The 57,671-nt window shown below is 31.9% G+C and carries 42 protein-coding genes and 3 rRNA genes (2 of these 45 running past the window's edge); 6 read left to right on the plus strand and 39 right to left on the minus strand.

All coding sequences use genetic code 4. The features are described 5' to 3' along the window. The 27 genes from AACK87_RS02925 to AACK87_RS03055 all read right to left on the minus strand — a co-directional run. A protein-coding gene (locus AACK87_RS02925) for an alpha/beta hydrolase (RefSeq protein ID WP_338971346.1) crosses the window boundary here: on the minus strand, positions 1 to 613 show its 5' portion. The gene continues 344 nt to the left of window position 1, outside the view; the window shows 613 of its 957 coding nt (coding positions 1-613); it begins with the start codon at positions 611 to 613; its stop codon lies beyond the left edge, outside the window. A 44-nt stretch (positions 614 to 657) separates the two neighbouring features. Beyond that, the gene (gene sepF / locus AACK87_RS02930; protein ID WP_338971349.1) at positions 658 to 999 is read right to left on the minus strand and encodes a cell division protein SepF; all 342 of its coding nucleotides are present in this window, start codon (positions 997 to 999) and stop codon (positions 658 to 660) included. A gap of 6 nt (positions 1,000 to 1,005) precedes the next feature. Continuing rightward, entirely contained in the window at positions 1,006 to 2,370 is a 1,365-nt protein-coding gene (gene ftsZ / locus AACK87_RS02935; protein ID WP_338971352.1) for a cell division protein FtsZ, read from the minus strand. Between the two features lie 100 nt (positions 2,371 to 2,470). Further along, entirely contained in the window at positions 2,471 to 3,895 is a 1,425-nt protein-coding gene (locus tag AACK87_RS02940) for a hypothetical protein (RefSeq protein WP_338971355.1), read from the minus strand. Positions 3,896 to 3,910: 15 nt separating this feature from the next. Continuing rightward, positions 3,911 to 4,849 (minus strand): 16S rRNA (cytosine(1402)-N(4))-methyltransferase RsmH, encoded by a 939-nt coding sequence (gene rsmH, locus AACK87_RS02945; RefSeq protein WP_338971358.1) that lies wholly within the window; start codon positions 4,847 to 4,849, stop codon positions 3,911 to 3,913. Then, positions 4,849 to 5,277 carry a division/cell wall cluster transcriptional repressor MraZ gene (gene mraZ / locus AACK87_RS02950; protein WP_338971361.1) on the minus strand — a complete coding sequence of 143 codons (429 nt, stop codon included), beginning with the start codon at positions 5,275 to 5,277 and terminating at the stop codon, positions 4,849 to 4,851. Before mraZ ends, rsmH begins: the two co-directional genes overlap by 1 nt. Positions 5,278 to 5,626: 349 nt before the next feature. Next, positions 5,627 to 5,806, minus strand: a complete 180-nt coding sequence (rpmF, locus tag AACK87_RS02955; RefSeq protein WP_338971364.1) for a 50S ribosomal protein L32 — start codon at positions 5,804 to 5,806, stop codon at positions 5,627 to 5,629. 16 nt (positions 5,807 to 5,822) lie between these two features. Further along, on the minus strand, positions 5,823 to 6,338 hold the full coding sequence (locus AACK87_RS02960) for a hypothetical protein (protein WP_338971367.1): 516 nt from the start codon (positions 6,336 to 6,338) through the stop codon (positions 5,823 to 5,825). Between the two features lie 4 nt (positions 6,339 to 6,342). Continuing rightward, a complete protein-coding gene (gene pheT, locus AACK87_RS02965; RefSeq protein ID WP_338971370.1) occupies positions 6,343 to 8,751 on the minus strand; it encodes a phenylalanine--tRNA ligase subunit beta in 2,409 nt (802 codons plus the stop codon). Positions 8,752 to 8,766: 15 nt separating this feature from the next. Next, positions 8,767 to 9,819 carry a phenylalanine--tRNA ligase subunit alpha gene (gene pheS / locus AACK87_RS02970; protein ID WP_338971373.1) on the minus strand — a complete coding sequence of 351 codons (1,053 nt, stop codon included), beginning with the start codon at positions 9,817 to 9,819 and terminating at the stop codon, positions 8,767 to 8,769. A 62-nt stretch (positions 9,820 to 9,881) separates the two neighbouring features. Next, on the minus strand, positions 9,882 to 10,478 hold the full coding sequence (locus AACK87_RS02975) for a hypothetical protein (RefSeq protein WP_338971375.1): 597 nt from the start codon (positions 10,476 to 10,478) through the stop codon (positions 9,882 to 9,884). An 18-nt stretch (positions 10,479 to 10,496) separates the two neighbouring features. Beyond that, positions 10,497 to 14,309 carry an ABC transporter permease gene (locus AACK87_RS02980; RefSeq protein ID WP_338971377.1) on the minus strand — a complete coding sequence of 1,271 codons (3,813 nt, stop codon included), beginning with the start codon at positions 14,307 to 14,309 and terminating at the stop codon, positions 10,497 to 10,499. Between the two features lie 17 nt (positions 14,310 to 14,326). After that, positions 14,327 to 18,154: an ABC transporter permease gene (locus AACK87_RS02985; protein WP_338971380.1), complete on the minus strand. Its 3,828-nt coding sequence runs from the start codon at positions 18,152 to 18,154 to the stop codon at positions 14,327 to 14,329. A gap of 77 nt (positions 18,155 to 18,231) precedes the next feature. Continuing rightward, the gene (locus AACK87_RS02990; protein ID WP_338971383.1) at positions 18,232 to 21,840 is read right to left on the minus strand and encodes an ABC transporter permease; all 3,609 of its coding nucleotides are present in this window, start codon (positions 21,838 to 21,840) and stop codon (positions 18,232 to 18,234) included. 137 nt (positions 21,841 to 21,977) lie between these two features. Then, complete coding sequence (nrdG, locus tag AACK87_RS02995) at positions 21,978 to 22,475, minus strand: anaerobic ribonucleoside-triphosphate reductase activating protein (protein ID WP_338971386.1); 498 nt, start codon at positions 22,473 to 22,475, stop codon at positions 21,978 to 21,980. Then, a complete protein-coding gene (locus AACK87_RS03000; protein WP_338971389.1) occupies positions 22,462 to 24,612 on the minus strand; it encodes an anaerobic ribonucleoside triphosphate reductase in 2,151 nt (716 codons plus the stop codon). The genes nrdG and AACK87_RS03000 overlap by 14 nt, the downstream gene beginning before the upstream one ends. 192 nt (positions 24,613 to 24,804) lie before the next feature. Beyond that, positions 24,805 to 24,912, minus strand: a 5S ribosomal RNA gene (rrf, locus tag AACK87_RS03005). Positions 24,913 to 25,023: 111 nt separating this feature from the next. After that, positions 25,024 to 27,937 (minus strand): 23S ribosomal RNA (locus tag AACK87_RS03010). 271 nt (positions 27,938 to 28,208) lie between these two features. Continuing rightward, positions 28,209 to 29,729 (minus strand): 16S ribosomal RNA (locus tag AACK87_RS03015). Together the 16S, 23S and 5S rRNA genes form the textbook arrangement of a ribosomal RNA operon. A gap of 262 nt (positions 29,730 to 29,991) precedes the next feature. Next, entirely contained in the window at positions 29,992 to 31,287 is a 1,296-nt protein-coding gene (locus AACK87_RS03020; RefSeq protein WP_338971392.1) for a hypothetical protein, read from the minus strand. A gap of 93 nt (positions 31,288 to 31,380) precedes the next feature. Further along, positions 31,381 to 32,433, minus strand: coding sequence for an alpha/beta hydrolase (locus tag AACK87_RS03025; RefSeq protein WP_338971394.1), 1,053 nt, complete (start codon positions 32,431 to 32,433; stop codon positions 31,381 to 31,383). Between the two features lie 5 nt (positions 32,434 to 32,438). Further along, entirely contained in the window at positions 32,439 to 33,854 is a 1,416-nt protein-coding gene (locus AACK87_RS03030; RefSeq protein WP_338971396.1) for an NADP-dependent glyceraldehyde-3-phosphate dehydrogenase, read from the minus strand. Positions 33,855 to 33,926: 72 nt separating this feature from the next. Beyond that, positions 33,927 to 34,673 carry an RNA methyltransferase gene (locus tag AACK87_RS03035; RefSeq protein WP_338971399.1) on the minus strand — a complete coding sequence of 249 codons (747 nt, stop codon included), beginning with the start codon at positions 34,671 to 34,673 and terminating at the stop codon, positions 33,927 to 33,929. Further along, positions 34,666 to 35,667 carry a hypothetical protein gene (locus tag AACK87_RS03040; protein WP_338971402.1) on the minus strand — a complete coding sequence of 334 codons (1,002 nt, stop codon included), beginning with the start codon at positions 35,665 to 35,667 and terminating at the stop codon, positions 34,666 to 34,668. Before AACK87_RS03040 ends, AACK87_RS03035 begins: the two co-directional genes overlap by 8 nt. 20 nt (positions 35,668 to 35,687) lie before the next feature. Beyond that, positions 35,688 to 36,194, minus strand: a complete 507-nt coding sequence (locus AACK87_RS03045) for a dUTP diphosphatase (RefSeq protein ID WP_338971405.1) — start codon at positions 36,192 to 36,194, stop codon at positions 35,688 to 35,690. Positions 36,195 to 36,316: 122 nt separating this feature from the next. Further along, complete coding sequence (locus AACK87_RS03050) at positions 36,317 to 37,597, minus strand: glucose-6-phosphate isomerase (RefSeq protein ID WP_338971407.1); 1,281 nt, start codon at positions 37,595 to 37,597, stop codon at positions 36,317 to 36,319. 26 nt (positions 37,598 to 37,623) lie between these two features. After that, the gene (locus AACK87_RS03055; RefSeq protein WP_338971410.1) at positions 37,624 to 37,968 is read right to left on the minus strand and encodes a S1 RNA-binding domain-containing protein; all 345 of its coding nucleotides are present in this window, start codon (positions 37,966 to 37,968) and stop codon (positions 37,624 to 37,626) included. 97 nt (positions 37,969 to 38,065) lie between these two features. On the opposite strand from AACK87_RS03055, the gene AACK87_RS03060 reads away from it, so the two are divergent. After that, a complete protein-coding gene (locus tag AACK87_RS03060) occupies positions 38,066 to 38,299 on the plus strand; it encodes a NifU family protein (RefSeq protein ID WP_338971412.1) in 234 nt (77 codons plus the stop codon). Here the strand turns inward: AACK87_RS03060 and AACK87_RS03065 are convergent. Genes AACK87_RS03065 through sufC form a run of 6 tightly spaced genes read right to left on the minus strand, consistent with a single transcriptional unit; the run spans position 38,289 to position 43,474 of the window. After that, complete coding sequence (locus tag AACK87_RS03065) at positions 38,289 to 38,855, minus strand: 5-formyltetrahydrofolate cyclo-ligase (RefSeq protein WP_338971414.1); 567 nt, start codon at positions 38,853 to 38,855, stop codon at positions 38,289 to 38,291. The genes AACK87_RS03060 and AACK87_RS03065 overlap by 11 nt on opposite strands. Further along, a complete protein-coding gene (gene sufB, locus AACK87_RS03070) occupies positions 38,855 to 40,267 on the minus strand; it encodes a Fe-S cluster assembly protein SufB (RefSeq protein WP_338971417.1) in 1,413 nt (470 codons plus the stop codon). Before sufB ends, AACK87_RS03065 begins: the two co-directional genes overlap by 1 nt. Continuing rightward, entirely contained in the window at positions 40,245 to 40,709 is a 465-nt protein-coding gene (locus AACK87_RS03075) for an iron-sulfur cluster assembly scaffold protein (protein ID WP_338971419.1), read from the minus strand. Before AACK87_RS03075 ends, sufB begins: the two co-directional genes overlap by 23 nt. 13 nt (positions 40,710 to 40,722) lie before the next feature. Then, positions 40,723 to 41,949, minus strand: a complete 1,227-nt coding sequence (locus AACK87_RS03080) for an aminotransferase class V-fold PLP-dependent enzyme (protein ID WP_338971422.1) — start codon at positions 41,947 to 41,949, stop codon at positions 40,723 to 40,725. Beyond that, on the minus strand, positions 41,949 to 42,752 hold the full coding sequence (locus AACK87_RS03085; RefSeq protein WP_338971425.1) for a SufD family Fe-S cluster assembly protein: 804 nt from the start codon (positions 42,750 to 42,752) through the stop codon (positions 41,949 to 41,951). The genes AACK87_RS03080 and AACK87_RS03085 overlap by 1 nt, the downstream gene beginning before the upstream one ends. After that, positions 42,725 to 43,474, minus strand: coding sequence for a Fe-S cluster assembly ATPase SufC (gene sufC, locus AACK87_RS03090; RefSeq protein WP_338971428.1), 750 nt, complete (start codon positions 43,472 to 43,474; stop codon positions 42,725 to 42,727). The genes AACK87_RS03085 and sufC overlap by 28 nt, the downstream gene beginning before the upstream one ends. Positions 43,475 to 43,626: 152 nt before the next feature. Here sufC and AACK87_RS03095 point away from each other — a divergent pair, with 152 nt between their 5' ends. The 5 genes from AACK87_RS03095 to AACK87_RS03115 all read left to right on the plus strand — a co-directional run bounded on the left by AACK87_RS03095 (position 43,627) and on the right by AACK87_RS03115 (position 50,594). Further along, entirely contained in the window at positions 43,627 to 45,819 is a 2,193-nt protein-coding gene (locus AACK87_RS03095; protein WP_338971431.1) for a hypothetical protein, read from the plus strand. Then, the gene (locus tag AACK87_RS03100; RefSeq protein ID WP_338971436.1) at positions 45,819 to 47,444 is read left to right on the plus strand and encodes a lipoprotein; all 1,626 of its coding nucleotides are present in this window, start codon (positions 45,819 to 45,821) and stop codon (positions 47,442 to 47,444) included. The genes AACK87_RS03095 and AACK87_RS03100 overlap by 1 nt, the downstream gene beginning before the upstream one ends. Positions 47,445 to 47,607: 163 nt before the next feature. Further along, on the plus strand, positions 47,608 to 48,291 hold the full coding sequence (locus tag AACK87_RS03105; RefSeq protein ID WP_338971439.1) for a hypothetical protein: 684 nt from the start codon (positions 47,608 to 47,610) through the stop codon (positions 48,289 to 48,291). Positions 48,292 to 48,406: 115 nt separating this feature from the next. Beyond that, positions 48,407 to 50,062: an ABC transporter ATP-binding protein/permease gene (locus AACK87_RS03110; RefSeq protein ID WP_338971441.1), complete on the plus strand. Its 1,656-nt coding sequence runs from the start codon at positions 48,407 to 48,409 to the stop codon at positions 50,060 to 50,062. 124 nt (positions 50,063 to 50,186) lie between these two features. Beyond that, complete coding sequence (locus AACK87_RS03115) at positions 50,187 to 50,594, plus strand: HIT family protein (RefSeq protein ID WP_422397183.1); 408 nt, start codon at positions 50,187 to 50,189, stop codon at positions 50,592 to 50,594. A gap of 30 nt (positions 50,595 to 50,624) precedes the next feature. Here AACK87_RS03115 and AACK87_RS03120 read toward each other — a convergent pair whose 3' ends face one another. From AACK87_RS03120 to AACK87_RS03145, 6 genes are all read right to left on the minus strand, one after another. Further along, complete coding sequence (locus AACK87_RS03120) at positions 50,625 to 51,617, minus strand: 3'-5' exoribonuclease YhaM family protein (RefSeq protein ID WP_338971444.1); 993 nt, start codon at positions 51,615 to 51,617, stop codon at positions 50,625 to 50,627. Between the two features lie 17 nt (positions 51,618 to 51,634). Next, complete coding sequence (locus AACK87_RS03125; protein ID WP_338971447.1) at positions 51,635 to 53,713, minus strand: 2-oxo acid dehydrogenase subunit E2; 2,079 nt, start codon at positions 53,711 to 53,713, stop codon at positions 51,635 to 51,637. A gap of 78 nt (positions 53,714 to 53,791) precedes the next feature. Further along, on the minus strand, positions 53,792 to 55,099 hold the full coding sequence (gene trmFO, locus AACK87_RS03130) for a methylenetetrahydrofolate--tRNA-(uracil(54)-C(5))-methyltransferase (FADH(2)-oxidizing) TrmFO (protein ID WP_422397204.1): 1,308 nt from the start codon (positions 55,097 to 55,099) through the stop codon (positions 53,792 to 53,794). After that, the gene (locus AACK87_RS03135; protein ID WP_338971453.1) at positions 55,096 to 55,767 is read right to left on the minus strand and encodes a copper homeostasis protein CutC; all 672 of its coding nucleotides are present in this window, start codon (positions 55,765 to 55,767) and stop codon (positions 55,096 to 55,098) included. The genes trmFO and AACK87_RS03135 overlap by 4 nt, the downstream gene beginning before the upstream one ends. A 10-nt stretch (positions 55,768 to 55,777) precedes the next feature. Further along, positions 55,778 to 56,923, minus strand: coding sequence for a methionine adenosyltransferase (metK, locus tag AACK87_RS03140; RefSeq protein WP_338971456.1), 1,146 nt, complete (start codon positions 56,921 to 56,923; stop codon positions 55,778 to 55,780). Between the two features lie 59 nt (positions 56,924 to 56,982). Continuing rightward, positions 56,983 to 57,671 carry the 3' end of a hypothetical protein gene (locus AACK87_RS03145; RefSeq protein WP_338971459.1) on the minus strand. Its footprint extends 697 nt past the window's final position, so the window shows 689 of its 1,386 coding nt (coding positions 698-1,386); the start codon falls outside the window, past its right edge; the stop codon is at positions 56,983 to 56,985.

Here is a 57,671-nt window from a genome sequence, read left to right on the forward strand (position 1 = left end):
TAATTAAATATTCCAAAGCTCTTGGAGCGCTTAAAAAAGTTGAATCCGAAATACCAAATTTGATTTTGTGTTTACGGATAAACTCCTCTTCGGTAACAGAAAAATAATTCAAAGTAAATGCTCCCATACTTGTTCCTGAAATTCCAATTAGCTCCACTACTTCATTAGACCACAAATATTCAACAGCGGCTTTTAAATCTCAATTTTCTTTATATCCTAAAGTTATCACGTCGTTTTCACTATTACCATGACACCGAAAATCAAAAACCATTAAATTGTAACCTAACTCGCGATAGTTTCAAATTGAAAATAGTTTAGCAATCCCTGAACTCGAATAACCGTGTAGGCCAATGATTCACTTATTTGTCTTGACTGGATTGCGATAAATCGTTCCAGAGAGATTAATATTATCTTGTGACTTAAAACTAATATTTTCTAGTTTAATGTTTTCCCCAATGTATAAGGGGTTATCTTTGAATTGATCATCAAAGGTGGTGTTGAATAGCTTAACTAAATTATAGTTCACCTTCGTTGAAGAGTTACTCAAAAAAGCCAAATTATGAGCTTTATTAAATAAATTTATTATTTTACGGGCGATAAAACGATCTTCCATAGTTCCTCCTTAAACACAAAAAAGAGTTTATACTCTTTTTGATTCTAGTGCTGCAGTATAAATTGATAAATTTTATTATCTAGCTTACGATAATCTCCATCCAGACCATACATAACCCCTGTTAAGAAATCAATAACTCTAACCTTATCTTCGCTTGTTAATTTAGCAAAATTAACAGTTGCTTTACGAAATCTAATTAAAGCGTCGGCAATTTCTTGAATATCACTATAGCTGTTTGGTTCAAAATGTGTTGTGTGACTAATGTCAAAAACTTCATTTTCAAAACTAAAACGATTGTTTAGTGGTTTTTCATGTGCTGGTTGGTATGCTTGGTTTTGTGAATCTTTATTAACTGATTCGGCTTTTTTATCTTTTCTTCAACCCATAATTGTCTACCATTTTTTTCTTAAAAATGTTGGAAAATCTCCATCATCATCACTATTATCTAAAACTTGAACTGGACGTGATTCAGGCTTAGCACCTTCTTCGCCTTCCTTGAAACGATTCATACGGTTTTGAATCGAGACCATTTCATTTTCTTCTTCTTGAACAAAACTTGGTCTTTTTGGATCTTGTCTTTCAGTTAATGGCGTGCGACGATCGTAGGCATTTTGCAACGGTTCGTCATCAAACTCGTCATTAAAACTTTCGTTAAAAGGTTGCATATTTTGATGATTAACTTGTTGGTCATAATCATTAACGCTATTTGGTTGTGGTTGTGGTTGAATTCTTTGTTCTGGTTCAATATTTTGACGGTTGTTCATTGGTTGGAATCCTTGATTATAAGATTGATCCATTTTGCGATAGTCATCTTCAAAACCAGTAGCAATTACTGTTACAATCAACTCATCATCAAGGTTTTCATTAATAGCAATTCCGAAAATAATATTTAAATCTTCTCCACTCGCTTGTTGAACAATATCAACCGCATCATAAGCGTCATTTAGTGAGACATTTTTACCACCAGTAACGTTAACAATAGCATCCTTAGCCCCTCTTACACTTGTTTCTAAAAGTGATGAAGTAATTGCTTTGTTAGCAGCTTCAATTGCTTTGTCAGGACCTTTTCCAATTCCGATTCCAAATAAGGCATTCCCTTTTCCGCGCATAACAGTTCTTACATCAGCAAAATCTAAGTTAATAACTGAAGGAACTGCAATTAAATCAGTAATGGTTTGAACTCCTTGTTTTAGAATATTATCAGCTTCTCTAAATGATTCAGCAACAGGTATTCCTCCAATGATATCCAATAAACGATCATTTGAAATGATTATAATTGAATCAACATATTTACGCAATTCTTCAATTCCTTGAACAGCGTAAGAGTTTCGCATGCGACCCTCAAATCTGAAAGGCTTAGTTACAATCCCAATAACTAGGGCTCCAGTCTCTTTAGCGATTCGAGCGATTTCAGGAGCAGCACCGGTTCCAGTACCCCCACCCATTCCAGCGGCTATGAAAATTAAATCACTACCTGAAAGTACCTCTTTTAATTTAGCTTCGGTTTCGATAGCAGCTTGTCTTCCAATATCTGGATTAGCTCCTGCTCCTAGGCCTTTAGAGATTTCTGCACCAATAACAATCTTAGTTTCAGCTTTACTTGCAGCTAAAACTTGAGCATCGGTGTTTGCAACGATGAATTCCACGCCTTGAACGTTTTCTTCAACCATTCTATTAACGGCATTGCAACCTCCTCCACCAACTCCAACTACTCTAATTTTGGCAGTTTGGTTTAAATTTAAATTAATCTCGCTCATTTTTATTCTCCTAACTAAGTTTATTTATTAAAAAATATTATTAACAGATGATTTTTTCCGTTTGTTTTATAATACCATTTTGTTAAGCAAAATTGTCATTTTATTGAAAATTAGATCTTGACATATTTGGCATTTGTTGTAAATTTTGGTAATTATTAGGTTGACCAATTTGGGGATTTAATCTTGGTTGACCCATTTGGGGATTGAACATTGGTTGACCAATTTGGGGATTTAATCTTGGTTGACCGTGACTATGTCCGTGTCCATGAGTTGATTCTTGATGTGAGTGATTGTGTTTTGCACCTTCATTTTGGTTTAAATCAATTTCCTCCGCTTTTTCAACCCCTGTTGAAGTTTTTATTAGTTTGCTATTTTTATTTGTTATATGTTCTTGAATCATAATTCCACAAAGCGCAGTTGCTCAAATATCATTTCCCCCAATTACATCTGAATAATAGATCATTTGGTGATTTATTAAATCTTTTGAAATTAAAAGGTCCTCAAAACCAGATATTTCAGTAATTTTACCTGTGTGATAAATTTGATAATCATTATTAGTATTTTCGATAATTTCACGTTTAATAATATTGTTTAATTTGCGCATTACCCCGGAAATAGCTTCTTGGAAAATACTTTTAAATTCTCCGATTGTTAGTTCAAAGTTTTTATTTTCACTTGTTAAGTGTTTACGATATATTATTGATTCGCTTAAATTGTTTGATTTGAAATCTAAAATTTTGAAAAGGTATTTTTTAACAACATCTGGTTTAGTATAAATTTTAGCCCCAATTTCTTCAGCCATTTTATCAAGACCGACATTAATTGGTGTAATTCTTACTAAAGTTTCTTGAGCAAAAATGTTTAATGAAATATATTCTGAATCTCAGTTTACCACAAGAGATATTTTGTTTCTTAAGTCCGCAATATTAACAATTTGTCTAGCTAAAGCATATGGTTTAATTAGACAGTTCAAAACTTCATATCCCCCCATTTTTACGACTTGAAGGTGAGAGTTGTAAACTTTCGAAGGTACTGTATATACGTTTGAATACATAGCAATTTTATGAGCTACAGCCCCGATTGGAGCCACACCCTTTTTGTAGGTGTCATCAATTACATAACGAGTTGGTTTAATAGAAACGACTTTGCGACTATCTGAATAGTTAACATCTTTTGCCTCGTTATTTAAATGGTTTATATCTTGATAATTGACAATTCTTGCAGCCCCTCCATTACTAATATTTAGTGTTGATATCGCCTCTTTAATTTCAGTGTCTTTTTCAGGAACAACAACCGCAATATTTAATATTTTTTTATTGAAGTTTCTTTCGTATTCTTTAACTACACGAGCCAATAAATTTGCAGTACTTTTTAAATCGATTACTTCATTTTCTTCGTTTAATCAGTTACCGATTTCTTTGAATTTATGTAAAATTTTCAAAGTTTTATTAGCCTGGTATTTACCAGCGGCGAAACGAAATTCGTTTTTAGTTATTTCCAATGCGGCATATATTTCGTTTTTCATTTTTTTTAACTCCTTCTATCTTTTTTTAATTACTCACAATTTTGCGCTATGAGCACGGTTGTTAATTTCTAATTCTTCTTTGCTGGGTTTAATTGGTCTTTTGACAACTAGTTCAAATTCTTTTTCAGAAGCTACCTCAACTGGTAATTTTGAAATTAATTTATCTTTCTCATCAGTTGTGACATCCTTGAAAATTTTTTTAACCACTTTTTCTTCTAGTGACTGAAATGTAATAATTGCTAACACACCATTTTTATTCAAAATCTTTAAAGAACTTTTTATCCCCATTTCAAGAACTTCCATTTCATTGTTCACACAAATTCTTAGAGCTTGAAACACTTTTTTAGCGGGGTGTTTCTTTTCCTTTAACACCTTTTGAGGTAGTGCTGTTTTGATAATATCAACAAGTTGCAAGGTTGTATCAATCGCTTGTTGTGATCTTGATTCAATAATTCGATTAGCGATGCGGACCGCATAATCCTCTTCGCCATACTCTCTAAAGATTTTAATTAAATCCGAAAGTCCTCATTGATTAACAACCTTTCATGCAGTTAAATCATTGGTTTCTTGATTCATACGCATGTCAAGTTTACCATCCAAACGATAACTAAATCCTCGATGTGAATTATCAAATTGTGGTGATGAAACGCCTAAATCAAATAGTATTCCATCAACTTTGAAAACACCATTTAAAGCTAATAAGGATTGAATTTCGCTAAAATTTCCTTGCAGAACTTTGAAATTAGTACTAATATTTGCTAGTTCTTTCTCACCATAATCAATTGCAGTTTTGTCTTGATCTAAAGCATACAGTTGCCCAACTGTTAAACGCTTTAGTATTTCCTTGCTGTGGCCTGCACGACCTAAAGTTGCATCAACATAAATACCATAATCTCTAATATCGAGAATCTGAATTGATTCTTTTAATAAAACAGGAACATGATGTTCACTCATTATTTAGCTCCGCCTAACTGGTTGGCAACTTCTTCTAGGTCGGTCAAATGACCATTGCTATACTCTTCATACTTTTTAACATCTCAAATTTCAATTTTGTCTCCAATACCTAATAGCAGCACGCTTTTTGAAATTTCCGCTAAATTCAATAAATTACCTGGAATTTTAATTCTTCCAGCGTTATCAAAATCAATTTCAGCGGAATTTGAAAAAATCTGTCTTGCAACTAGTCTTGCATTAGAGTTAGTAGAACTATGTTGTGAGATTTCTTTGTATCAGATCTCAAACTCTGTTTGACTTCTAATCTCTAAACAACCTTCAAATCCTTTTGAAACATAAATGGTATCACCCAATTGGTTTCTCAGCTTTGAAGGGATTGTTAATCGAGATTTTTCATCTAAATTATGTTCAAATGTACCTAATAACACAAAATCCCCCACTTTCTCCCACTTGAAAACATTATATATCTTTTTATGGTCTTAGGCAACATTTTTGCAAATTATTTTCAAAAAAACGATAAATATTATAAAAAGTAAAAATGGTCAAAAAGCCAGTGTTTATCGGGGTTTTTGCTTGTTTTATCAACTTATATCCTATTAAAAAAAACAATATTTAATATTTTTTTATTTTATTTTTTGAACTAAAGAAAAAAACAGTGGTTTTTGGCCCCACTTTTAAACCCATATTTAAAGAATTTTTGGATATTAAATAAAAAAACTCCATCATGTTTTAAACATGATGGAGTTAAATGATTAATAATATCGCTTCTATTAAGAATTAGTTATCAATTTTAACTACTTCTTTACCTTTGTAATTTCCGCATTCTCTACATACACGGTGCGGTCTAATCATTGCACCGCAGTTTTGACAAGAAATAATTGCGTTTGAAACCAAGCTCAAGTGACTACGACGTTTGTTTTTCGCAGCCTTACTGGTCTTTCTAAATGGTACAGCCATATTTACACCTCCTATTTTATTTAATGTTTTTGTCTTTTTCTTGTAAATCAAGAAGTTTAGATCAGCGTTCATCTACGCGATTTTCTTGTTGTTCGTTAAATTGATCTTCTGATAATAAACTTCAATTTTTACCAACCTTAGAAATTGTACCATAATTATTAGATAAGTTTAAAGGAATATTTAAAAGAATTTCATCAATAATTAATTCATCTAGTAATAATTGGTCGTTTAACAACAAATTTTGTTGATCACTATATTTTTGGTTAAAAGTATACGTATCATTTCAGTTTAAACTATCTTTATGCGGGAAAACCTCGCCTGTACGTGCATCCAAAGCCATTATTTCAAAATCAATAACTCCTTGAATTTCGACATTTTCAATCATGTCTGAATATCTTATTAGACCTTTAAATTGAGCATTTTTAAACTCTGAAATTAAATACTCTTGATAGTCTCTTTCTTTTGAAACCTCAACGCTAAAATCTAATTCAATTTTCTTTTTTAAATTTAGATCTCTTTTGGTAAAAATCATCATTTTAACGTACCTTTAGCCCTAAATTATCAATATTAGCTATTATTTTGTTAAACTCATCATTTATCTCGTTATCTGATAATTGTTTTTCCAATGAATTAAAAGTAAAGTTCATGGCAATAGCTTTTAGTTGATTACTTTGTAGCTTTTCGTCCACATAAACATCAATAACCTTAAAGCCAATTAAGTGGTCAACATCTTTAATGATATCTTTAAAGAAAGAACCCAAATTTTTATCGTCTTGAATTTCAAAAGAAACATCTCTACTTGTTTTTTGAAATCTAGAAATTGGTTTCAAGTCAATCACTTTTTTAGAAATCGCTTCAATTTCACTTAAATTCAATTCCAAAATTAGTGTTCCAGCAACTTTTAAAGATTGTTCTTTTTTAGGATTTAGCTTAAATAAGAAACCGATCACTTTTTGTTCGTAACAGATTTTGGCATTAATAAAAGGATGCATATCATTATTGGATTCACTATTTCAGATAAAATCAACGTTGGATAAATCAACATTCATAATTGTTAAGATGTTTTCACAAATTGCTTTCAAGTATTCAAAACTTACAGCAATTTTAGTCTTAAAGACCTTATCATCAATTAAATCACCTGTAATGGCTATTGCTAAATGTCTTTGTCTAACTCCACTTAAATTGTAAATATCAGCAACTTCATAAAGTTTTGTGCTTTTATTTCCACGGCTTGAATTTAGTTCGACTACATCAATTAAAGACTTAGCTAAACTTTGACGATAAACCTCATGATTTTTACTAATTGGTGACATTAGCTTAATGGGGTTATTTAGCTTAAATAGGTCTCACTCGGAAACATCTTCAGCCTTGGTTAGCGAATAGGTTTTAACATTTGCATAACCAGCCCCTATCAAGTAGTTTGCTAACTTACTTTGAACATTGCGAGCTAAATTTTGTGGTTTACCAACCATAGTTAATGTTGGGGGAACTGCTTTAATATTGTCATATCCATATAGGCGCGCAATTTCCTCGATTATATCTGCTTCAAAATTTAAATCTAATCGATTTGGATCGCAAATAAATTCAAAAGTATTGTTTTTCTCACCAACTGTAGTAATTTGAAAATCTAGTTGACTAAATAGTTTTTGAATTCTTTTTAGATTAAGACCAAAACCCAAATACTCACGAATTCTTTTAGATGGCAACAATATTTTCTTAACATCAAAATCAGGTTTTTTAATATAGGCAAGTTCTTGTCTAGTATCAATAAAATCATATTTTTGTAATAAAGCTGTGGTTATTTCATTTGCCTGAATTACTAAATTTGTGCTCATCGGTTTCATAAATCTTTGTAAAACGCAATTTGATTTATTTAATAACTTTTGTTGACGTCGCATAATAATTGGTGAAATATTTAAAAATAATGCTACCAAATTCAAGCTTTTCTCTGTTGGTTGGAATTCCTTTTCAACATTGTTTCCTAAAATTACAACAACCTTGTCATCCATTGTTAGACCAATTTTTGGTTCTTTATCACTACCAAGGTTAGTAATTTTTAATGGCGCAGTTATTTTATCAGGATCCAAAAAAATTGTTGGTTGACCCGATTCAAACGCAATCAAATTAGAAAGATCTTCAAAAAAACTATCTTCTTTTTTGATTCCGCTATATTTCATCATCAATTCATCATTTGAATAAATAAATAAATTTTCTGAATCAAGTGAATAGATTTTTTTAGTTTCAAATGCTGAGTAAGCAATCATTTTAACTTCATCTGATAAAATAGTATCAATTTGAACATCTATATTAATGGGTTTTTTAACCTGGGCTATGTTATTTTTAAAATCGAAATTAAAATCACGATTGAAATAATTACCAACCTCTTTGGCTAATTGCAAGGCAGAAAGAGCATCGCTACGATTTAAAGTTAAATCCACTTCTCAAGTATAATCTTCAAAACCAATTTGCTCTAAAATTGAATCACCTGAAGACTTGTATAAGTCTTCTTTAGCGTGGATTTCATAAATACCATCAAGTTCCTTTTCGGTCTGAAATTCTGGTTTCATCCCAATTTCTGTTAAAGAACAAATCATTCCCTCAGAACTTTTACCTTGAATTTCACGTTTATTAATAGTTAAACCATTGGCAATTGTCATTCCAGGTAAAGCTGTGATTACAAATTGGCCTTCCCCAACATTGCTAGCACCACAAAGAATCATATGAGGTAAATCAGTTCCTGTGTCCACAAAGGTTGAACTTAAGTGGGTTCCTGGCATTTTTTCACAAAAACTAACTCGTCCTAAAACTAATTCATCATTTAGACCTTTATAATCGTTTTCTTCTTCGACTTCAAATCCAAGCGAATTCAAAGCAACAGAAATTTCTTCGTTTTTAATACCTTTTAGGTCAATATACCTATCTAGTCAATTTCGCGTTATAATCATTTCTTCACCCCTTCTCTAGTTACCAAAAAAATGAAATTGATTCAAAAATCTCACATCATTTTCATAAAAATCTCTAATATTTGAAATACCATATTTTAGCATAGCGATTCTCTCAACACCAACTCCAAAAGCCAGAGCTGTATTTTTTTGCGGATTAATTCCGTTAAGTTTTAAAACACTTTCGTTAAAAATTCCTGACCCTAGAATTTCAATTCATCCTGAATTTTTACATAATTTGCAGCCTTTACCTTCACATTTAAAGCAACTTAAATCTACTTCTGCACTTGGTTCGGTGAAAGGAAAATAACTTGGTCTCATTCTAATATTAACTTTCTCACCAAATAGACGCTTACATAAGTACTGTAAAATTCATTTTAAATTAGAAAATGAGATTTTTGGACCAATTAAAAAAGCATCGATTTGCATAAATTGATGCGAATGAGTGGCATCATCCACGTCACGACGATAAACGTTACCAAAACTAACAGAACCGTGTTGTTTGCTATCTGGTCCGGTTTTTGCTAGTTCACTTAAAACACGAGAAGACATATTAGTACAATGAGTTCTTAAAACTTGATTTTCGTTTACATAGAAAGTGTCTTGCATATCTCTTGCTGGATGTCCTTCTGGTAAATTCAATCTTTGAAAATTATACTCATCTGATTCAAACTCTGTTCCGTCAACCATTTCAAAGCCTAACTCTGAAAAAATCTGGCTCAATTCCTCAATTACTAGATTTAAAGGGTGTTTTGATCCAAAATTAAAATCTAGTCCTGGTAATGAAACATCAATTTTTTCAGCACTCAATTTAGTTTTTAATTCTTCTTGGTTAAACTTTTCTTGCAAAGTGTTTAATGACTCGATAATTTCAGTCTTAATTTCATTAGCGAGTTTTCCAGCTTTTTGACGTACTTCTGCATCCACATTTCTCAAATCCTGTAAAATAGCGTTTAATGGTGAATTTTTACCCATGAACTCTTTTTTTAACTCTTCAACATCGTCCTTTGTTAGTGAACTAGTTATCTTATTCTTAAAAATTTCTTGTAATTCTTTTAACTTGTCTAACATGTGATTTCTCCTTAAATAATATATTATCATTTAAAATATATTATATAAAGCAATTAAATGATTTATTTAATTGCTTTAATTTTATCTTGAATTTTTAATATAGCCTTTTTTTGTACTTCTATTAGATTTCCGAATTCTGCTTCTTCTGGTTGAATTTTTTGCAGTTTTTTTATAATTTTAATTACATGTAATATGTAATTGTTTTCTAGTTTCAAGCGCCCAACTTCATAGTAAACATCTATGTCCACTTCGCGACCTGAAATTATGATATTTTCATGGTTAATGTTATGAAAAATTCACTTTAAAAAAGTCAGATTAATAAAATTTTTAATCTGACTGTATGTGTATATCAAAAAGTCTTTATAATAATTTAATTGATCATCAAACAAGGTCATTTCATTAATCATTTTGACTCCAATTTGGTAATAATTTTGATTTAAAGCTCTTAAATCCACTAGTTTTACTTCTATTTCATCGATAAATACATTTCCAAATTTACAATTTAAATCTTTTTCAAGATACGTAACTAAATTGGGCAGATTAAAAATATTAAAATAGTCTTCGTAAGGTCAACGCATTTGAAATTTATTATAATTAATTTTGATATTTTTTTGCATAAACTTATTTACAATATCATGGTGAAAATCTAAAAAATTCATTTCTAATACCTCCAATTTTTAATTTAAGACGTTGACAATCGGTTCTTTTCTAACCTTAAGATTAGCTGTTAATCATCCAAAAAAACCAACAAGACTTAAAGCTGAAAATGTAATTAATGGTGCTCAAAAACTTCAAGGAAATTCCATTAACACTTTAGAAGAACTTCACGAAATGCTGATAACAATTTTTCAAACAATTAGGGAGAAAATATAAGATATCAAAAAAGCTATGATTGAGTAAATGACATAGTTACCCATAACAATTCAATTGACTTCCCAATCTTTATACCCAAAAGCCTTCATTACTGTAATTATATTTCTAGAACTATCTATTACAATGCTCATAATAACAATGAAAAGAATTACTAATAACAGCGAATTTAGTACCATAAAAATCGTCATCATTGAATTGATTTGAGACATCTGAGTTTTAGCAAAATCCCTGGTTAATCTTAAATATGACATTCTAGAATTCAAAATCTTCTCTGTTAGACTCGGGTTTGTTAACAAATCCGGTTCCTTAAATATTGAATTTTCAACACCAAATAGTTTATCTAAATCAATGATATCTTTAAATCAAAATCCCAAAATCGGAGCATCTAATTTAGAGTTAATAGCAATTGTATCAGTTGTTAGATTAATATTTAAAAAAGTTTGTGATAAATCGGCATTATCGATATTACCTTTATAAATTTCTTTTTGAGAATACAAGCGATTTTTAATGACCACACTATTTTCAGAATTTGGATTTAGAACTCCTTGAGAATTTACTTCAAAGAAAGTATCGTAGTCAGCAAACATTGTATCAGTATAAGTATTTGCCAAGTTTATGTCCACAACTTTAAGTCTAACAATTCCCGTAAAGCCAGGACTTGTTCTTGGTGCTGCTAAAAAAGTATCACCAACCGATAAATTATACTTCATTGCAAAAAGCTTTGAAATAATTACTTTTGTCTCGTAAATGTTATCATAACCACTGTTTTTCATTTTGTTTAAGTTATTCGAGTTAGTTAACCTAATTCTTCAGGAATTTTGGAAATCTCCATATTGATTTTCAAAATCAACTAATTCCAAGTTATTTAAAGGTAAATCTTTTTGGAATAAAGGTTTAACTCCCATACTATATGATAAATTCTCATATTTTTGATTATAAAATATTTTATTATCGGTCACAATGGTCTCAGAATTATTTTCACTTGAAAATGCTGCTGCTAATAAAATTCTGGATTTTTGGGATATGTTATTTGATTGAATATCCATCATTTCATTATTTACTTGGATTTTAAAAGCATTTCGACTAATATCTCTGGTGAAAATATTTTGATAATTTTTTATACTTTCATCAATACCATTACGGATCAATTTTATGGCAAGCTCTTGACTTAAACCCTTATTTGTCAGTTTTTGATAAATTTCATTAGCTTGTTTTATTGTACTATTTTGATAATACATTAGCATAAAAATTGTTTTAAAATCTTTAAGTTTAAAATTACTAGATTTATTATCTATTTTTTTGTTAGTGTAAAACATAATTGTTTTCTCTAAATCCGATTCATTTGTGATTAATGGGATGTTTTCGAATTTATCTGAGTCTTTTAACTTAGTAATATCAGCTTTTAAGAGTTTTTCAATGCTTGTTCCAATATTTTCCCACGGTTCTGTAGACAGACCTTTGATGATCATTTCATCACTTAACAAGTTATGACTATCTTTTAAAATGGAATTTAAAGTCATCTCCGTTATTAATGAAATTTTTTCTTGAAAGTCATCACTATTTTCATCAATCACTTGACCAAAGTTTTTTGAATCATAACCAATAAATTCTATCTTATTTTTTAAATAGCTTTCTTCATCTTCTAATTGATAACCAGTTTGGTTATTTCAAATAATATTGGGCTGTGAATCAAATTGATAAAAATGGTCAAGGTTTTGATTGTAAGGATTAGTATAACGATTATAATTTTGACTAATAAGATCCTTAGAACCCATTTGAAATAAGAAAAGCAATGATGAGATTGAAAAAAGTGATATTGTAACAAGAAATTTCCCTCTTGATCTTTGAGTAAAAGCGGCTCTTAATCGATAATTAAACCCAATTCCTTTTTGATACAAAATCTGATTAATTTTTGAGGAAATAAGTTGGGTTAAAAATACCGGGAAAATAATATAGCTTCAAATTTTTTGTCCTTTTTTTAATTCTTTAATTCGAGCTGTATTATTTATTAATTCCATTGTTGGACGATTTAAAAAATTACAAATTAAGCAATAGCTTAAAAGTGAAAATACTGCTGGAATTACAATAAATAAAAGTGTCAAGAATCAAAAACTATAGTAAATGGGTTGGACATAAAATAAAATCTGGCTTGCAAAAACTTGCAATACTAAACCTTGCACTGGCAAGGAAATTAAATAACCTACTAAAATACCCACAAATAAGGTAATTCAAACCTTAATTACAAATACTCACGCTAATTGTAGATTGCTATAGCCGCTGGCTTTAAAAATTCCCAACTGACGCAAGGAATCGTTTATCTCCTTATTTATTAAAAAATTAATAAATAAAAATGCTAACGTCAGAACCACAATGGCTATGATTATAAATAATATTGCCTCAATTTTACTTAAAATATTGTTAATGACATATCAATTATCATTAAATTTTATTAAGACATCATTTACGTTTATTCAAATTGGGTTTTCACCATTAGAATCACTATACTGACTCTCTACACTAAATGATTTATCCTGTTTTTTGATTAATGAAACATTATTTAAATTATGAATTTTTTGAGATTGGTTTTCTCAGAAGTTAAAGTAGATACTGTCAAAATCTTTGCTATTTAAATACGCAAAAAAATAGTTACTACTATTTTTTCAATTTGAATAATAATTTTCTCCTGGCGATAAAGATTCAATTGTAGATCCAAAACCCACTACCTCGTAATCTATATCAAACATTTTATTATCTTTAAATCCATAAGGTAATTTTATTTGATCTCCGATACTTATGTGATTTTTTTTAGCATATAAGTCAGTAATCATAACTTCAGGTTTTGTCACATTAAATTCAGGTAGTCTACCTGAACTCACAACTACATTACCCAATTGTTCAGAATTTTTATCCGAAATTCGACGAGTTTCAATAACTCTACCTTTTGAATTTAGTATTGGTCTTTCTTCGAAACACATTGATGGATTAAATGAAATTTTCATTTTATCCTTTAGTTCATCTCTAATATACAATTGTTTTTGTAAAAACAATTGTACGCTAGCAAAATTATCACTTTCACTTCCTATTTGTTTTTGAAAATCAGCAGAAAGAATCTCGCCATAAGTTAAATTCCTATCTTCTTGAAAATGTTGAATTGATGTTTCAATTTTCAGACCATCTCTACAGGATCTCAATATACCCATTGTGTTGTTCAAAATTGCTGTGAAACTACTAGATTTTAGATTTTCCATGCTAATTGGGGTATCGCTATCAACTTCTCCGATTTGGTGATGCAAGGACCTGTAAAATAAAGGTGTGAAAAAACCGGAATCTTGATTTGGTTGCTGCAAATTAATTTCATCATTAACTTGATAGTTTTTATGAGAATAGAAATAATTGAATAAAAAGTCTGAAGAAAAAGAATTATAGTCATTATCAAATTGTAAATCTCATTTATTTGACTTACTTTCAACATTTGATATTTTATTAGCAACTTGAACGGATGGCGCCAAAAGACCTACTGAAACAATTGTCAATAAGACGGTAAAGATTATGCTACCAAAAGATTCAATTCATGACTTAAAAAATGTCTTTAAATAACTTTTAATTATTTTATTCACTAAATTTCACCTTTTTTCTAATTAGTTATTGTTACTATACTTTGTCCTTTAATTTTTATGAAACTAGAAATTCAACCACACCCAATTAATATAGCTAAAATTCCCAGGGTTGCTAATGGAATTATAAAACTAATGTGATAACCAATCAGAGCTCCCATTGATTTTCATGCAAATATACTAAAGATGTAAGATAGCATCGATGAAATTAAGTAGCTTATTCAGAAAATAATAAAACCTCAGACAAAATAATCACCAAGCACAATTCAGTTTACTTGAAAAATATTATAACCAATTGACTTCAAAGTCAAGATAATCATGGTAGATTCATCAACAATTACCAGAACCAAGACAATCATAACTATGGCTAAAATCGTGATAATCATAAATGAAACAATGTTCATTATAACTGTCAGGTTTCTAACAAATCATTCACCCATTTTGGCTTCTGCATAATATAAATTTGTATAATTACCAGAAGAACTAAGATTTAAGGGATCTGTTAACAAGTATGGTTTTTTGTTAAAAATCTCATTATTTTCAAGTAAGTCTAAATCAATAAAGTCACTAAATATCGAACCAAAAATTGTGGATTGTTCATCAGTTAATAATGTTAAACTTTTGGCCGTCAGTTTCGAATTTAAAATGAAATCTTTTTCTTCAAAATCAGCAAATTGAAATAGTGATTTCGAAGACAATAATCCATTATTTAATTTTACATCGCTTTGATTTAAAGAATCATCACCAAATTCATCAAAGAATCGGTCATAATCAACAATAAAATCATGTGAATAGATATCATCATTATTAATCGCTGCAACTTCAATTGGTATAATTACTTTATTCTTTGTTTTCAAAACAATTTTAAAGGAATCACCCTTTTTTAAATTAAAACTTTTAGCAGTCAATTTACTTATGATAGCTTTGACACCATGATTTTGTTCAGATTTTAATGATAAATTATTTCAATCCGTTTTTGAAAGGCTTTTATCATTAATTGAATTTGAGTAAGACTCATTACTTTCCCTGTCTGAATTTGTTAAAATTAGATTCATATCGATGCTTTGAGAAACATTGTATGGATTAGCGTTAAAAGTATAAGTCAAAACTTCTTTATTTTGATTTACCATTAATTGATTGCTCGTAACAATAGTTTGATAATTATTTTTTTCTAGCATCGCTAGTTGCATTATTTCTTTTGAATATAAACTTGCGTTCTCTCAATTATCAAGTAACGTGTCGCCTTGAATTCTAGAATAATTGCTTTTCAAAATTAAATCCAAAATTCATGAACTCCACAAATCCTTGTTATTACAATTTATATTTTGATACTTGATGTAGTTATCCAGAAAGATTCGAGTTTCTTTTAAGGCTATTTCTGGATCCCGATTTTTTAAAAGCTCAGAATAAAAATCATTTGCTTCTTGTTTTAGAATTTCACGTTCAATTAACAAGCAAGAAGTTATTCCAACATCTTCTAAATAAAAGTTATTAGAAAATCCCTCATTATTTATTGATTTCAATAAGAACAAGGTACTTCTAAGATTATTAATATCCTTAATCGATACTTTTTCAATCTCCTTAATATCGATTGGTTTTCTTATATCAATTTTTTCAACATTTCCCAGAAGCAAAGTTGAAATTATATTAGCGTTGTTCAGGCTAGGATCTAAAATTTCCTTATCACTGACGATAAATTCACTATTTTTAAAAGCCTCTTTGTTTAAAGCTCTTAATAGTCATCTGATTTGATCACTTGAATTAGTACTGTTCTTGTTCAATGCTTTTTTAAATTTGGCTTCATCTTTGTATCCGTTAATAGTCAAAGGAGTTTTTTCATAGACTTCCGGATTGGACCAAGTAAGTTTCTGGCTTTTTTCATCGAAATCAACCTGTTGATAATCTCTAAATTCAAAGGAATGATCAACTCCCTTAACAAACTTGTTACCTCTAACTGGTTGTAAATCATTTGAAATTACTCGCACCTGAAACTGCATAATTAATACTATGCTAGAAACTGTAAATAAAGTCATAATTAAAACGAACTTTCCTATGGAATTACTTGTGAATGCTCGACGCAATCTTCAATTAAATCCAATATTTCGTCTCTCCAAAAATCGACAATATTGAAGTGAGAGAGTTTGAATTATAAAAATTGGAAAGATAATTATTGAAATGACTTTTCAAAATTTAATACCTTTTTTTTCAATCGAGTTGCCGTTTGATATCATTGATAAGATATTTTTGTTCACAGTTTTTCAAATTAATAAGAATGAAATGGCACTAAAAAATAATGGAACCATCACTCAGATAACGATTAAGAATAACCAATCAGTATAAAACTGATCGATAAAGAACATGATATTACGTTCAAAAGATTTAAATCCTAGCATTTGCAAAGGCAACGAAAGGAAATAACCAAAAAATATCCCTATTGCCATTAAAATAAATGTTTTAATTGAAAAAATCAATGCAAAGCTTGAATTACTGTAACCAAACGCTTTGAAAATACCAATTTGCGATCGATTTTCATTTATCTCTTTTTTGATTAAAAATGTGATAAAAATAAACGCAAGCGATATAACTAGTAACCCTAAAAAGATATTCATAATAACTTGAACTTTTACATTAGTAAGAACTTCTTGATTTGCGTAATTAGAAAAGGGTTTAAATTCAATTTTGTCAAAATCATAAATTCCAAATTCATCTAAATATTTGATTTTGAAAATCTCATTTATATTTGCATCATTTGTTTTAAAATTCAAAAATTTTTTCAAAGAAAGTCTTTGACCTTGAATTCTAGTATTTTCCCAGCGTTGATCTTCGATAAGTTGAATATTTTCATCGTTTACATATCCATAACCAAATTTTTTATGATCTCTACCTGAGCTAGCAAAGTCTCCAGAGGTTGCCAAATCCTCTTGTTTAATACCAATACCCACCACAGTTCATTCCTGACTTGTTGGATAACCTTCGCTTCAGTCAGTAAGCAAGTTAATTTTGGATCCTATTGTTAAATTTTGAAGTCGGGCAAACTTGTCGGTTAAAACAATTTCTTTTTTATCAGTGCTATTTGAGTCCACGTTTCTACCATGTTGAATTACCACTTCAGAGATTTGTTTTCCATTTAAAGTATTATATTCCCTTTTAGAAGCGTTTCTCATGTAAAAGATATTTTTCTCACCAATTCTAAAATCTTGATTTTGAGCAATTGATAACTCATGTCCTCAAGATAAATGAACCTTGTCCCTATTAAGACTGTTTCTAGCAATTTGATGAGCAATTCACAAGGAAATGTCGCGACTATAGTAAATATTTTCACTGTTGGCCCCAGTTAAAAGTTTCATGAAATCTAAGCTAAAAATCTCATTGCCCTTAAGGAAGCCATCGTCATCACTAATAGAAGAATTTGAATTTGATCCTTGAGAAAAATCAGATATCGCTTTTCTAATTTCACTAGCAACATCTATATTGACATTATTTTTGATATTTATTGAATTATTATTAACATTATTAAGAACCGTTCTCATTCTTGGGCTGAAGAAATCATAGTTTTCATCATCACTGGGAAGAGCTAAAAACTCAACTTCACCCTCCATAATTGCTTCTTTTTGATAGAAATAGTGATATAAAAAATCATCACTAAATGAATTAGCATTTTGATTTAGATAAGTATCCCATGTATTAGTTTTGTTGGCAATCTGACTTGTTCGATATTGAATTTGTAAAGAAGTGGTCATTGTTCCAATTGCCATTGCACTTAGTATAATTAAAAAAAATATTGCTCCAATCATTTGAATATATCTTTTTTTAAATGATCTTAGGTAATTTAATAGAATCTTTCTCATTTTTTTCACCATTATTATTATAGACTTTTGCAAGAATATATCAAATAAAAAAGTTAATAAGAATTTTATAATTCTTATTAACTATACGATGTTATATTTGTTAATGGTCGGTTTGATATTTTTAGCATTGCTGTAATTCAACCTACAATTATAATAACAGACAAGATTGAGAATGATATTATCGGAGTTTGTCAGTCGGTTGGGAATGGAATTAAAATTCCAAATGACTGTCACACAAATTCGAGAATAGCAGTTCAAACTATAATTGAAAGTACATATGATATTAAGAAACCAATTAGAGTTCAAATGATATAATTTCCCATAACAACTCAGTTAATTTCTCCCGCTTTATAACCAAGAGCTCTCATAGTCAAGATAATATTGGCAGCTTCATCTACAACAATATTCATAATTACTACCAAAATAATGGTTAGCAAGAAGGCTACAAGTAAGATAAATAAGGTCATTAGAACTGTTGAACGAGCCAGAACAGTGTCCAAAGTGGCTGTCATTAAATCAAGTGGCAAGTTTGCAGCATTTTCTGTTTGGAATAACAAACTTCCGTTAGTAATAACACTAAACTGGTTTTCTCCTCCAGCTTTTGTGTTATAAGTTCCACCTGGCAATATTCCTTCAAATAAACTTCCAAAAATTGGTGCATTTTTACCCGTGGCTAATGCAATGCTTTGACCTGCAAATTGAAGATTTGCGATTGAAGATCCGATGTTATCAATATCAATACTTCCATTAAATAAACGGTTTTTAGATCAAATTGAGTTACCATAAACAAAACCGTTATTGTAATCTTTTAAGACCTGATTATTTTCTTCATCGGCTTCAAAGGCTTTGAAATAGTTTTCATATGAAGCTATGATTAAAGTCCCAAAAGCATTTGATTGATTAATTCCTGAAACCTTGATTGTTAACGGTTGTTTTCTAGTTGTGTTTGTACGAACCTTAAATTCACTACCAACTGAAAGATTTAATAATTTAGCAATTCGATATGAAACAATAGCATTAATTTTTGTTGGGTCTGAATTAGTGTTTCTAATTTCATTATACTGACTGTCACTAACACCACTAAAACGGTAGATATCTTGGGTTCTACCTAAACTGCTTTTAAAGTAATCTAGTTCTAAATCAAATTTTTGAGAATTTAAATCATCCACTAAAACATCGGTTTTATATTGCAATAATTCCTTGTCAGATTCAATATATATTTGATTTGGAGTAACAATCGCTTTTTGATCAAACTGAGCTGAAAGCGATGTTCCAATTACTGCTGTAACATCTTGAGGAAGTCCCGCTAAAATGTTCATGTTAGCTGATTGAGTTGAGCTCATTGTTAGGTTTTCTAGGTTATTGCAATCACTAACTTCACCTGAAACAGCACTTGTAAGCAAGCAAACCGTTTTAGCAACATCACTTAAGTAGTAGTTGTTGTTCTTACCTTCTGCATCCTCAAAAGTGGCCCCCATTATTGTTTCTGATGGTTTATCTGTTAGAAAATTAGCGACAATACCTTCTAAAGTATCTTCTTCTTGAATTTTATCATCTGTAACATCCACATTGTAATAGGCTCCTAGAGCTAGTTTAGGATTTATTTTATTTTTATTATCAAAAGCATCCTTGGCTAGAACTTCAATCACATGAGAAACATTATCTCTAAAGTTGGTTGAGTTGGCTTTAAGAGAAGTTTTAATATCACCTTTAAAACCGATGTATTCAGTACGCATTGAATCTCAATTAGTATTAACTACTTCAACTTTTCCAGCTTCTGAATCACTGTTTTGAGAATTGTCTTTAAAGTCAATCTCTGGTAGTTTTTTTCAAGTATAACGGTGATCAACCCCATCTTGAACCATTTCATAACCTTGGCTAATTGCTGAACCCATTACAGCCTTAGCACCAAGTTGAAGAGTAAATAGTAAAGCCGAGAATGAGAAAATCATTATAACCATAATGAATTTACCCTTACTTCGAGCAGTAAATGATTGTTGTAACCTTCAAGTAAATCCGCGGTTGTGATAGCTAAGTGATTGAGAAATCTTTGTTAGAATTAAACTTGTCAATCCCACGGGGAAGAAAATCCATTTCATTGTAGTTTTAAATTTTGATTTAGTTGGAATTTTAGCTCCATTGGTAATTAGTCTTAATGCCGATTCACTTAAGTATTTTAAAGTTAATAAGTAAGAAATAATTGTGAATAGCAGCGGAATGACAATAAAGATCACACTAGCAAATCAAGGTGAGAAATAAACATCACTAAATGCATAAGTAACACTGTTGTTAAATTGTCCAGAAACATAAATTTGTAGCGGGATTGATATTATATAACCAGCTATTACCCCGATTGCAATTGTGATTAACATTTTTGTTGCAAAAATTCACGAAAGCTCAGAATTCTTATATCCAAATGCTTTGAAAATTCCCAATTGAACTCTGGTATTATTAATTTCTTTTTTAATAACGAAGTTTATGAAGATAAAGGCTAGAACTAAAACAATAACTGCTAGAACTAAGAAAATTATTACCTGGATTCTAATATTACTTAATGCTTGAATTGTTGGATAATCGTACTGAGCTGTGATGAAGTTTTCCCCTTCACGATAAATTGAATCTGATTGCAAGAAATTAATTGCAAAAAGATTGAAGACATTAACATTAGGTACTAAATTTTTAGTACGCATAATCATATTAAAGCCACTTTCTCAGTTTTTTTCATTAGCTCATGATTCACTTCTAAGTTGGTCTAAGTATTCATAACTTACAAAACCATATGTATAGTCATTGGGGTTTGATCTAATAATTGAATAGTTTGAACTTGGAGTTAAGGTGTCAAATTTTGTTCCATAACCCACAACTTCCATTTGGTTGTTCATATTCCCAGTAACAGGAATTACAATTTTATCACCAATTTTGATTTTATTAGTTTTGGCATATTTTTCAGTTAGAACAATTTCGTCCAAAGTCCCTTTTGAAACATTTCTCCCTTTTGTAATAATTAATTGATTGATTTCTTGGCCATTAACTTTTTGACTATCATCACTGTACGCTTGACGCAAATCAATTTCCATATTTTTGGTTGACCCAATTGATGATTTAAAGAATGCTGATAATTCATAACTCAAAGCAATTTTATTTTCATTATTTGCGATTACTTGACTCACAATAAAAAAGTTAATGTCGTTGTAGTAATCATTTGTTAAGATATCTTGGAATTCATCTACAAAGATTTTTTTAGTGTTAAAACCGCTAACTTCAACATCCCCACCTTTATCATAGGCGTTAAAAAGGGCACGGATTTCTCTTCCTAAATCAGCAGTTTTTTGATCAGCTTCGTTATAAAAATCTTTTAAGTGTTCACGGACCTCAGCACTAAACAACGTTCCACCATTTGCTAAAGGATTGGCAATAATGGTTGAATCCTCAGTTTTATAATCCTCACCCAAATAAAAGAACGAATATAAAAATTGATCGTTCAAATAGTTTGATTTTGGTGTAATATAATTTTCTCAGTGGTTAGTTTGGTTTTCAACTTGTTTATTTTTACTTGTAAGTTGTAGTGGTGTTGCTACCATCCCAACAACAACTGCTGTTAGTGTCAAAACAAAGATAATTGTACCAAATGTTTCAACTCAGGCTTTTACAAACGATTTTAAATAACTTTTCAGTACTTTTCTCATTGTCTTAGTTCCTTCTACTTTATAATTGCTTAAATATTAATTTCATTAATTTGATATATTATATCAACTAATTATCACAAATGAGATTTTATTTAAAGTTTCTAAAAAAAATAGAATCATTAATAAATAATTCTATTTTAATGTTTTTTCAATCATTCTTTAGTATCGATTAAGCGTTGATTACTGCTTCCTCGATAGCTTAATTCTGGATCATATAGTTCCTTTACTCAGCGACCATCAACCAAAGTGTCGATATGAGATAAAATCTCAAAGCGAGCCTTTGTTTCTGGGTTTTCATTTCTACTGTTATAAATTTCTTCAATTGTGAAACCTGTGTAAAGTCAAATATTTAAGTCAGTTTCTTTTTTGATGACCTTAATTAAATCCAATACTTCAACTGCGGAAAACATAGGATCTCCTCCCGAAAAAGTTACCCCATTTAACAAGGGATTGGCTTTTAGGTCTGTAATTATTTGGTTTTGATAATCTAGGTCAAAATCTCGTCCTACCTTAAAGCTTCAACTTCTCAAGTTGTGACAGCCTTTACAAGCGTGCAAACATCCCGAAACATAAATTGAATATCTTCAACCGGGTCCATCACTAATTGTCTCTTTAAATATCTTAAGAATCTTCATTTTCTAAATTATGTTTAACCCTTTCGCGCTCTTCAGCTTGTTTACCACTATTTCAACCATCTAAGTCACCGACCAAATAACCAGTAATTCTACGAGTTCGTGAAATTTCTAAACTATTACATTGTGGACATGCTAATTTAATCAACGAACTATAGTTGCATTTTTTACAACGATCAATTGGATGATTCAAACTTCCATAATTGATTTCATTATCTTTCATCGCTTTGATAACCCCAAGCACTGCGTGTAGATTTTTTCTAGCTTCTCCATCAAGTTCAATATAACTAATACTTCCCCCTAAAGTGATTGGGTGATATTTAGATTCTATTTTTATTTTATCCAAAGCTTTGATATTGTAGTAAACTGGAACGTGGTTTGAATTTGTAAAATACTCACGACTTGTGATTTCATTGATAATCCCAAACTGTTTAGCAGTGATTTTAGCCATTCTTCCAGCCACAGATTCTGCGGGAGTACCAATTACTCCAAAATTCAATTTCTTAGCTTGTTTTCATTCGTTAGCGACTTGATTAATTGTTCTAATAATTTCTAAACCAAATTCTTGTGATTCTGGTGATTCTCCATGATGGAAATTGGTTAACGCCTTTAAAGCTTCAGCTAATCCCACAAAACCAATTGTTAAAGTGCCCTGAGTAAAGACGCTTTCCACATTTTGATCGGGTTGTAATTTAATACCCCCTTTTAAAATGTTATTCCCCATTAGGAAAGGAAATTGTTTTGCCTGAGCTGTTATTTGATAATTATATCTTTCCCATAGTTGTTCAGCAACAATATGTGAGTAGTTTTTAACTATTTCTAAAAAATCTTTTTGCAACTTAATTTTGTCTAAAATATCGTATTTGATTTCATTATCTTTTAATGCCTTAATTTCTTGCAAATAATCCAAAGCTAAAAATGGCAAGTTAATTGATGTGAAAGAAATATTCCCTCGACCAACTGGAGTTTTATCTCCGTTAACGTTTTCAAATGTTCTAGTACGACAACCCATTGTGGCTGCTTCATATTTTCAAGAATTTGGATCATTGGCTTTTCAAAGTTCGTGATAATTAAATGGAGTATCTAAAAACATGAAGTTTGGAAATAATCTTTTTGAAGTTGTATCAATAGCTTTTAAGAATAAATCAAAATTGGGCACTTGTCATTTTTCAACTTCAACTCATTGCTCTTGACTCATAGCAAAAGCTTTTTGAATATCAACTTCACTGTAATTAATTTCTTCTTTAACCTTGAAAATTACGATAGGAAAAATTGATGTTTCCCCATTTCCTAAACCCTGGTTTAAAGCTTCTAATAGCATAAAGGTTACTAGACGTCCAGAATTACTTACATCTGTTCCTAAATTAATTGATGAAAAAACCACTTGATTTCCACCACGAGAATGTTGGGTATTTAAATTATAAATAAATCCTTCCATTGCTTGGCGGGTTTCTTGTTCAATCTCTCTTTTACTAATTGTCATTATTTTATCGAATTCAGCTTCTGTTAAATTAATCTTATTTTTTAGCAGTTCTAAAACTAAACTTTTGCTTTGACTAGCTAAATTATCAAAATTAGTTCCTTGAGATTCTATTATTTTCTTGACGTTTTTTTCATCTAAATTATGATCTTCAGATTTTAAAATTAAAAAGTTATTAATTGTTTTAGCTAGGATTTTAATAAAACTTTTATTAACCCCTGGAGCCATAAAGTAATCAAATGCTGGAATTGCTTGACCACCGTGCATTTCATTTTGAGCTGTTTGAAATACAATCGCTGCTAATTCTGCATAAACTCCAATTGATTGTGGTGTTCTAATTAAACCGTTTCTAGTTCTAAAACCATTTTCAAATAAAGCCTGTAAATCATATTGCACACAAGTTGCTGATTTTGTAATAAAGTAGTCCAGGTCATGGATATGGATTTTACCTTCTTTATGTAATTTAGCAAATTTTGGGTTAACAACATTATCCAAGGCGTAATTTTTACTAGTGATTGAGGCAAACTTCATCATTTGCCCACTAGGGGTATCTCCATTCATATTGGCATTCTCGTTTTTCAAATCATTATTTTGAACCCCAATAATTGATTTGATCTCGTTATGATTTTTGATACTTTTGCTAATTAAAGTTTCTTTCATATTAATCTCCTTTTTTGTGTCTATATATAAATTACTCCAATTTTGAGAAAAATTTAAATTTGCTTTTAAAAACTGAAACCTAAAAAGGCCGATAGATACTGATTATTTTCAAGTTGAATGGATAACCATTTTTTAGTTTTATATTCACCAAAAGGCATAAAAAAAACTAGTTTTTAGACTAGTTTTTTTATGAACTGGCACCGTGCTATTTTGCACTTTCGTACTATCGTCGCCGCAGTAGAGCTTAACTTCTGTGTTCGGCATGGGAACAGGTGTGACCTCTACGCTATGGGCACCAGATCGGTTTTTTTGAAACAATAATATCCTTCAATAAATATTCAAGGGGATTATTCTTTCAAAACTGAACATTAGATTTAACATAAATTTGCAACTTTTTAGATTTTTCTTAATTCTAAAAAGACTCTCGATCTATTAGTACTGGTAAGCTAAACACGTCACCGTGCGTACACACCCAGCCTATCAACCATGTGGTCTACATGGGATCTTACTTGCTAAACAATGGGAAAACTCATCTTGAAGGAGGCTTCTCGCTTAGATGCCTTCAGCGATTATCCGTTCCGCATATAGCTACCCTGCTATGCTCTTGGCAGAACAACAGGTGCACCAGGGATGCGTCCAACCCGGTCCTCTCGTACTAGGGTCAGCTCTTCTCAATTTTCCTACGCCCACAACAGATAGGGACCAAACTGTCTCACGACGTTCTGAACCCAGCTCGCGTACCGCTTTAATGGGCGAACAGCCCAACCCTTGGAACCGACTTCAGCTCCAGGATGCGATGAGCCGACATCGAGGTGCCAAACCTCCCCGTCGATGTGAACTCTTGGGGGAGATCAGCCTGTTATCCCCGGGGTAACTTTTATCCGTTGAGCGACGGCCCTTCCACACGGGACCGCCGGATCACTAAGTCCTGCTTTCGCATCTGTTCGACTTGTAAGTCTCGCAGTTAAGCATTCTTCTACCTTTGCGCTCTATGTATGATTTCCAACCATACTGAGAATACCTTTGAGCGCCTCCGTTACATTTTAGGAGGCGACCGCCCCAGTCAAACTACCCACCAGACACTGTCCCTGATCCGGATAACGGACCGAGGTTAGAACCTCAATGTAACAAGGGTGGTATTCCAAGGATGACTCCACAACCACTAGCGTGATTGCTTCATAGTCTCCCACCTATCCTCTACATGTTACACCAAGATTCAATATCAAGTTATAGTAAAGCTCCACGGGGTCTTTCCGTCTAGTTGCGGGTAACCAGCATCTTCACTGGTACTAAAATTTCACCGAGTCTGTAGCCGAGACAGCGAAGGGATCATTACGCCTTTCGTGCGGGTCAGAACTTACCTGACAAGGAATTTCGCTACCTTAGGACCGTTATAGTTACGGCCGCCGTTCACCGGGGCTTCAATTCATGGCTTCGTCGAAACTAACCACTCCTCTTAACCTTCCGGCACTGGGCAGGCGTCACCCCCTATACTTCGTCTTACGACTTTGCAGAGAGCTGTGTTTTTGCTAAACAGTTGCCCCTTCCTCTTCACTGCGGCTCACATAAAGTGAGCACCCCTTCTCGCGAACTTACGGGGTGATTTTGCAGAGTTCCTTAGCTACAGTTTTCTCGCTTGCCTTAGGATTCTCTCCTTGACCACGTGTGTTCGTTCTAGGTACAGGTACCATGTAGATTAGCGCTAGAAGCTTTTCTTGGAAGCATGGAGTCATGGACTTCGCTACTTGCCGAAGCGTTCACTCCCCATCACACTTCAGAGTTAAAGTACGCGGATTTGCCTACGTACACCCCTTTGTGCTTAGACCAGCATATCCAACAGCTGGCTTCCACTATCCTTCTCCGTCACTCCATCACTCTACATAGTAGTACAGGAATATCAACCTGTTGTCCATCGACTACGCCTTTCGGCCTCGCCTTAGGTCCTGACTAACCCTGGGTGGACGAACCTTGCCCAGGAAACCTTGGTCAAACGGCATGGGGGATTCTCACCCCCAAACGTTACTCATGCCGGCATAATCACTTCTAAGCGCTCCACCAGTCCTCACGGTCTGACTTCATCGCCCTTAGAACGCTCCCCTACCACTGACGCTTACGCGCCAATCCATAGTTTCGGTAGTATACTTAAGCCCCGGTACATTTTCGGCGCAGAATCACTCGACTAGTGAGCTGTTACGCACTCTTTAAATGATGGCTGCTTCTGAGCCAACATCCTAGCTGTCTGTGCAATTCCACATCCTTACACACTTAGTATACATTTAGGGACCTTAACTGATGATCTGGGCTGTTTCCCTCACGTGCATGGACCTTATCACCCATGTACTGACTGCCGAGTATGAAACAATGGCATTCGGAGTTTAATTGCATTCAGTACCCCTAGGTGGGGCCATCATACATTCAGTGCTCTACCTCCATTGTCCTAAACCTCGACGCTAGCCTTAAAGCTATATCGGGGAGAACTAGCTATCTCCGGGTTCGATTGGAATTTCACCGCTAGCCACAAGTCATCCACGGTCTTTTCAACGAACGTTGGTTCGGTCCTCCATTTGGTTTTACCCAAACTTCAACCTGCTCATGGCTAGATCACCCGGTTTCGTGTCTACGACATCGTACTAAACGCCCTATTAAGGCTCGCTTTCACTACGGCTCCACGGATTCCGCTTAACCTTGCACGATATCGTAACTCGCCGGCTCTTTCTACAAAAAGCACGCCATCACCCATTAACGGGCTCTGACTTCTTGTAAGCATATGGTTTCAGGAACTATTTCACTCCCCTCTCGGGGTACTTTTCACCTTTCCCTCACGGTACTGGTTCACTATCGGTAAAATGGTAGTATTTAGGCTTACCCAGTGGTCTGGGTAGATTCCGACAGGGTTTCACGTGCCCCGCCGTACTCAGGATACCTCTTCGAGATTAATGTATTTCGCATACGGGACTATCACCCTCTGCGGTGCTGCTTCCCAACAGCTTCTGCTATACATTAATTTTGTAACTCTAACTAAGGTCCTACAACCCCGGTCCGTAGACCGGTTTGGCCTGTTCCGCTTTCGCTCGCCGCTACTGACGGAATCTCATTCGATTTCTTTTCCTCTTGGTACTAAGATGTTTCAGTTCCCAAGGTTCCCTTCTCATGACCTATGAATTCAGTCATGGATAATACGAGATGAATCGTATTGGGTTTCCCCATTCGGATATCACCGGATCAAAGCTCACTTCCAGCTCCCCGATGCTTTTCGCAGGTAGTCACGTCCTTCTTCGGCTCCATTTTCCAAGGCATTCACCATATGCCCTTACTATACTTTTTAGAGAAAAACCTATTGCAAATTTATGATTTCAATTTTAGTTTTTTAATAACAATTGATGTTTAATTTTTTATTTATATAAAACAAATAAGAAAATTGTATTTTTTCATCTAATATTCAGTTTTCAAAGAACAATTCTTTTTTCAAAGATTATCAATAATTTGTTGCCAAATTATTCAAATAATCTCTGAAAACTAAATAGAACATAAAGGATAGTCGAAGCTGTTAATACACTTAGTCACTTTCAGCTTCATTTACTTAATTCTCTCCATAGAAAGGAGGTGATCCATCCGCACGTTCCCGTACGGATACCTTGTTACGACTTCACCCTAATCGCTAATCCTACCTTGGTAGGCTCCCTCCTTACGGTTAGGACACCTGCTTCTGGTATTACCAACTCTCATGGTGTGACGGGCGGTGTGTACAAGACCCGAGAACGTATTCACCGCGGCGTTGCTGATCCGCGATTACTAGTGATTCCGGCTTCATGAAGTCGAGTTGCAGACTTCAATCCGAACTGAGATCGGCTTTTTGAGATTAGCTCCCCCTCGCGAGATTGCGACTCTTTGTACCGACCATTGTAGCACGTGTGTAGCCCAGGACATAAGGGGCATGATGATTTGACGTCATCCCCACCTTCCTCTAGCTTACACTAGCAGTCTCATTAGAGTCCTCAACTGAATGTTAGTAACTAATAATAGGGGTTGCGTTCGTTGCGGGACTTAACCCAACACCTCACGGCACGAACTGACGACAACCATGCACCACCTGTCTCAATGTTAACCTCCACTACATCTCTGTAGTTTTGCACTGGATGTCAAGCCCTGGTAAGGTTCTTCGCGTTGCTTCGAATTAAACCACATGCTCCACCACTTGTGCGGGTCCCCGTCAATTCCTTTGAGTTTCACTCTTGCGAGCATACTACTCAGGCGGAGTACTTAATGCGTTAGCTGCAGCACCGACATATTGCCGACACTTAGTACTCAACGTTTACGGCGTGGACTACTAGGGTATCTAATCCTATTTGCTCCCCACGCTTTCGTGCCTCAGCGTCAATAACAGGCCAGTAGATCGCCTACGCCACTGGTGTTCCTCCAAATATCTACGCATTTCACCGCTACACTTGGAATTCCATCTACCTCTCCTGTATTCTAGCAAAGCAGTTTTCAAGGCGAACCGGAGTTGAGCTCCGGGCTTTAACCTCAAACTTACTAAGCCGCCTACGCACCCTATACGCCCAATAAATCCGGATAACGCTTGCCACCTATGTATTACCGCGGCTGCTGGCACATAGTTAGCCGTGGCTTTCTGGTAGGGTACCGTCAGACTAAGAGCATTTCCTCTCCTAGTTGTTCTTCTCCTACAACAGAGCTTTACGATCCGAAAACCTTCATCACTCACGCGGCATTGCTTCATCAGACTTTCGTCCATTGTGAAAAATTCCCTACTGCTGCCTCCCGTAGGAGTCTGGGCCGTATCTCAGTCCCAATGTGGCCGATCAACCTCTCAGTTCGGCTACGTATCATCGTCTAGGTGAGCCATTACCTCACCTACTAACTAATACGCCGCATCCTCATCTTTTAGCGGTCCAAACGGACCTTTCAACACCTTCTGATGCCATAGTGGTGTCGTATGCGGTATTAGCAGTCGTTTCCAACTGTTATCCCCCTCTAAAAGGTAGATTAGACACGTGTTACTCACCCGTTCGCCACTGGGTGCAAGCACCCCGTTCGACTTGCATGTATTAGGCATGCCGCCAGCGTTCATCCTGAGCCAGGATCAAACTCTCATTTAAAAAAATGTGACTATATTTGATTCTGACTATCCTTTATTTTATTAAACTCAAACAAATTGATACAAGTTAAATTGTACAATTAATGATTGTTGTAAATTGTTCTATTTAGTTTTCAAAGATCATTTGTGCCGCATATTCGCGACTTATTTATACTACCAAAACCAGAATATTATGTCAATAAGAAAGTGAAAAAAAGTGAAAAAAGTTATAAAAAAAGTACATTAATTAAACTTATTTATACATTATAAAAAAGAAGAAGATTTTAATCTTCTCCTCAGTCTATTGTTTTATCATAAGTGTAAATACTTTTAATTTTCTCAATTTCAGCCTCATTTGGTTGATAGTAATCTTTTTGAGGTGTTTGATTTTGCAATGATGCAGGATGTTTTTTTAACACATCTCGATTGGCATTCTTGATGGCATTTCAAATACGATCTGAATCACCAAGGAAAATCTTGTTCTCATATTCTGGTTTTACTAAGTCACGATTCTTTTTGAAGCCCATCATTGGGTCGTGGTAAGTTACCCCGATTGGACCTTGATTTACAAATTGTTGCGCTTTTTGATCACCAGCTCTTCTTGGTGTGATTGTTTTAACGTATGGATCTATCACCTTTTCAACTGCATTAGTTGCTACAAAGGTTTGACTTTGAACTTCTGGTTCACTATCAAATCTAATAGTCTCATCTTTAACTGTAATAAAAGGTTCAACTTGAGTTGTTTCAATTGGTTGGGTTAATTCTTGAGTGACAAATTGTTTCAAGACCGGTTGAGGTCTAATATCTTCTTCGACAGTTTGGATATTAACTTGTGAATCATCAATTGAACCTTTCATTTCCGCAGGACTTTTTGCTAAATCAGATCTTAAACGATTTATTTTAGAATTTAGATCAATTGAATCTTCATTAGCACGAATAGTGTCAACTCTTTTTAATGGTTGTTGAAAACTTAAAAATTCATTGTCTTGTTTTTCTCTTTTTTCTAAAACTGGTTTATTTTTTTTATTCATCATTAAACCAACAATTAATAAGATGGTCAAAAATATGATCGCATAAAATACTGCCGGTGTTATACCTTGAACAACATAGGTTCATTTGCTTTTTTCTGAAAAATTCCAAAATAAAATCGAGAAACTTGATAAGTTAATACCAATTTTTCCTGTCTCTAAATCTGAATATGAAAGATGTTTCATTATCATTTGCACAAAAATAGTTATAAACAATACTAAAAACAGCATCGCTACTGAAGTAGAACGCAAACTCTTTGAATTGTTTTTTTTATAATAAAGTGGAACTGTAATCATTGCCACAAAACCAAAAATAGCCATAGCTAAAAATCCTAATAATACCAGTGCTGCGAAAAAATTATTTAAGGGCATTGAACTTGATGAATTAGGCACTTGACTGATCAATAAACTTAAGAAGTTGAACCCTCAAACTATTTTACCCATTTGTAGTTGTGGTTCTGCAGTAATGATTACTTGTTCAATCATGAAACCCGAAATCAGTAATAAGATAAAAAGCGGAATCATTATTGTTAAAGCCATTTTTTTTGTCATTCTTCCACTCCCCTAATGTTGCATATTAAATATTATATCACAATTTCGGTTTTTTGAATTCCCATTCTGGGAGAAATAAAATACGGAGTTTAATTAAACTCCGTAGTTATCTGGTATAGGTTCAGTGATTGAATAACTTTGTAAAATTTCTTCAATATCAAAACCTTTGGGATCATATTTGTGAACAAACTCTAGCATTAAGCGAGTTTGAGTTTGAAAATGTACTCTAGTTGATTGAGTATGGGGTGAATTAATAAAGGTATAAATTTGATTTCCTTTGACAACAGCTTCACTTAAAATATAAAGTTCATAACTATCTGCCACCGGGGTTAATCGGTCATATTTTCCGTGCAAAAACAAAGTTGGTGCAGCAGGAATATAATTTTCATATTTTAATTTACGAAATAAATTACAATCTCTTAAATCAACGTTAGCTGACAGATTAATTTTATTTATTAATTTATTAATTCTTTTTTCTGTTGTTTTTCTGGTCAAAGTTTTAATATATTGATGCTTTACTTTTCAAAACAAACTTTCCATTGAACCATAAGGTACATCAGCAATACAAAATTTTAATCCCACTGATCTTAGAATATCGCCATTAACAATATTGTTATACTCAGTCACATAAGCTCCCATACTGGTTCCCATAATCCCAAGACATTCAATATCGGTATATTCTTTTCTAAGTCAACCTAAAGCGGCTATGAAATCTCGGTGTTCAGTGGCTCCCATTGTGGCTGGCGCTTTTCCACTATTACCATGATTTCTAAAATCGTAGGCTAAAATATTATATCCCGCTTTGGATAATACTAGGGCGTGATAAAGTGATCAAAATTTATGACCCCCAAATCAATGTGATGCAATAATTCATTTTTTTGAATCAGGATTTGGTATATATGTTATTAGTTCTATTTCTACATCATCAATTGCCATAGTTTTGTATTTTGTGATATTTTCAGGATCAGTTATTTTCAAATCCTTATTTTTATAAAAAACATCCATCAGACGATTCATTCTTTCAACTTCTGGATACTCACTTTTTTTAGAAAACTTCATTCTCATGCTTGCTGTTTTTTCTAAATTTCAATATAGTTTGTTAATAAACCTTTGTACACGATCGATTGTTGTAATTTTTCTTTTCATTAATTTTAATTGTAGTTTAGTACAATCCCCTTATATCTAGTCATACTTAAAAGTGCTTCTCTAACACCTTGGACACCCATTCCTGAATCTTTAATTCCTGAGAATGGAAAACTGTCTGGTCCTCTTTGTGATTTTCCATTAATATTGACAGTACCACATTTTAATTTTTTAGCAACTTTAATGGCTGCTAAAATATCTCTACCAAATACTGAAGCTTGAAGTCCAAAATCAGTCTCATTGGCAACTTTAATTATTTCATCATTGCTTCGTAAGCGAATAATTGGCAAAACTGGACCAAAAGGTTCTTCTCAAGCAAGTCTCATTGTTGTATCCACATTGTCTACCAATGTTGGTTGCAAGCGATTTTTAACTAGAGCGCCCCCATGTAAGATCAAAGCTTTTTTCCCTTTAGCGTCATCAATTAATCCCTTAACAAATAGTGCTGATTTTTCATCAATTAGCGGTGTAATAAAAGCATCATCTTTGGGTTCACCCATGCTTAATGCTTGTACTTTTCTTAGAATAATCGGTACTAATTGATCAGCCACTTTATCTGTTGTCAAAACTCTTTTAATTGCCGTACATCTTTGTCCTGAATAACCAAAAGCTCCATTTACAATTTCATTGGCATAGAAATCAAGATTCTCATCGTCTAGAACAATCGCCGGATCTTTTCCCCCTAGTTCTAAAACCATATCTTTGGTGCTAGCGATTTGTTTTAAATGATTTCCAATTCCAACACTGCCGGTGAAAGAGATGAAATCAATTTCCTTATTTGTAGATATTAAGTCACCGATTTCTCTACCTCTTCCAGTAACAACATTAAAAATTCCATTCGGTAATTTAGCCTCAATACTTAGTTCTCCAATGAAGGCTCCAACCAAACTACCTGCAGTTGCTGGTTTAAAAACAACCGTATTTCCAGTCACTAGTGCTGGGAAAATTTTAGCCAAAGCTAAATTTACTGGATAGTTGAATGGAGAAATTGCTAAAACAACTCCCTTAGCAACCCTTGAAAAAACTCCAATTTTATTTTCTACTCCAAGTTCTTCTCCTGTTAAGGCTAAAGGATTTAATCTTTTAGCTTCTTCAAAAGTATAATCAATTAATTCTAGAGTTCTTAATACCTCATTACGGCAATCTTTAAGACCTTTAGCGATTTCTAACATCATTATCTCAGAAATCTTTTCAATGTTTGTTTCGATTAGGTCACGAAAATTTTTCAAAATCACGATTCTATCAAGTAGTTTAGTTTCTTCCCACGACTCTTGTGAATTTCTAGCGCTTTTAAAAGCTGACTCAATGCTTTTAGCATCAAGCGCAGTAACACGACCTGCTATCTTAAAATTTGTTGGGTTAATTATTTCCAGTCATTGATTATTATCGATTTTCTTACCATTTATAACTGATTTAAATTCCATATTCAAAACTCCTTTTTCATATTATAACGACAAAAAGCGGAGACTCCCCGCTTTTTTTTAAATTTTTATCAACTATTGATTTATTAAATTCATAATGATGGCACCAGCAATTGAAACGTTCAAAGATTCCACTTCGGGATTTATATTAATTAAAAAGTTTCTAGTAATCAAGCTTGTTGCCTTTGTACTGAGACCAGTGCCTTCGTTACCAAGAAGTAAAGCCTTTAGTTTTGGGGTTTTAATTTCATCAAAATCAACAGAGGGTTTTTTCAAATCCGTTCCAATGATTTCAAAATCATGATCTAAAGCTTGTCTAATCGCTTCGATTGAATCTTGACTAACCAAATTGATTGCAAATAGATTTCCCTGAGTTGCACGAATTGTCTTTGAATTGAAAAAGCTCACACAATCCTCAGAGGCTATAATGGTTTTAAAATTAAAAGCCGCGGCGCAACGAATTAAACTGCCCATATTTCCTGGATCTTGAATATTTTCTAATATCAAAATGTTGTCCTTAAAATCCACTTGTGATTCTTTTATTTCACAAACCCCAATTATATGAGCTGGAGTTTTGAGGTCACTGATCTTCTTCATAACCTCAACAGTTACCAAGGTTTGTTTGATATTTTCCAAAACAAGGTTACTAGCTTTTTGGACAACCACAACTTCTTTTAATTGGTGATTTTTCATAGCTTCAAGCACCAAGTGTTCTCCTTCAACAATAAATAATTTCTTTTCTTTAATAACTTTTGTTGACTTTAATTCAATCACTTTTTTAACATAAGCATTTGTCATGCTAGTAATTATCGGACTAGTCATTAAATAAAAAACCAATCTTGTATAGCTTATTCTCTGGATTTGCAAAATCTTTACCACGATATTTTGGATTTTGACAAGGGATACTTATCATAAATTTACATCTTCTTGGGGGTAACAACATTTTTGATTGGATTGCTTGAACTGCTGTTGTTTTTAATTTTTGGCTAAATTGGCTTTTGATTTCATCGTTTAAATCTTCAAGGTCCTTTTGACCTGCAGTTTTTATCATAATATTGATTTTATTCTTCAAGTATCATTTCTCAATTTTGCAATATTCTACGTAATTAAAAAGTTTAAAATCTCTTGTGCTGCTAATGAAACGATTTCTTTCAAAATTAATATCCACTACATAATCTTTAAACAAATTAACTCCTGTTTTTCCGCGAACCATTAGTTCATTAGTCTTTTCTAAACACTCTTCAAAAGTTTTAAATCCATAACCAATAAAAGAATTACCCTGTCAAACGTGATTATACTTTGGATTCTTAAAATTAATTGGTTCATGAAATTCTAGGGCATTTACTCAGTAACGGTTATCCACACCATTGATAAAAATCTCGTAGCCAAATTTCCTATCTTTTAGGATAACGCATTTTTCAGAAATCGAAAGGATTTTCTCTTTAAAAGTATTATTGATTATTTGTAATTGCTTATTTGAAAGTTTCAAGTTTGGTTTTGGTTGATTAACCATTAGAATTTTATTTTTTTTGTTCGAAAATTCTGATTTGGCCACACGAAGTGATTCTAAAGCTCACCCCTTTTTGTAAACGTTAACTTCACTATTTGGATCTGGCATAACTGTGTTAGATAAATCGATACTTTGGTCTTGATTTTTAATTTCTGAATCAGGACTTGAATTTTGTAATTCATAAGTATCAACAAGGTCTAAATTAATTTCTTGAGTATACTGGATTGTACTGTCCAAAGTTAAGGTTGGACGCTTACTAGCGTCAATGATAGTTTCTTCGCTAGGCTTTCTTTTTTTATAATTCATAACTAAACCCCCTTTTTTAACTAATATTGATTCTCTTGTCTTTTAAAATTAATCTCATTTTTTCTGAAATAAGTATCTAAGAGCTCTTGTTCGCTAAAATCAAATCAAGAGCCAATCTTAAAAAAACTGTTCATAAGAATGGTAAAATTGTTGCTATCTTTTGATAAAGAGTACTGACTAAAAAAACTTATTAATTGTAAATACTCTTGTTCTAAAGTTTCTTGTTTTGATAAATTATCGGATTCAAAGTTTTCAAAATCAAAACCGATTTCTAAACCAATGCTTAAAATAAAGTGCAAACCATCGATATACTCTTCTAGTAAAACATTTCTAGGACTCGCTGGTTTTTGAGATCAAAACTTAAAGCTTCTTTCTTCATTAATAAATTCCCCTAATTCCACAAAAAAGGCGATCATTTTCTTATTACTAATTTGATTGCTAAATTTTATCTGCTTTTTTTCGTAAATGTAATTGTCTAATTTTTTTTGACGCTTAGCTAAGTCAACTAGAGTTTTCTTTCCTATCATAAGCTTCTCCCTTTAAAAATTATACAATAAATGCTATTAATTAAGAAGTTTTTAGCAAAAAACAAAAAAACAACCCAATTGAGGATTGCTTTTAAAATCTAAGTAGATCAATTTAATGCCAATTATTCTTTTCCTAGTAGTTTAAACATATTTTTTTTATAGACTTCAACACCAGGCTGATTAAATGGATTTACATCCAATAAATAAGCGCTCATTGCACAAGCCTTCATAAATCAGTATGATAAATACCCGAAAGCATTAGCGTTCATTTCGTCTATCTCTAAAATGATATTTGGAATTTCACCTTCATTTGCATGGGCTTCAACAACACCTTGTAAGGCGATGTTGTTAACTTCATGGAATGATTTTTTTTGTAGGTAATTTAATCCATCCAGGTTATCTTTGTCCGCTGGAATAGCTAAATTTAAAAGAGGATTTTTAATTTTTAAAATTGTTTCAAAGAGTAGTCCTTTGGTTCCTTCTTGAATGAATTGCCCCAAAGAATGTAAATCAGTTGAAAAGACAACACTTGTAGGTAATAATCCTTTGCCATCTTTTCCCTCTGATTCTCCAAATAGTTGTTTTCATCACTCAGTAAACATTTGCATTTGCAGTTCATATGAAACTAGTGTTTCAACTTTGTAACCTTTTTTTGTATGCAAAATGTATCTTGCTGCAGCATACTGGTATGCAGTATTTGTTAAATCATCAGCTTTGGTATCATTCATCGCTTTTTTAGCACCGTCCAATATCGCGTCAGTATCAACTCCAGCTACTAAAAGCGGGAATATACCAACTGGTGTAAGAACACTAAATCTTCCACCAATATCATCAGGTATAACAAAAGTTTGATATCCCTTAGCATCAGCCATGGTTTTTAATGCACCACGACTTTTATCAGTTACTGCAACTATAAGTTCACTAGCAGATTTGGTTCCTTCTTTTTTAATTAAAAGATTTTCAAACACTCTAAAAGCGATTCCGGGTTCTGTTGTAGTACCAGATTTTGAGATATTAACAATCCCAAATTTCTTGTTTTCTACATAGTCTAAAACCTGTTTAGTATAACTTGAAGATATTGTGTTTCCAACGTAGATCAATTCACATCCACCTTTTGGATATAAACCACGAATCATCTCATCAGCAGCTCTTGCACCAAGATAACTACCTCCGATTCCAACTACAATCAGAACTTCAATTTTTTCTCTAAGTTTTTTTGCAACTTCTTGCATTTTTTTATACTCTATTTTGTCAAATTTCTCAGGTAGATCTAATCAACCTAGAAAATCAGAACCCTGTCCGCTTTTCTCAAAAATTTTCTTACTTGTTTCTTTAATTAATTTAATGTCAATTATTTTTTCAATATTTTCTAGTTTTGAATTTTTTAAATTTAATTTTATCATTTTATTTCTCCAAAATTTACAACCAATTAGTCGTTATTCATCGAATCGTCAATACTGTCTTCTAGTTTAGAAAAACCATTTCCAGTTTCTTGGATTTTATTTTCTGAACTCTTTAGCAGTTCAGGGTGTAATGCTTTATAACTAAGCTTCACTTGTTTTTTTGCTGCATCGTATTCAAGTACTTGTACTTCAATTACGTCTCCAATTGCAAAAAAACTGTTTATGTCTCTTACGAAAAAGTCCGAAAGTTCACTAATATGGATTAATCCTTTTGCGATTAATTCTCCATCTTCTGAATGAACTTCTGAAAATACTCCATAGTTCACAATGCTTGTTATTTTAGCATTAATAATTTGTCCTTTGTTTAACACATTAATTTCCTCCATTGTTATTATAAACCTAATTTCCGAAAAAACTCTATTTTTATGTAAAATAAATTATAATTATTTATATAGCTGGAGTGGAAATATGGAGTCAACTACTAAAAAAATTGAGGACAAAATTAACGAATTAAAGTTTTTCGTTCAACAAGATGGCGGTGATATGGAGTTTGTTGCCTATAAAAACAGAATAGTTTACATAAGACTAATGGGTAATTGTATTGGTTGCGGATTAATTGACGTGACATTTCGTGAGGGAATTGAAATGATTTTACTTGAAGAATTTCCAAACGATGTTGATGGCATCGATATTATAATGTAAATTTTTCAGTAAAAATTACGTCTAAGGGGATGTCGTTTTCATCAATTGGTAGAACGTTATCTTCCATTTGAAAGCTAAAACCAATCCCAATTTTTTTGTGAGTATTTGGGAATTGAGCCAAAACTCTATCATAATAACCCTTACCTCTTCCAAGTCGATTTTTATAACTGTCAAACCCAACAAGAGGAACAATTATAATTTCCATAGCAGATAGGTCAACCCCATTATCTTCTTTTACCTTGGGTTCTTTAATTTTAAAATCACTATTTTCATATCAATCTTCATTTTTAAAAACTTGAAAAAAATCTAGCTTAAAATTTGGTTGAATTTTTGGCATATAAACATTAATAGTATTAATAAAGCAAAAATCCACTATAAAATCAGTGGAAACTTCATCGTTTAAAGAATTATAAATACCAACATGTTTAAAACCATTATCAGTAATATATTTTATGACTTTACTTGAGATTTTTTTGCTAGCTGCTTCAAGTTCTTCATCGTTTTTTAAGGAAATTAAATTCTTAATTTTTTTTCTAAGAAAAACTTTATCACTCATTATCCCACAGAACCCTCCATATCCATTCTGATTAGTTGGTTTAACTCCACTGCATATTCCAAAGGTAATTCTTTGGTAAATGGTTCAATGAAACCCATTACTATAATTTCTAAGGCTTGCATTTCTGTAAGACCTCGGCTCATTAAGTAGAATAATTGCTCCTCACTTACTTTTGAAACTGTTGCTTCATGTTCAATCTGAGACAAATTATTTTCAACTTTATTTTTAGGAATTGTATCTGAGTGAGATTGATTATCCAAAATTAGAGTATCACATTCAACTCGAGCTTTTGAATCTGTTGCTTGAGGACCAATATAAACTAATCCACGATAGTTAGCAGTTCCCCCCTGGAATGTTATTGATTTAGAAACAATTTTAGACTTAGTCTCTTTTCCCAGATGAATCATTTTACCCCCAGCATCTTGATAAACTCCATTTTTGGCTACCGCAATTGAAATTGTATCACCTTGAGCACGATCGCCTTTTAAAATACAAGAAGGATATTTCATATTAATTTTTGAACCAATGTTTCCATCAACTCATTCCATTCTTCCATCTTCATCTACTAAACTTCTTTTAGTAACTAGGTTTAAAACGTTATCACTTCAGTTTTGAACTGTTGTATATCTTAAACTACTTCTTTTTCCTACAAATAACTCTACATTAGCTGCATGTAAATTGTTTTTAGAATAAATTGGAGCTGTACAACCTTCAATATAGTGTAAACTTGCATCATCATCAACAATTATCAAGGTTCGTTCAAATTGACCTGCTGCTTGATAGTTAATTCTAAAGTAAGCTTGAAGTGGTTTCTCCAACTTAACACCTTTAGGAATGTAAATGAAGGTTCCAGCTGACCAAACTGCTCCATTTAACGCAGCGTATTTATTATCATCATTTTTAATTAAGGTTCCAAAATATTTTCTAAATAATTCAGGATGTTCACGCAAAGCAGTATCACAATCTGTAAAAATTACTCCTTGTGACTTCACCTCATCTAACATTTTCGAATAAATTGGGGTGGCATCTCATTGCGCATTAATTCCCATAAGAAAATCTTTTTCTGCTTGAGGAATACCTAATCGGTCAAAAGTGTTCTTAATATTATCAGGAATTTCTGATCAATCCGAAACTGTTTTATCAGTTGCTTGATTAAAATAACAATATTCTTGAAAATTAATAAAGTTAAGATCTGGACCAAATCCTGGTTGAGGCATTTTTGAAAAATTAGCAAAACTTTCCAAACGATAATCCAACATTCATTTGGGTTCGTTTTTGTGTCGTGAGATTTCTTTAATGATTTCTTCATTAATTCCCATTTTGGTTTTGAAAACTGAAGATTCACCCTCATTAAAACCATATTTATACTTACTGATTTCTTTGATAGTTTTAGTTTGTTTTAATGGTTTCATTTTCACCCTCCATTGCTTGTAAAATCAAATTTTTATACCCATTGGCACCTAATAAAGCACAAGAAACTCTATTACCTTGTTCAGCTACATTAATAAAAACTATTAACTCATCTAATTTATCTTCTTCATAATCTTCATTTTTTATTAACTTATGATAATTAGTTAGAATTTCTAGAGCTTGATTAAAAGTCTTACCACTCAATTGCTCTGCTAAAATATCACTTGATGCAGCAGAAATAACACAACTTACTCCATCTCATTTTGCATAATTAATTATGTCATCTTTAAAAGCGATTTCAACTGTTATTTCATCGCTACAAACGCGACTATTTTGCAATTCTTTTAGTGATTCTTTACTATCGCTCAAACCCTTTTGGTCTGGATTAACAAAATGCGACATTATAATTTGACGAACTAACATTTTATCATTTTTGTCTATCATAACTAATTCTCCTCTATATTATGGCGCTAATGAAATCGTCGCTATTACCAATAGCCTCAAAAAGTTTATCGATCTCTGCTTTTGTATTAAAGAAGGAGAAACTGGCTCTAATCGAAATCTCAGGGAATCCTTGATGAGTGCTAACAATTCTAGCACAATGACTTCCTGAACGAATTTGAATTTTATATTTAACTCAAAGAAACGTTGCTATATCTTGGGGATTGTAGTCTCTAATACTGAAAGTTAAAAGCGGACTGTTGTTTTGCAAATTATAAAATTTGACTAAATCTTTATCCATTTTAGAAGCTTTTTCAATCACATATTTTTTTAATTCAACTTCTTTTTCAACGATTTCGCTCAACCCAATTGAATTAATGAAGTCCAATGCTTTATTAAAACCATAAATTCCACTAATATTTGGGGTTCCGCCTTCTAAACGTTCAGGTAAATCTTGAACTTGAAAAGTACTTAAGTCCCCTGCAACTTTTCCACTCATTCCTCCACCATAAAATATGGGAACTAGTAACTCTAGAAATTCATTTTTTCCTCAAAGAACTCCAACTCCAAATGGTCCATACATTTTATGTGCTGAGAAAACTGCCAAATCAATATCTCATTTTTTAAAGTCACTAATTTCATGACCAACTGACTGAGATAAATCTATTGCCACCAAAACTTTTGGATTAATTTTACGGATTTCTTTAACAATATTTTCAATGTCATTAAATCCTCCAATAACATTAGTTGAAGAAGCAAACGCCACTAATTTTGTTCGTGAATTAACCTTTTGAGAAATAAGTTCAACATCAATTGTTCCATCTTTTTTCAAATCTAAAAGTTTTAAGTTCGCTGAGTTTAATTTACAAACCTCAATTAAAGGTAGTAAAGTTGAGGAATGTTCCAAAGTTGTGGTTAAAACCTCATCATCTTTGAGAATAAAGTTTTTTAGTCCAAAAGCTATTTGATTAAAACTGTGTGTTGCTCCTGAAGTAAATATTACTTGACTATCTTTTGGGGCATTTACATATGTCAAAATTTTACTACGTGTTTCATTCAGAACTTCTCAAGCTTTAAAGGCGCTGCTGTAGTCTTGAGAATGGGGATTGGCAGCAATTAGTTCAAGATATTCTCTTTGTGAATCAATCACCACATCTGGTTTTAAACTTGTCGCTGCGTTATCAAAATAAATTACATCTTTGTTATGTTTTAAATATGGGAATAAGCTTTTAAAGTCTTTCATTATTTGATTTTCTCCTTTAAAAGAACAGTTAAGTAATCAGCGAAATCTTGATTGCGGAGGCTAATTAGTTCTAAAATTGGTTTAAAGAAACCCATTATTAGCAACTCTTTGGCTTGTAAATCGTTTAGACCTCTTGAGTTTAGGTAAAAGATTTGTTCTTGATCTAACATTCCAATCGCATTTGCGTGACTAGCCACAATATCGTTTTCATCGATTAATAAAATAGGATCTGAGTGAGCTCTGGCTGTTTTATCTAAGATTAGTAACCTTAATTCTTGATGGGCTTCAGAATTAGTTGAACCATTGCGAATATCACTGGCACATTTAACAAATCCTAACGCCTTATCCTTGATTATTGTATAACTTGAAATATCACTGGTAGTATTTCGAGCCAAGTGAATAGGATTAATAAATGAATGCTTCTCTAAGTTATCAAAAGCAATTGTTGCACTATAATAATCAACGCTACTATTTGGACCATTTAAATTAATCAAAATATTCTCATCAATATTTTCATTTGACAAGTTAGCATATCTTAACACTAGTTTACTGTTTTCGGCTAAATTAAATACGATTTCTAATTTTTTAGCTGTACTAATTTTATTTTGATTCAAATTCAAAATTATCAATTCCAGTTCAACATTCTTGGCAATTTTAATTTCGATTTTATTAGTTTCTTTTTCAATAATAATAAAACTGGTTTGACTTTTCTTGTATTCAATTACTTGAGAAGCTTTTTTTAATAAATCAAATTGGTTATCTAATTGAAATAGCTTTAATTTTTCTTGTCTGATTTCGCTCATGAATATCCCTCTTTATTTATTCTCTCCACAATTTTAGCATCCCCGGAAACAACAATTTTTCCATCAATAATAACGTGAGCGTGTGTTGGAGCTACTTTATTGAAAAAACGATCGTAGTGCGAAACTATAATCATTCCTAAATCTTTTACATTTTCCTTGTTTAAATTTTGTGAAACTATTTCCAAAGCATCAACATCAAGCCCTGAATCAATTTCATCGATTAGTGCGAATTTGGGATGTAACAGTTTCATTTGTAAAATTTCGTTTTTCTTTTTCTCTCCACCAGAAAAACCATCATTAACTGAACGTTTTAACATATTAACATCAAAATTAAGTTCTCCTGCTGCAGTTTTAATATCAGCAAATATCTTGGGTAATTTTTGTTTTTCTTCACTGTGTGAATTAACAATATATTTTAGAAATTCTAAATTACTAACTCCTGGAATTGTTTGGGGACTTTGTAAAGCTAGAAAAATCCCCATTCGACTTCTTTCATCAACTGGATCTTCAATAATTGAATGCGAATCAAACAAAATGTCGCCTTTAGTAATTTTATATTTGGGGTGACCCATGATTGCCATTAAAAGCGTTGATTTTCCATTTCCGTTCGGTCCCATTAAGGCATGAGTTTCCCCCGTTTTGACTACCAGATTAATTCCTTTCAAAATTTCCTTACCCTCAATTTCAACGTGAAGGTTTTTAATTTCTAATTTATGACTCATCAAATCACTCCTTTTTTCTTTATTTTTTTGCTTATCTATTTAATAATTATGTACTAATTTTTAGCAATTTTTGTGAAAAAAAGATATTTAAACCCGATTTTTAATTTATAATTAACCTTATATAATTATTTTTAGAGAAAGAGGGAGAATAAATGAAGAGATTATTAAGCATTCTAAGTTCAGTCGCTTTATTAAGTGGAGCTGCTGGAACAGTGGTTGCTTGTACTAGCAAATTTGACAAAAAGAAGGATGGAAACTCGATTTTAGCATTTTTAACAATTAACGGGAATAAGGTTTCAGTTGATTCAAGTGATGTTTTAATGGAAATGATTAATGAGTCAGGACCAAGTAATCGTAACAAATTCATTCTAGATATTTTAAAAATCTTAAATACATCTTTTTTTGTTAACGCTGAAGAATTTGGGAAATCAGGGGAAGTGGATGAAAAAGCCGCTACATCAACAGAATACCAAAATTTTGATTTAGTTAATCAACTAAAAGAATCTTATGAAGAGATTAAAAGCGAGGCAGAACGTCAAATTTCAGAAGAAAGAAAGAAATATAAAGATGATTTTGGTAAAAACGCAACCAAAAAATGATATGAATCGCTAGAAAAAAAATTCAAAGGTATTAAAGATCGTGACGAATTGGATGCTAAATACTTCCAAAGCGTAATCATCGGAGGTAATAAAAATACCACTTCAGAAATGTTGAATATCTTGTTAAATAATAATCAATTATCTTATACATTTAAAAACCGAATTGATATTATTAACCAAGAATTATTGGATTTAAGAGTTTACACTAAGAATGGTAAATCTGTTGAGGATTATTACAAAGATAGCGCTAAAAAAGACAAAGTTTTAATTCTTTGAAATGCTAGTGGTAAAACAAGTGATAAATTTGCCTCAAGTTTAGAAGATTTTAGTGCCTCAGATTTTGCTGGTCATTTTGACTTAGAAAAATCAGATAGTGAGCTTGTAGTTCAAAATGCACCGACAAACACAAAAGCTTATGCTAAAAACACAACAGCTCGTGGTATGATTTCAAACTCACAAAAATTTTTCCTTGATAAATACTATAACTACCAAAAACCTGTTGCTTTAACAGAGATCACCTTCCCTTTTGAAACAAATCAAAAACTAGATGATGGAATCACTCCTGCAGATTTTGGTTTAGAATCTGGTAAAGAAACTGAGTTGGGAAGAAATATTGAAACTTTCTTAACAAAAGACACAAATGCAAGTTTGAAATACTGAGATGATGCTTTAGATGCCCAAATCCCAAGTGGAACAGCTAAAAGATTCGAAAATCTTTTAACACTTGATGGAGATTCAACAACTTTCTCAAATACATTAAGAAGTTCAGTTTATGATTATTTAACAACAGCTAGTAGCGGAACTGCACCATCTTCGGGATCAGCTCTTGTAGATAGCATTAACCGTACAACTAATGGTAAAGTTTATTCGGTTGTTGGAGATGGGATCATTTCATTTGTCGAATCTGATGGGCTTCACTTCGTTCGTGTTGAAGGAATTAAGGAATTTAAAGCTTCTGGGGGAACTTGAAGTTCTGCTAAAGGTGATAATGGACCAGGGACTAGCGATGCTGAGCTTGCTTTATTTGATGATTTTTGAAATAACAAAAATGATAGCGAAAGAATCGCTGCAATGCAAAATACCGATAGCGCCACTTACAAAGGGTTAAATTCAAACCTTAACAACCCCTATTTAAAATACTTAGTTAATACTTCATTAACTAAGGGAATTACTGGATCAAAAACAGCTTATGATTTAATGACACAATTGAAAAACTTTGTAAAAGTTGAGGAACCATCATCTGGGGAAGGAACTTATGTTTGATGAACTTCTATTTTAGAGTATTACGAATACATGTTAGGAGCTCCTTCAACAAGTTCACCTCAAGAATATAATGAAAAATTCTTGAGCAAATTTGTAACATTCGGAGAAGAAGGTTCAGAAACTCCTCAAAATGATATTGCATTAAAAATGCAAAACTGATTTATCAGTCATATTGGTTCAGCTAAATCAACTGTTGCTGGAACCCCACTAACAACTCATGCAGAAAATCACAAAGCTTGAGTTAAATCAATTAAAGCTGGAAAAGCATCTAATACTGGTTATCCAGAAGGATATGTTCCAGAAAATATTGATAAAATTATTGGTATTAAACAATTTGATTTACCATCAAATATGACTTCATCTGGGGCAAGTGGTTCAAGTTTAAAAACTATGAACGATGCTCAAGGATATTTAACAAGAAAAGACTTTGATATTTTCTACAATAATAATAGCTATGCTGTAGTTTTAGGAGGTAAGAGATAATGAAGAAATTATTAGTAATACTTGGTTCTGTAAGTCTCTTGACTTCAACTAGTGCAACAGTTGTAGCCTGTAATGCCAACAGTAGAATAACTGAGGCAACTTTAAATGATAAAATCCTAAGATCACTTTTAGCTTCTGTTTTTGGAGACAAACACGCAGCAGCGATGGATTTTGGAGACATCTTCAATAGTGGTGATTTACAATCTTCACTTATTAATATAATTAACCGTATGATTGCTCAAAATAACTATTTTAGAGCTACAAATAATTTATACGACAGTCTAGGTTTAGGTAAAAATACCGAAGAAGTTGCTTTTAGAAACTACCAAACTTTAAATAACTCAATCGCTACAGACAAACTTTACACAGACTATACAAAAAGTATTTCAGGAGCTGCAACAACCCAAGCTTTGGATTATAGTATTCGTCGACAAAGTTATTCGCTAAACGCTCAAGATTTAAAATTAGAAGTTGGTGGTGAAGAAAAAGTTTATGCCAATGTTGGGGTAAAATTACCAGATGGTAAACTTTGATCTATTCGTAATGAATTAGCAACATCAGATTATAGTGAATCAATTCCAACCGCTAAAACTTTAAGTGGAGACGGGTTTTCATTAGTTGATATTTCAGAGGGAACTTCATCTCCTAAAGCAATCGCAGGTTATGATAATTTAACTGGTAAAGAGGCCTTGAAATATCGTTTCAAAGATTGATTTGAAAATGAAATTCAAAGTAAAATTATTGAAAATTTATTATCAATTTCAAGACAAATTCCTGAAGCCTTTCGTGTTGCTGCTGGTCCAGAAAGCAATAAAAAAACTGCATACTTTAACAGATATTCAGCAATCGGAAAATATTCACAAACATGAAATAATTCAAGTACCCCTTGAACCAGTAATATTAAAATGGTTTGAGAATTTACTGTCAAAAATACCAACTTTGGTAAAGTTAAAACTGCTTTAGAAAGTCTTGATATCGACCAGAATTCTGGAGTAATTAAATCTGATAAAAATATCGCTGATAACATCGCAAAATTTAATACAGCCATTGGAGATGCTAACTTGTCTGAAGATGGAAACGATCCTTACTTTAGCCAACCTGGTTTCAAAGGTTTTATTAGTATTAAAGATGGAGAAATCTATGGAACTAACAACTTAGCAACAGACTTTACTTACAAAACTAGTTTAGTTAACGCAAGTGAACCTGGGGTAATTGGGGAAAATGGTCACCTTTACTTCCAAGGAGCTAAAAGTGATGAAATTTCTGTTGTATTTGTTCTACCAGTTTATCTAATTCAGCTACTTCAAGATTATGAAATTCAACGTGATCCCGAAGGTGAAGCAGTTAAGTTAAACCTTGGTCCAAGTATTTCATCACCAAATCAATATCAAGATGTTTGAAATCAAGAACAAAATCTTAAAAAACATAGTAAAGATATTGAAGAATTAGATGCTAATTTGAAACAAGATATGATTAATCAATTCCACTACATAGTTTCACAAAATGAAGATGTTCTAAAAGAATCAAAAACTTCTTTATATTCGATTTATTTAGATGCTGACGATATCCTTTATTCAGGACTTTGAGATTCAATTAGTAAATATATAAAAGATGAGGATGAATAGATTCTCAAATAACTATCAAATCAAAAACTGTCAAGAATTTATTGACAGTTTTTTTTACCCCATTTTGGATCCCAAAATATATCATACTTTTTTAAACTTAACTACTTTTATGAAATTTGTTGATATAATTAATTTTAGATACATTTCCCGGAGGCAGTCAGCAATGAAAAAAATCAATTTTAACAAAATCTTTTGCCTAAGTTTATTTTTACTACACTTCTTTGTTTTGATTGTTACGTTTTGAAACTTGTTTTATCCAAATAAAGAGTGAGTTTTTATTTTACAAGTATCGTTAACAGTCTCATTAATTCAAACACTTTTAATGTTCTTGATTTACCTTTCATATAAATTACTTTTAAAACGCAAAGTGATTTTACAAAAAGCTAATTCATACAAATGATATAAAAATAGCAAGCCTGAAGAATTGAAAAGCATGTTAAAAATAGTGCTTCCCTCTTTTCTAATAATTCAAGGAGAAACAGCTTCAATTATGAACGAAGTTGTTCGTGATACTTTTTTTGCTGCTGTTTATTCTTTTGTAATTGTTAGTTTCTTTATAATGTGTTTGTTATTTTTAATTATCGCCATTATTTCAATAAATGACTTAAAAATCAACTGTGTAACCAAGAGAATTTTTAAAATGATGCTGCGTTTAAAAAATGGTTCATTATCATTTTTTAAGGGCTTAAAAGTCAAAATAGCTGACGCTTTAATTATCAAGATTTACAATGAATCTATTGATATATTCATGGAAAATTATCGCAATGATGATTTATTAATAATTAATCAAATTTATACTGAAAAACTAAACGACTTGAAAAAAACTTTGGAGTTTAGAGGATTTTAATTGACAACATGATTTAGTAATAAACTAAAAATTTTTAGTTTGAAAAAAAACTAAGGCATGTTATCAATATTTACAATAGAAGATATTTTTAGCTTGCCCAGATAAAGGAGCAACCATGAAAAATCAAATTATTAATACTCAAGAAAAAACACAAAATAAATTAGTACCAAGCCTAATTGAGGCTGATAAAAAACCTTTAATCGAGTTGATTAAGGTTGGTAAGAAATATAAAGATAAAGTTATTTTAAAAGAAATTGACTTAAAAATTTATGAAGATGATAGAATAGGAATTATTGGCTCAAATGGAGCTGGTAAAACCACCATTAGTGAAATAATTGGTGGCACTAAAGTAATTTCTTCAGGAACTATTAAAAGAGCCACTGATACAATTTTAGGATTTCAGTTCCAAGCATCAGCTTATCCCGTGGGAATAACTGTTTTTGATATGATCAAATACTACTTAGAAGTATTCTCTATACCTATGGATGAAAGTGAATTAAATCAAGTTTTAGAAAGATATCAAATTTCAAAATTTAAAAATCGCTCGCTTGAACGATTGAGTGGCGGTCAACAACAGTTGGTAAATATTTTGCTAAGCCTTATTCACAACCCTGATTTTGTCATCTTAGACGAAATTTCAACTGGACTTGATATTGAGGTCAGAAGTGAAATCTTTAAAATAATTAGAGAGAATATAATCGCTCAAAATAAAGGTATGGTTCTAGTAACTCATCAAATGCAAGAAATTGAAGATTTGTGTAATAAATTTATTTACATTGATCAAGGCGAAATTAAAGAATCGGGGGAAGTTAGTAAATTAGTTGATGCTTATGGTTCAGTTGAGAACTATACAATGCTAAAACTAAAGAAAAGTAAAGAGAAAAAAATAGTAGTACTCTCAGATACAAGAACAAATAATAAACCAGCTGTAATTAATCCTAAGAATCGTTTTAACAAAATTATTAACAGCGAACAAAATAAGGGTAAAAGCATTCCTTTAATCAAGTTAATTTTAAAATATTATTATAAAGGTATTGCTGTACCTTTCTTTCTTCTAGCATTCCCTATTATCTTAATGTTCTTGGAAGGATTTGCCTTTAAAGAAATTTATGGGGGCTTAAATCCCCAAGCTACAGCCAAGATTATCAAACAACTTACTGTTTCAGTTGGAACTGTTTGTATTATAATAGTCGGAATTTCTGTATTACCCCAAACTCTAATCGAATTTAGAAATAGTGGTTTGATGAAACGTATTGGTTCAACTAATACCAGAGCCATTAATTTCATAATTTCTACAATTGGTATTTGCGTTATATTTATGATTTTAACTTTTCTATGAACCCTACTTTGAAGCGGAATTATGTTTGGGTGAGAATTTGGGTGAAAAGAGATTATTGCCCCAAAACAAATAGGAGAATCAATTGGTTATTTAGCTTTAATTATTTTAACTTCAACGACTTTTGGACTAATGATTGCTAGCCTATTTAAATCTAGTTCTCCAACTGCATATATCACAATTTCAAATATCATTTTCATTCCTACAGCATTTTTGAGTGGATCGTTTATCCCGATTGACTTAATTGAAAAAAGCACAATTCTAAATGGTTTTTCTTATTTAAACGTCTTTAAATATACTATCACCCCATTGAATAGTTCTTGGTTTGGAACTTTTGAGTTTGACTTAAAAAACACTATTTTCTTTTTTGTATCACTAATTATAATTATTACCTTTGGATTTATCAGCTTTAAAAAACTAAGCTGAGATAAATAATAAACTAACTTTTTATAGCCAGAACTAAAGTTTTAGTTTTGGCTTTTTTAAACCCTACTCAATTGACAATTATATTTTATAGACTATTTTTTGCTATAATCTTATTAGAAAAAGAGGCGATAAAATGGATAAATGTATGTTTTGTGAAATAGTAGCTAAAAAAATCCCGAGCAAGAAAGTATTTGAAAACGACGAAGTTTATGCTTTTTTAGACATTTTCCCCAATTCTGACGGTCATACCTTGATAATACCAAAGAAACATTCAAATGACTTGCAGAGCACGGATTTTGACACTTTAAAAGCAATCGGAAGCGCTCGTAAAGAGGTTGCCGACTTACTGGTTCAAAAGATTCAAAAACCAATTGTCGGATTTAATTATGTTTCAAATCAAGGTGCCGAAGCCTTTCAAATGGTTTTTCACTACCATGAACACGTAATACCTAAGTATACAAAATCTGAAGGATTTTTGATTAATAAAAATGTTCAAAATTTAAGCGATTTAGATGAGGTTCATCAACAAATTTTAAAATAAAAAAAAAACCAAAGAAATAATTTTTCGGGTTTATTTTTTTATGCTTTTAGGATCAAAATGATTTAAAAACATTTTTCCATCTTCACTTAATATTCTAGCACTTCACTCGTTGTTACCAACTTTGCTTAGTTCATCATTTATCTTATATATTCTAGCATCCAAACTATCGAATGTTGAAAGGATGACAGCTTCAATTAATACCGGTTCTACAGGAGAACCAAATTCATTCTTACCATGACTTGCCAAAACCATGTGTTGTAATTTAGTTACTTCACTGTTTATTTGTCCATTACTATCTGTTAACAAATCTAATTCAATGGCCACGTTATTTATAAACGAATTCCCGATTGAAATATGTCCAAGCAATTTACCTTCAAGACTGTAGTCTGTTCCTGTAATATCAGCAATTTCAACAACTTTACCAACATCATGAAGAATTGATCCACAGATTACTAAATCTCAGTCGATATTAGCATAACCGTAGTTACCCATGATAGACTTGGCATTTCTTACCAATGTATAACTATGTCAGAATAATCCTCCCACAACATTATGGTGAATTGACATAGCTGCTGGATAACTTAAAAAGTCATCTTTTAATCGGTGCAAGATTGTTTCGGTTAACTTTTTATAAATCGGGTTTTTTACTTCGCTTAGAATCTTGGAAAAATTATTTCAATTTTCCTCAATATTAATTGGCGCACTCATATTAAAATCTTGGAATTTAATACCCAATTTTTCAAAATCTTGAGCTTCAATGATTTTGTAACTATTTATTTTTAGTTGAATCTGGTTTCGATATAGATTAGCGACACCTTCAACATTAATAATTTGATTAACAGCAATTGTTTCCTTATCTTCATTTGTTGAATTTCAAAGGCGAGCTTCTACTCTACCAGTTTTATCTACTAAATGGATAATCAAATAATTCATTCCATTACTTCCAGTTGATGAAATTATCTTTTCAATTCTAGCAACAATGTTTATATTTTTATCTGAACTTTTTATATCAAAAATTTTCAATTTTTCCCCCTCTTGGCTTAAATTAGTAAGCCTGGATTAATTAGTAATTTAGCAAATTCTTGCAGTATTTGGTTAGCTTCTACCAAATTAAGAGTTTTATTATTAAAAGTCATTGTTATGTTTACCATATTTTTAATGAATATTGCATTGTTTTCAGAAACAGGTTTTTGAATAATATTTCCTACCCCAATTGCAAATAACTCTCCAGGTTTTAATTGTCAAATACCTTTTTTAAGTTTTAGACTACCAAAATCAATAATTGAAATTTGGCATTTTGAATTTTCAGGATAATCATTTCCAAACTGGAATTCTTGCTTTTGTTCAGTTAATATTCTAGCAATTTCGCTAATTTCTTCATTTAAGCTGATGCTAATTGTTGGTAATACCATTTCCTTTTTACTAAATAATGAATATCTAATAATTTTATCTTCTTCTTTAATGTTCAAACCGTTTTTTTGAAGTGTTTTATTTCAAGACTTCATAGCCGCTTTAATAAAGAATGTCATAAGCGAAAGTTCAAGACCTTTTTCAAAAAATGGGTGTGCCATTAAGTCAAAAAGATTGCTCAATGATGTTAAATCAACTTCTAAGTCAATCGAAGTATTTGAAGCAAAGTTATTGGCCCCAAATGAATTAGAAGCCTTAGTTTTTTTAACTAACTTATCCTTTTTAGAAACATTTTCAGGAATTGTCTTTTTAGGGTAATCTTTTGATAAAAAATCAAATTCTTTTATCGTAAGATCAATATTTGATTTTAAATCATTTCTTTGGGTATTAGATTTAAATTCATCAACTTCTGCCAATTCCCTTGAAAGTTGTTTTTTAATCTCAGATATATTTTTATGGTTGTATCTATTTTCATTTACTGGCACCTTAACTTCTTCGTTCGAAGTCTTAGCCGGAGTTTCTTCAAATAAATTCATTTTCAATTGATCTCAAGTTAGGAATTCGATCGGTTCATCATTGACTAATTTTTCTTCAATAACTAAAGATTCTTCTACAATTGGTTCTACAATAATTGGAGTTTCTTCAATAACTAAAGATTCTTCTACAATTGGTTCTACAATAATTGGAGTTTCTTCAATAACTAAAGATTCTTCTGTAGTTGGTTCGGGTTCTACAATAGGTTCTTCAATAACTAGAGATTCTTCTACAATTGGTTCAGGTTCTTCTACAATTGGTTCCTCTTCGACAACGATTTCATCAGCCATTATTTCTTCAAATGCAGCTTGAGCCATGGTTGATGTTAGAGAGTTATCTAGAACTTGGGTTTTCTCGTAAAGTAGATCAAAGTCCATTGTTTCATTAGTAATAGTTTTTAAATCATCTGCCGTAATTGATTCCATAGATTTATCAGTATCAAATTCAACTTTGTCAGTATTATCAATATTACTCATTAGAGTTGATGCTGGGACATTGAAGTTTTTACCATCAAAAATGGTTTCATCATTATTCATAAAGATTGATTCGTCTTCAAGTCTTTTATCAATCATATTTCCAATAATATCAAGTTCTTGAGTTAAATTATCAAAGTTGGTTGTTAGTTCATCAAATTTCTTGCGATTTATTTCAGCTGTTTGAGTGTTCAAGATTTCATCAGTTCAATTATTTGAAAGTTGTTCTTCTAAAACTATCTCACGAACCTTTGTTTCTAAGGGAGCTGATGGTCTTACTTGCATATTAACTGTTTCTATTGTAATTGATCCAGATTCTTGATCTGCAATTTCCATAGTCATGGTTTGAGCATTTTCATAAATATCTTGGTCTCGGGAATCATATTTTGGCTGATTGTATTTAGGGTTTTCAGTAATAACATCTTTTAAAGATTTTCCAATGCTTTTAACGCTGTGGATGTTTTTGACTTCTTGTTCATTAAAAATATCAAAAATTATATCCCCATTAGTAACAATTAGAGATTCTAAAATATTAATGTTTTTAATAACCCCATTAACATGAGCTACAACATCAAAAGTTTCTAGTTGGGTAGAAATTTTAGCGATAACTTGGCCTTTTTTTACAATTTCCCCGTCTAAAACATAAACTTTTTCAACTATACCCTTTAAATTACTTTCTGTTTTAAATTTTATTCTATTCATTTTAAAGCCCTTCTTTAAACATCAAGTTAATTTTACTACATTTATGCCTTTTTTTGAAATAATAAGAAACAGAAATTTTTAAATGTTTTTAAGGTAATTTTTCATTTCCTCTATTGATCTTTGATGGAAGGCCAAGTTTTTCTCTTCTCGATCTGAGAAGACATTTTCTAAGGTTGGCAATATCCCCAAATTGGCTTTCATCGGCTTTAGTTTTTTGTGTTGGGAATTTGTAATATATTCTACCAAAGCTCCTAAGACTGTTTCTTTTGGCAAGGGTTGAAATTTTTGCTTTTTAATAAATTTATCAACACTCAAAGCAACGATCAAACCAGTTGCAGCTGATTCTAAATAACCCTCAACACCAGTAATTTGGCCAGCAAAAAAGAGGTTTTTCTTTCTCATAACTTGTAGTCCTGAATTTAGTATTTTGGGAGAGTTAATATAATTGTTTTTATGCATTACTCCGTAGCGCAAGATTTCAGCGTTTTGCAAACCTGGAAGCTTTTGTAAAATTCTTTTTTGTTCGCCTCATTTTAAATTAGTTTGGAAACCAACAATATTATAAAGCGAATCAATAGCATCATCTTGTCTTAATTGAACCACCGCGTACGGAGTTGAATTGGTTTTGGGATTAATTAATTTATTTGAACTCATGGGTCCATTCAATAAATTTTTACGCCCTTTTTTGGCTAACACCTCAATTGGTTGACACCCTTGAAAGAAAATAGCTTTTTCAAATTCCTTAATTTCAACCACTTCACCAGCTAGAAGCTCTTGGTATCAATTTTCAAATTCTTGCTCACTTAAAGGAACACAAATGTATTCTCCGTTATTTTTTTGGTGTCTTGAAGACCAATAAACATTTGAAAAATCAATTGAATCTTTGGCAACAATTGGAGCTGAAGCATCTAAAAAGAATAGCTTATTTTTACCAGTAATTTGAGATATTTGTTCTTGTAATTTTTGGGTAGTTAAAGGTCCTGAAGCTATAATGGTAATATCTTCATCATTTATTTCAAAGAACTCTTCTTCAATAACTGTAATATTGGGATTGTTATAGATTGACTCTGTAATTCGTTGAGAAAAACTTTCACGATCAACTGCAAGCGCGTCATCGCTGGGAATTTCAGCTTCATATGCTGTTTTTAGAATTAAAGAATCTAGCATTTGCATTTCTTCTTTTAAAATTCCAACCGCATTTTTAATTGACTTACTTCTGAAAGTATTACTACATACTAGTTCACCTAAATTTTGGCTTTTTTGAACAGGATTAGGATTCACTTTTTTAGATTCATAAATTTCAACACAATAACCTTTGTTCGCTAATTGAAAAGCGGCCTCACAACCCGCAAGACCAGCTCCAATGATTTTAATTTTAGCCATTATAGTGATGGCTTTTTCTGTTTAAAAGCATTTATTTTATTAATATCTATTTCACTATCTCAGTTATTTGAGATTCTAGCTGCAGTTCCTATATGAATCTGGTCTGTGGCATTCAAAATGTCACTGACATTATCAATAGTAACCCCACCTCCAGCTAAAATTTTCATAGTTGTGTTTAAATTTATTTCTTGAATTAGGTTCACATTCTCCGCAATTGGATTTGTTCCCCCAGCTGTTAAAATATTGGTTACATTAATTGAGTCTAAAAATATGGCCGCTTCCAAAAAACTTGGAACATAATCAAAGGCTTTATGGAATGTAACTGTTTTATTTTTAACTACATTCATTATCTTTATCATTTTATTGTAGTCAATCTCTCCGTTTTGATTAAGAACTCCAACAACAATTCCTTTGGCCTTAGTTTTATTAACAAATCTAATATCTTCTAAAATTTGGTTAAATTCTTCGTCAGTATAAACAAAATCCCTAGCTGTTGGTCTAATGATTACATTAACCGGGAGATGCGATAATTCCGTTGCTTTGGTAATTAAATCACGACTCGGAGTTAGTCCTCCCACTTCTAAATTATCGCAAAGTTCAATTCGATTTGCTTGTGAATTATTAATTCTTTTGATATCTTCCAAATTTTTGGCAATTACTTCTAAAACCATATGTTTCTCCTTATTTTAAGTATTTTTTTAGTTGATTTACTTTATCAAGTTTTTCTCAAGAACAATCTTGGATTCCAAAGTGACCATAGCGACTTGTGTTAAAGAAAACTGGTTTTCTTAAATCTAATTCTTTAATAATTCCCGAAACCGAAAAGTCAAAAGTTGCCTCAACGGCTTCATAAATTTTTTCAAGAGGAATACTGTGTGTTCCAAAAGTTTCAATAAAAATTGAAACTGGTTTTGGAATTCCGATTGCATAACTTAACTGAATTTCTAGTTTATCAGCCAACCCAGCAGCCACCAAATTTTTAGCAGCGTAACGCGCCATATAAGCAGCACTCCGATCAACTTTTGTTCCATCTTTTCCAGAGAAAGCTCCTCCACCGTGGCGAGCATAACCTCCATAAGTATCAGCAATAATTTTTCTTCCTGTCAGACCAGTATCCCCTTGTGGTCCTCCGATTACAAATCTTCCAGTTGGATTAATTAATACTTTAAAATCTGAGTTTAACATATATTTGTCAACAACAATCGCATTCATGATTTTTTCTTTAACAAATTTTTTAAATTCCGCTTCATTAAAATCTGGATTGTGTTGAATCGACATTAAAATTGTATCTACTTTAGGATTTTTTTGGTCAGTATAATCAATTGTAACTTGTGATTTCATATCAGGTCGAGAATCTTTGAATTCCCCATTTTTACGCAACTTAGTTGCTAAGTATACCAAATCATGGGCGATGGCAATTGCTAGTGGCATATAATTAGCAGCCTCATTTGTTGCATAACCAAACATGATTCCCTGGTCTCCTGCTCCAATAACGTCATTTGCTTGGTCAATTCCCATAGCAATGTCAGTTGATTGTTCTTCTATCTTATTAAGAATTTCACAAGTTTTTGAGTCAATTCCTCAAGAAGAATCATTATATCCTATTTTTTGTAAAACATCTCTGGCAATCTGAATGTAATCAACTTTGGCTTTGGTTGAGATTTCCCCACCAATAACAATAAAGTTAGTTGTGGCGAAGCACTCGCAAGCAACTTTAGAGTTTGGATCTTGACGTAGAACCTCATCTAGTATTGCATCAGAAATCTGATCGCAAATCTTATCTGGATGTCCTTCCGAGACAGATTCGCTTGTAAATAATTTTTTCATAAATTCTCCTTTAAACTACTATAAATTTTAAACAATTTCTAAAATATCTGCAAGTATTTTTAAATCCAAGTGCCTTTTTTCTTCATTTTTCTAATTAAGAAACTGGCATAGATGTTTATTAAAATACCAAAAAAATTCAAGAATATCAAGTCGACTATGTAATTCTTTTTCAAGTAAATTGCATAATCCAAATAGTTGGTGGTTTTTTTAATATTTAAGAAAATCCAACAAAAACTTAGTACAAAGACTGAGACAATTATAAATCTTGATAACGGGGTTACTAAATTTAAATCTAATAAATCAATTCAGCCGATTGCTCAGAAAATAAATAATAACTCAAAAAAAGCAAATAACAAGAAGATGTTAACCATTATTAAAAAAACTGAGACTCGATTTATTTTATACTTAAAAGTTTCAACCGGTGATTCCTTTATTATATTAATTTTAAATATATAAATGGCGCTAGCAAAAAAGTAAGGAATATTGAGGGTTAAGGCATCAAAGATACAGTTTCCCAACGGCACTGGAATTAGGTTCTCCAAATAGTACTTTTTTCTAATTATAGAAAAAATTGTTGTTAGATTGATTCATAGAAATACCCAGATATAGGTATACTTAACTGAATCATCTAGTATGTGGGTAAATTTTAAATAAAATAAAACAGTGTTTGAGGCTAAAGTGAATGTCATCAATCCAAAGAATACTCACAAAATCATACTAACAATTTTATTGTAACCAGTTTTGATTT

The organism is Spiroplasma endosymbiont of Panorpa germanica (genome assembly GCF_964019765.1).
Taxonomy (GTDB): domain Bacteria; phylum Bacillota_I; class Bacilli_A; order Mycoplasmatales; family Mycoplasmataceae; genus Spiroplasma_B.